We start from the raw sequence: 57,671 nt of genomic DNA, 5'->3' as shown, positions 1-57,671 counted from the left end.
GTCAATCGGTAACAGCTCTGTCTACTCAGGAAAACTCACAGCAATACTTTCACCGGCAATAACCGTGGCGGACTGGGTGTCCAGAAAGACAAAGCCTTCATCGGCCCCTTCATCAGTTTCGGGTTGATCGACTAAGGCCTGACAGGTGAATGCCAGGGTGTAGTCACCTGCAGCCAGATAAGCCGCCTCATAACGGTACTCGGCGCTTTCTTCATCCAGGGTGACTTCGGCAATGGCATAAGGTGCGATTTCGTTTTCATCCGCAGGTGCATCAGCGTCATCGCCCAGACTGGCCGGCTCAAGATCCGCTCCCTGATACAGATAAACCGCGTTACCCTTATTCGGATCGGTTTTCGTGGCGCAGCTTTCATCCAGAATCAAACTGTCAGCCACAGCTCCTTCGATGGTTCCTACCTCACTGTTTGCCACCAGTCTTACCCCTCTGGGCTTGAGGAAAATATGGGCTTTTCCGACAGGATCCACCAGTGACTTTCTCAAATCAAACTCCAGCGTATAGGCCGCTGTAACATTGGCCTGAGCAGTAAAACCATCCAGTTTCAGCTCATTACTTGGCACCTTCAGTTCAAAGGTCCCCTCTTCCATTTCAATGTAGGAGGCATCTGTCACCACGACGCGAAGCTGAGTGTAGTCACCCAGGGGGATCTGCTCGCCATCCACCAAGGTTTCGAAACTCTCACCGGTAAGGGTTAACAGATCAATCTGACGGGGGTCACCATTTTCATCCCTAACATCAAAGGTTTGTGGGTCCCCATTGCCAATCAACTCCACCTGGTCGAAATACACCACAACCGCCAGCGCTGAGTCCACCGGCGCATCGGAAACGGCTAAACTGAAACTCGTTGACGTAGGCTGTGGCGGCGGCTCGATACCGGAGGGAGACGTATCACTGCCCGAGCCACCACAGGCAGCCATAAGTGGCAGCGTGGCCGCCATCATTAAAATCCTGTTTACTGTCATCATTACCACCTCTTCGTTGCTTGAGCCTGAGTCTATCAAGTTTTGTTCCAGGTTAAGGTATGAGCGAACAGTACGGGGTATTCGCTAATATCGTTATCGTTCACCGATAAAATCTGTCGTTTATCGACGACAGCATTTCACCGTTTTCAGCGTCAATGGAACATAGGTGTATGATTTGTAAAAACTATTTTTTGTCGCTCAATGGCGACACCAGTGTGTCTGCCTGTTCTTCCTGAACCTCAAACGCCTCTTCGATATGCTCTGCTCGTGGGTCCAGCTCAGCCATGACCGGCGTATTCGGTGTGGCGGCCGCAAAGGTCACATGGTCTGCCAACGGAACGGGAGCGCGCACGGTGCGACGCCAGATGAGAAAAGCCACCGTCAGGCTGGATAACAAAACAAAGTAAACGAATAATCCCTTGGGGCCAAAGCCGTTGATAAACAGCGGCGCTAACAAGGGTCCCGACATGGCCCCCACACTGTAACAAAGCAGCAGACTCTGGTTACCGGCAATCATCTGCTCGGGTTGTAATTCATCACAAGCCTGACTGAGACTGATAGGATAGATAGCGAAGATCACCCCCCCCAGGGCTCCAACCAATGCTCCCTTCAACCAGACAGCGTGCGGCAATAGGACAAAGAGCAGGCCAATCACCGCTGTAGCCACAAACAAAGATATCAGCACCACGCGACGATCGACCCGATCAGAAAGACGCCCTAGCGGGTATTGAAAACACATCCCCCCTAAGATCATGTAGGCCACCATGTTGGTAATCTGACCCAGATCAAAACCTATCATTGAGAAGTAAAGGGGCAACAAACCATATGCCACACTGAGCAGCAGCCCGGATATAAAACAACTCACCACGGCGGTGGGAGTAAGGCTTATCAGCTCTATGACCGATAGCTTGCTATGCTTGTCGAAATGAGGCATATCCACCTTCGACAGCGCCAGTGGAATGACGGATAACGAGGCGGCCAGTGCCGCCACCACAAAAGGTAATAACAGGGTAATATCCAGTTGCTTGAGCAACATTTGTCCCACCACCATGGCACCATAAAAAAGCACCATATACAGGGCCATCATGCGTCCACGAATACGCACCGGGCTGCTGACCATAATCCAGGACTCTATCACCACAAACAGTCCGCCTGTGGCAAAGCCACCTAACAACCTCAGCAACAGCCAGGTTTCAGGGGCCACAAACATGCCGTACATCAGCGCCACACTGCAAAGAATCGACGCATAAGCCGCGTAGGCACGAATATGACCGACTCGTAAAATCAGTTTACTGTTAACAAAGGTACCCGCCATCAGGCCGGCAAAATAGGCTGTAGAGACAGCACCAATCCAGAATGTGGATACCGCCTCTTCAGCCAGTCTCAATGTCAGTAAGGTGGTCAGCAGGCCATGTCCGATAGAATAGATCAGCAAACTGATAAGCGGAGATGCCATTGATGTGAGTGCAGCTTTGGGCATAGTCAGACAACAGTAACGATGAATTCAAAGACTTAGATAGCAGTTGTCGTCAATAAGGTAAAATAAATTCTGATTTTTGTGATGGCGTCAGCAAAGGGGAGGATTAAGATCGTAGCAAAGAAGGCACGGATAGAAATTAAGATAGAGTTACAGTTACTTTGCCGCCTCCTATGTCATCCACTTCGTGATATTCTCAGCACTTCACCAGCGTGACGCTGATACCCTTAACGCAGCGATAGGCTTTACGCTGAACCTTCCCTGACAAGTCCGTTAACCCCCTGAAGCAATGCGGCGAAGCTATCACGCACCACGGGCAGAAAGGCCTCTACCCGGCTTTGCTGCGCAGGTTGATAGGCGCCATAGAGGGTTTTGTGAAGACCCCGCTCACCCAGAGGACGAGTACACAGTAACTGCTGACGGTCAAAATCCTGAACCAGCCAGTCGGGCACCGCTGCCACCCCCAGGCCGGCAGCCACCATCTGCAGCATTACCGAACTGTTAGCCACCGTTTTGACACTCTGTGGATGGCATTTTGCCGGCTGCAGAAACTGACGAAAGACATCCAGCTTTGATAGCGGTACCGGATAGGTCAGCAAACGCCGTGTTCTGAGGTCTTCCGGCTGAATCACTCTATGCGATACCAGCATATCCTGAACAGACATCACCAGTACCAGTTCGAATTCGCCAAGGGCCTGGTAGGCAATATTATCTGCACTAATACGATCATCGGTAAATAACAGGTCTAGCCCCTGGCGCTCGAGCTCACCGACACCATCGAACAGGTTCTCACCCTGCAACTCTACCCGAATGTCAGGATAGCGCTGATTAAAGCAGGCTATGGCGGGCAGTAACCACTGGAAACAGGCATGGCATTCGATACCAATACGCAACTCCTGCTCACCGGTCAGGCGGGCCTTCAGTTGTGTCTCCGCCTGACGAACACGGGGCAGGACTTCATGGGCCAGATTGAGTATCAGCTGCCCCGAAGCAGTGAAATGCAGGGGCTCACTCTTACGCTCAAACAAGCGCTCACCGATGCGCGACTCCAGCTCCTTGAGCTGATGAGACAAGGCCGACTGACTAACAAATAGCAGATCTGCGGCGCTGGCGAGGTTACCGCCCCGCTCCAGAGCCAGCATGGTCTTTAAATGTTTCAGCTCGAGCATGATGAAAATTCTTCAAGTTGCACGTGAAAATCTTGCGCTTGTGGCCAACAGGGATGCCAGTGAATATACACGTCTAGATGGCTAAAAGGAACGAACAAATGAAATTACATACTCTCGGATTTCCCCGCATCGGAGCTGACAGGGAACTGAAATTCGCCCTGGAAGACTACTGGCAGGGTCGCATTAGCAAACAAGAGCTTTTGCAAACCACTGCCGACATTCGTCGGCAAAACTGGGCCATACAGCAGCAAGCCGGAATTGAATTACTGCCGGTTGGGGATTTTGCCAATTATGATCATGTACTGAACACCAGTCTCTACCTTGGCATTATCCCTCGGCGCTTTTCACAGGACAGCAGCGACAAACTGGATCTGGAGTTTCGCATTGCTCGCGGACGTGCGCCCAGCGGCTGTGCCTGCGCCGCATCAGACATGACCAAGTGGTTTAATACCAACTATCACTATATCGTACCGGAACTGCGTGAATCGCTGGATATCAAAGTCGATATCCAGCCATTACTTGAACAGATCGAAGAAGCCAGGCGTCTTGGCCATGAGTCCAAGCCTGTGTTACTGGGACCACTCAGTTATCTGTATTTAAGCGCGTTTGAAGGGGATAAACTGCAACTGCTTGAGCAACTTCTGTCTGGCTATCAGCAAATCTTCGAACAGCTCAATAGCGCTCGTGTGGGCTGGCTGCAAATTGATGAACCCATACTTGGACTGGAACTTGATACCGACTGGCAAGAAGCCTTCCGCAACGCCTATGGCGCACTTCGCCAGGGCAGTCTTAAATTGCTGCTGACCAGCTACTTTGCCAGCATCGACCACCACCTCGATCTCATTGCTTCGCTCCCTCTGCACGGAGTGCATCTTGATTGTGTCGCCGAACCCACAGACATTCAGCTGGCTATTGATACGCTGCCACGCCACTGGATAGTGTCCTTGGGCGTGATTGACGGGCGCAATATCTGGAAAAGCGATCTCAGTGCGCTATATCACAAACTTGAGCCTGTATATGCACAATTAAACGGCAGGACCTGGCTGGCGCCAAGTTGCTCACTGCTGCATTGTCCGGTGGATGTGGAGCCGGAAAACAAGCTGGAACCGAAAATTAAAAGCTGGCTGGCGTTTGCCAGACAAAAGTGTCATGAATTGTCGTTGCTGAAACAGGCACTGCTAAGCGGCGATACCACCGAAATCGAACAATACTCGGCTCCGGTCAAAGCCCGCCTCACCTCCAGTGAGGCGGTTAATAATGCGCTAAGAGAAAAACTGACTAACATTAAACAATTACAGCGCGCAGAGCCCTATGCCGTGCGCAAACAAAAACAGCAGGTACTGGCATTGCCGCAACTGCCGACAACCACCATTGGCTCTTTCCCGCAAACCACAGCGATCCGTCGCTTACGAGCCGCATACAAACGCAGAGAACTCAGTGCCGAGGAATATACCCGGGCGATGCAGCAACAAATAAAAGACTGCATTGCCCTTCAGGAAACTATCGGACTGGACGTGTTAGTGCACGGCGAGCCTGAGCGCAATGATATGGTCGAATACTTTGCTGACTTCCTCGATGGTGTCACCACTACCCGTTTTGGCTGGGTGCAAAGTTATGGCTCCCGCTGCGTAAAACCGCCGGTGATTTACGGTGACATCACCCGCAATCAGCCCATGACCACCAACTGGCTGAGCTATGCTCAGTCTCTCACCGACAAACCGGTAAAAGGCATGCTGACCGGTCCGGTAACAATTTTATGCTGGAGCTTTGTACGCGACGACTTAAGTCGCGAGCAGGTCGCCAGACAGATAGCCCTGGCAGTCAGTGACGAAGTAGAAGATCTGATTGATAGCGGTATCACGATTATTCAGATAGACGAGCCCGCCATTCGCGAGGGTATGCCCGTTAAACAGAGTCAGTGGCCGCATTATCTTGACTGGGCGGTGGCTAGTTTTCGTCTGGCCTGCGCCAAGGCCCCGGGCGGCGTCCAGATCCACAGCCATATGTGCTATTCAGAATTCAACGATATTCTGGATGCCATTATTGCACTGGATGCCGATGTGCTGACGGTAGAAACGTCGCGCTCAAATATGGTGCTGCTGGATGCCTTTAAGCACAAAGCCTATCCCAACGATATTGGCCCGGGTGTGTATGATATCCATTCACCCAATGTCCCGGACATTGCGTGGATAACCGGCTTGCTGAAAAAGGCGCTGGACGTGGTACCGGCTGAGCGGCTGTGGGTAAATCCTGATTGCGGCCTGAAAACCAGAGGCTGGCAGGAAACCCAAGCTGCGCTGGTGAACATGGTAAGCGCAGCAAAACAGTTGCGGGCGCAGCTGACATAATCAAACCGGGCAGCTAAAGCTGCCCTTTTTCTGCCAATTCGGCCCAGTGCTCAACCGGGGCCGGGCGAGCAAAATAATACCCCTGAAATGCCTTACATCCGAGCTGTTCTAATCGTTGCGCCTGCTGCTGTGTTTCTACCCCCTCCGCTATAACACCTAACTCGAGACTGTTGCCCAATGCCACGATGGTGCTGACAATGGCTTCATCATTCGGGTCAGAGAGTAGCTCTGCGACAAAGGTCTGGTCTATTTTCAGTGAGCTTAAGGGCAAACGTTTCAGATAGGCCAAAGACGCATACCCGGTGCCAAAATCATCCAGTGAGAAGCTGATCCCCATGCTGCGCAGCAGGTTCATTTTATTGATAGTGTTTTCAAGATCATCAATAAGCAGGCTTTCGGTGATTTCCAGTTCGAGGTATTTCGGCTCAATACCCGTTTGGCTGATACATTGACGAACGTGCTCCACAAAGTGAGGGTGATAAAACTGCCGCGCACTGATATTCACCGCCAACCTGATGCCTTTCATACTATTCTGCTTATCCCAGTCAGCGAGAATCCGGCAAGCCTGCATCATCACCCACTCACCCAGCGGCACAATCTGTCCGCTGGCTTCGGCTACAGGAATAAAATCGCCCGGAGAAACCCAGCCCAGCTCCGGATCTTGCCAGCGCAACAGGGCTTCCATGGCAAAAACTTGGCGGTCCGCATCGTACTGTGGTTGCAAGTACAATTGCAGGTTATCGTCCTCCAGCGCAAGACGCAGCGCGGCCTCTAACTGACTTTGATGATTAACCTTGGTTTGCATAACAGGATTATAAAAACGCAGCGTGTTACGACCGGCGTCTTTGGCATCACACAACGCAAGATCGGCCTCTTTGAGAAGGGATTCAACACTCCCGTTGGCATCCGAAAACATCACCACACCGATACTTGCCGAACCGCTGAATCCCTGCTCATCAAGCTGATAAGGCTGAGACAGTTTTTGCAATATTGCTCTGGCCTGACGGGTTGCCAGCTCAACGGCGCGATCCATATCCTTACCCAGACCTTCGAGGACTAACACAAACTCATCAGCACTTAATCGTCCCAGCGTCTCTTTTCCATGTAGCCCCTCTCCCAGTCGCTGCGCCACCTCACGAAGCAGCAAGTCACCGGCGGCATGGCCCCGGGTATCATTGAGTGTCTTGAAATTATCCAGATCAATCAACAGAATGGCCCCCTCGCTACCACTGTGCTTGGCATGTACCAGGGCCTGGTGCAGTCGATCCAGTAACAACCGTCGGTTGGGTAATTCCGTCAACGAGTCAAAGTACGCCAACTGGTGTAATTCCTTCTGGGCTTGCCGGTATTGGGTGATGTCTGTGGCGATACCGCATAAGGCATAGATGTTCCCCTGTGCATCTTTAAGCGGTAATTTAACCGAAACACAGGTCAGTTCAGTGACACCATCGGCCATCAGATCGGTTTCTTCGGTGGTCACCTGCTCACCGGATTCCAGTACCCGTACATCAACCTCGTGCAAGGCTTCACAGGTTTGTGCATCAAAAAAAGCCTCGTCGGTACACCCCAGAATCTTCTTTTCAGGCAGTCCGAAAAGGTCGCTCACTTTCTGATTCACATACTGGTAACGATAGTTTTTATCCTTAATAAAAATAAAAGCATCTACGCCATTGAGGATCGTGGTCAGTCTTGCCTCACTGGCACGCAGGTGTTCACCGATGCGGGTCACTCTCTGGCGCAGTAAATGACTAATCACCAGTGTCAGCAGTAAGCCAGACAGCAGCGCTGCAATCAACCACCACAGATATCGGGGTAACTCACCAGGAGGGGTGCTGCTCCATTTTTCAAGGATACTGAAATAGGGAGAATCGTGATCCTGCTTCCAGCGCTGTAAATAGCCATCCAGGCTGCTCAGAATGTCACTATGCTGACCGGGGGGCACCACATAAAATAACTTATTGGGAAGGAACATCACCGGCGATGGGGTCAGGTTTAGTTGGCTGGCAAGGCGCGCACCAATATACTGGTTGGATGCCACAACATCGGCCCGCCCTTCACTAACGGCACGGAAACTGTCTTCCAGACTCTTCTCTGTGACCCAGCTTACCCGCAGTTCAAAACTGCTCACCAGATTCTCAAGATAAGATTGCTGAACAGAGCCCAACAAAACACTGACACGTTTATCCTGGAGGTCCAGTAAACTGCTCAGTTTTTGATCCTGACGGCCGTACAATTGCGACCAGCTCATCAGGGCGGGAACCTGGTGATAGTCCATACGTTGCGCCCGTGACTCAGTCCAGGCAACATCCGGCAGCAGATCAATCTTGCCATGCTGCACCCATTGCAGACATTGATCCCAATGACACACAACAGGTTCGAGCTGCCAGCCTTCGCGCCGTGCAATCTCGCTTAACAGATCCCCAAGTATTCCACTCAGTTGGCCCTGCTCATCGGTAAACAGTTTGGGCGGGTTCTCGTACACCCCCACCCGCAGGGTAATGCTGTCATCATCCGCAACCGCCACGGGCACAAGCGTCAGCAAACACCCCACCACCATCATACCTGTGGCATAACGTCTTAAACGCCTGAAATACAATAAAAGGAGGTGCATCCATATGGCCTTTTAGTGGTTGCGCGAAAACCTTAAAATCATCTTAAGTCGATGATTTTGCCATTAAAAAAGAGGAATAGCCATGTCCGGTTAGGTCTGGGTTATGAAACCCGAACTTACCGCCAATAACGATAGTTCAGGGCAAGTGTTCCAGACTGAGATATTCGTGTGATTGCATTTCTTTGAGACGGCTGAGACATCGATTAAATTCGAAGTTCAGGCGTCCCTGTGAATACAGGTTCTCCATTGCCACCTGCGCGGAAATGATCAGTTTAACGTTACGCTCATAAAACTCATCAACCATGGCAATAAAACGCCGGGCAATGTCATCATTATGCTGTCCCATCTGCACCACATTCGCCACCAGCACAGAATGGTAACAACGGCTTATTTCCATGTAGTCGGCCTGACTTCTCGGACCATCACACAAAGCCTTAAAATCAAACATCACAACACCATCGGCTTCACGCAGACTCTTAATCTGACGGCCTTCTATATCGATGGACTGATTTTCGCATCCCTGTTCCGGGGCCAGCTGAGTAAAGTAACGGTAAAGATTGGCGTTAGCATCGTCATCCAGCGGATAGTGATAGATTTCGGCTTGTTCCAGGGTGCGCAGGCGATAATCGGTGCCGCTGTCCACATTAATGACCTGCGTATGCTGTTTGATCAGTTCAATGGCCGGCAGAAACCGTGAGCGCTGCAAACCGTTTTTATATAACTCATCCGGCGGGATATTCGAAGTCGCAACCAGTACCATGCCCTGGGCAAACATCTCCTGCATCAGCGTACCGAGTATCATGGCATCGGTGATATCCGAAACAAAGAATTCATCGAAACACAGAATGCGCGCCTCGCGTGATAGCCTGCGCGCGACGATTTTAAGCGGATCAGACTCACCGCTCAGGGTTTTAAGCTCCTGATGCACCCGATGCATAAAGCGATGGAAGTGAATGCGCATTTTGCGCTCGAACGGCAGGCACTCGTAAAAGGTGTCCACCAGGTAGGTTTTCCCCCGGCCTACCCCGCCCCAAAAATACAGCCCCTTCACTGGCTTCGGCGATGGTTCTTTAAACAGCGCCTTCAGGCGGCGTTTCAGACTCATGTCCGGCTGCATTTTCAGCAACTCATCATAGAGTTTCTGTAAATGAGATACCGCATTTTCCTGTGATTGGTCATGAACAAAGTTATCGCTGGCAAGATCCTGCTGATATTTCTGCCATGGCGTCATCGCGTGCATAGTCTAACTTGAATTAAAATAAACTGGCCGCATAGTTTGCTCAGCAGGTATGATTAAGTAAAGGGCTATTTAGGTCCTGCTGACATTTTTGCCGGAATTTTACAGCGGTTTTGAGCCTGGGCAGGCGAGAGGCAGGCAGGTGAATGTATGCTTGCCACGGGTCGGCACTGTTAGCAAATACGCCCATACGGCCCCAGTACCGAAGCAGCTTAACAACGGGCAAGCATTCGAGAACAGTGGCTACAACATATAAAGATGATTTCAGGAGTGGTTATGGATTGGGTAATTGGATTGTTGCTGTTGTTGTGTGGCGCAGTAATGGGGTATTTCATTGGTCTGTTTTTCGCCAAACGTAAAACAGAGAAGGCGTCTGGGCTGCATCTGGAAAATGAGATCAAGTCCATGCTCTCGGAACAGGGCCACATCCATATCAACGAATGCCGGCACGTACTTGAAGCCATGGAGAAACAGAGTGAACAACTTAAGCAGCAACTGGATCATTATGAAACGCTGCTGCAACACCCTGAAGAAGATGGCGATTCACCCCAGCTGAACTATTTTGGCGATCATGCCTCTGCTTATCTGCGCAACCAGGGCAAACCGCGCAAGCCACAATCACAAACCCCGGATTATCAGCCGCGGGACTATCCCAGCGCCAGTTCCGGCTTATTCAGTGGCAAGGTGAGCGCAGAACATAAAGCCGCCGCAGAAAAACAAAAGTAACAGAATATTTCTGTCGCGGCTTTTATTGAACTTTGGTTCCCTATCCTGAGTCTGTTAGAAAGTTTGTTTGATTGGGAGTAGTAATAACGATGAAGAACGCCTTTGTAACGATGACCTTCGCCAGCCTGCTGGCAATTTCCAGTGCACTGTCTCCGGCGAATGCCGCCCTGCCGTTTTTTAATAATGACAAGGACGACATTCCCACCCTGGCGCCCATGCTGGAGGAAGTCAAACCGGCGGTGGTCAGCATCTCCGTTGCCGGCACCCAGGTTTCCCGTCAACGGGTACCGGAAATGTTCCGTTTTTTCTTCGGCCCGAATATGCCTGATGAGCAAGTGCAGGAGCGACCTTTCCGTGGTCTGGGCTCGGGCGTCATCATTGATGCCGAAAAAGGCTATGTGGTCACCAATAACCATGTGGTGGACAAGGCCGATGAGATTCTGGTGAAACTGGTGGACGGTCGTGAGCTGGAGGCTAAGAAAATTGGCTCGGACGAACAGAGCGATATTGCGTTACTCCAGGTAAAGGGCGACAACCTGACCGCCGTGAAGCTGGCCGATAGCGACAAACTCCGGGTCGGTGATTTTGTGGTGGCCATTGGTAATCCGTTTGGCCTGACACAGACCGTCACCTCAGGCATTGTCAGTGCACTGGGACGCAGCGATCTCAATATCATGGGCGGTGGCGGCTATGAAGATTTTATTCAGACCGATGCAGCCATCAACAGAGGCAATTCAGGCGGCGCGCTGGTGAATCTTCGCGGTGAGTTGATTGGCATCAATACAGCCATATTTGGTCCCAATGGTGGCAATGTCGGCATTGGTTTTGCCATCCCCGTGAATATGATGAAGAGCCTCACCAGTCAGCTTATCGAATTTGGCGAAATCCGTCGTGGCTTACTCGGGATTCTGGGGCAGGACCTGGATTCAGATCTGGCCAAAGCCATGGGCCTTGAAGTCAATCAGGGCGCTTTTGTCAGAGAGGTCAATAAAGACTCTGCGGCACAGCGTGGCGGCATTGAACCCGGTGATATTATTGTCTCTATCAATGGCAAGAAGATTCGCAGCTTCACCGAGCTCAGAGCCAAAATCGGCACCCTGGGCGCCGGCACGGAAGTGGACTTAGGATTGATTCGCAATGGCGATGTAAAGAATATCACCGTGACCTTAGATGACTTTATCCAGGAAAATGTGGCGGCCAGCCAAATCCATCCTTTCCTTGAAGGTTCCACCTTATCAGACGGGGAAACCAAAGACGGTATCAGTGGCATCATGGTATCCGAAATTCAGCCACGCTCGCCCGCCGCAAGGCTTGGATTGCAGGATGGGGACGTGATCGTCGGCGTAAACCGTCAGCGCGTCAGTAGTGTCAGCGAACTGCGCAGTTATCTTGACGACAATGAAGGTGTTATTGCCCTCAATGTGAAGCGTGGTACCAGCTCGCTATACCTGGTCATCCGCTAATCAGTCTCAATCAGGCGGGTCGGGTCTGACCCGCCTATCAAATGGGCCATGACAATGCTATTCTCTGGCCAGTTTTTGATGAATATCTGTATTGGCTGTGACAAACAATAACTGGTCGTCTTTTTTTCTTAAATCTATCCTCTTAGGGTTGCTGATTGCCATCATGCTGTTGCTGGCTGTGCCCGAACTGCGCAATGGTTCCGCCTTGTCCTCCCTGAGATTATTTCAAACAAATGTCACCCAACCGGCTCCCATGAGCTTCAGCGATGCGATTGCCAATGCAGCGCCAGCGGTGGTCAATATCTATAGTACCGGCTACGACAATCGATCACTGCTGTATCGCCGCCAGCCCGTTGAGAGAACCAGCCTGGGCTCCGGCGTGATCATGAGCGCCAATGGGTATATCCTGACCTGCTATCATGTGATCAAAGACGCTGAAGTGATTAACGTCATTCTTCAGGACGGCAGAATAATGGATGCACAACTGGTCGGTCAGGATCCGCACACCGATCTGGCAGTACTTAAAGTCACTGAAGACAATTTGCCCGTCATCCCCCAGACAGAAACCCCAAATACCCGCGTCGGTGACGTCGTATTGGCCATTGGTAATCCCTATAACCTCGGCCAGACCATTACCCAGGGGGTCGTTAGTGCGACCGGTCGAGCGGGTCTGAGTAATTATGTCAGCAGTGCCAATTACGCCGATTTTATCCAGATGGATGCAGTGCTGAACGAAGGCAATTCAGGCGGCGCGCTGGTAGACAGCAATGGCACCCTGGTGGGCATCAACAACGCCAATTTTAAAACCCTGGACAATAACCGCCGCATCAAAGACGTGGCAGGCATTTTCTTCTCCGTGCCTTATGCGTTGGCGAAGCGGGTAATGGACGACATTATCGCCCATGGCAGGGTCATAAGAGGTTACCTGGGCATCAGTGGCAACGAATTTATCGGTCGTCCGGGCATTCTGGTAACCGGGGTAGATCCACAGGGACCTGCAGCCGCTGCGGGAATCCGAACCAACGATGTGATCCTCAAGATCGACGGCAAGGTCATAGAAAGTGCGTTTAAAACATTGGATCTGGTGGCCGAAACTCAACCGGGCTCGACGCTGGTCTTTGAACTGGAACGTAATGATCAGGTGCTACAAACGGAGGTGGTGATCACGGAGCTGGCCACTACGGGTTAGCGGACAGTCCCGTGATGCTCGATATCAATTGATACGTTTTATTTTGGCACCCAGCGCACCGAGTTTGATCTCTATCTTCTCGTAGCCCCGATCCAAATGGTAAATCCTGTCCACCAGTGTCTCACCTTCAGCCACCAAACCGGCAATCACCAGACTGGCTGAGGCACGTAAATCGGTGGCCATCACTTCGGCGCCGGTCAACACAGAATCGCCACGACAGACCGCACTGTTGGCTTCCAGATCGATTCTGGCCCCCATACGTTGCAGCTCAGGCACGTGCATAAAGCGGTTTTCAAAAATGGTTTCGGTAACAACCCCGGTGCCTTGTGCCACCGAATTCAGTGCCACAAACTGCGCCTGCATATCGGTAGGGAATCCGGGATGAGGCGCGGTTTTGATATTAACGCTGTGCAGTGTTCGCTCCTGCATGTCCAGCTCAATCCAGTCATCGCCAATGCTGATCTCTGCCCCGGCCTCACGCAGCTTCGCAATAACGGCTTCCAGTGTATGAGCAGCGGCTTTTTCACAGCGCACTTTGCCCTTGGTCATCGCCGCTGCCACTAAAAAGGTGCCGGTCTCAATCCTGTCCGGCAGAACGCTGTGATTGCAGCCATGCAGTTGACTGACACCCTGAATACGAATTTTATCGGTGCCGGCCCCGCTGACCTTTGCCCCCATGCTGTTGAGACAATCGGCCAGGTCGACGATCTCCGGTTCACGGGCGGCATTTTCCAGCACCGTTTCACCTTCCGCCAGCACCGCTGCCATCATCAGATTCTCGGTGGCTCCGACACTGACCATGTCCATAAAAATTCTGGCACCCTGCAGGCGTCCCTGCACGTTGGCCGTAATGTAACCGGCGTCCACGTCTATCTGCGCGCCCATGCGCTCTAACCCGCTGAGATGCAGGTTCACGGGACGGGCACCGATAGCACACCCGCCAGGTAAAGACACCTGTGCCTCACCATGCTTAGCCAGTAGGGGACCGAGCACCAGAATCGACGCGCGCATGGTCTTCACCAATTCATACGGAGCAACCAGATTGCTGATCTGACTGGCATCAATATGTACCTGATCGTGCTCGGTGCTGACCTTCGCACCCAGGCGCTCCAGCAGATTGAGGCTGGTCTTCACATCTCTCAGAGCAGGAACATTACTGAAGGTACAAGGTTCATCGGTGAGCAAGCTGGCCATTAGCAGGGGTAACGCCGCGTTTTTTGCCCCGGAGATCTGTACAGAACCCATCAATGGACCGTTCCCCTGGATCAATAGTTTTTCCATCTGCACTACTCCGGCATAATGAACTTGCGTTCAGTCTGCCACTGCGACGGGGTAAAGGCTTTAATAGTCAGGGCATGAATACTGCCGTCGGCTATCTGTGCCGACAAGGGGGCATAAATCATTTGCTGTTTTTTGACACGGCTCGCACCGTCAAATATCTCACCGACGGCGATCACCTGATAGTGGGATCCCTCGCCTTTTACATACAGCTCAGTCAAATCCAGGGCCTGTCTGAGCAGAGTTTCAATTTCTTCTGTTTGCATAGTACAACTTATGACGTGAGGTGGGCCGTTTATTGTAACGGTAAAAGCTCCTGAACGTCGCTGATTTTTGCCAGTTTTAGCAAGGTTTCAGGAACATCTTCGAGTTCCAGACTAACAGATTTTTGGCGGGCCTGGGAGACCAGATCAATTAACCAGGCCAGCCCCGCCATATCCGATTCGCCCACTGCTGATAAATTGAGTTTCAGCTGAGCCTGTTGCCATAATATTCCCTCGCTGGATTCGAGCTGGCTGAGATTATCACGCACGAAATCTCCTGTGAGGCGAACGAGACCGTCCTCAGCGCACTCAAGACTGAGTGTTTTCACGCCTGCTCCTCGCTCTTGTCACCGGGAAGGCGTATAGGCTGGGCATTTTTCTCTTTGAGCAACTCGATTACCGCATCGATACCTTGCTGGCGAATGATCGATTCAAACTCACTTTGTTTACTCGACAGCATGCTGATCCCCTCAGCCACCATATCAAAGGCGCGCCACTCTTCGGTGCGGCTATTTTTACGCACCTGAAATGCAATTTTGATATCCGGTTTACCGGGCTCTTTAACAACCGCGCGCACAGTAACCATTTTTTCGTCTTCATAGTCACGGCCGGGCTCAAATTCTACGGTCTGGTTATCATATTGTGCCATCGCCAGCGCATAGGTCGTCACCAGGTAACCACGAAAGGCCTGAATGTATTCCGGCAGTTTCTCCTGAGGAACAGACTTAAAATGTCGTCCGAGCACTTTCAGTGCAGCAAACTTATAGTCCACGTAGGGCAATAGCTCTTCTTTCATGATGTCCCGCAGAATCTCAGGGTTCTTTTCAATCTGAGGACGCTCTGCCTTGATTCTGTCGAAGGTCTTGGTGGCCACTTCAGACAACAACTGATACGGGTCTTCCGGCTCCTGTGCCTGAGCTGCTACAGACACGCTCAGGGTCAGTGCCAGTAAGCTATTGGTTAACCATTTTAAATACATATATCACTCCGTTCTAAGATGAACCGCGATGCTCCCTCGCGGCACATACGAGATTAATCGCGGTTAAAAAGAAACTGACCAATCAGGTCTTCCAGTACCAAAGCGGATTTGGTGTCTGCAATAAAGTCACCGGGCCTGAGCGGTTCGATACCGTCAATGGAAAAGCCCGGCTGCAACCCCACATATTGCTCTCCCAGAAGACCGGAGGTAAGAATAGAAACTGACGTGGTTTCCGGAAAATCTTTATATTCCGCAGAAATTTCCAGCGTTACCACGGGGGTATAGTCCTCACTATCCAGGCTAATTCTGCCAACCCGACCGATGACCACGCCGCCCACTTTTATCGGCGAGCGCACTTTGAGGCCACCGATATTGTCGAATTTCGCTTTCAGTTCGTAAGTTTCACCATTACCGGAGATGCCGGCATTGGCCACCTTTAGCGCCAGCATTAACAGGGCCGCGATCGCCAACGCGACAAACAGCCCAACCATTATTTCAATTTTCCTTGAGTTCATCATCATTCCTCTGTGATTAACTGCCGAACATTAATGCCGTAAGCACGAAATCCACGCCCAGTACCGCCAGTGACGAATAGACCACGGTCTGGGTAGTTGCCTGACTGATGCCTTCGGACGTCGGAATACAGTCATACCCCTTAAACACTGCTATCCAGGTGACAACAAAAGCAAACACCACACTCTTGATCACGCCATTGAGCACATCTTTATTAAAATCTACCGCAGACTGCATCACCGACCAGTAGCTGCCACCGTCTACGCCAAGCCAATCCACACCGACCACCTGGCCACCCAGAATGCCGACGGCGCTAAAAATCAACGCCAGCAGGGGCATCGAGATAACGCCTGCCCACATCCGCGGTGCAATCACCCGACGCATAGGGTCAACCGCCATCATTTCCAGGCTGCTGAGCTGTTCGGTGGCTTTCATCAGACCAATTTCTGCGGTGAGCGCAGAACCTGCGCGACCGGCAAACAACAAGGCCGTCACCACCGGCCCCAGTTCACGCAATAATGACAAGGCCACCATGGGTCCGAGACTTTCCTCCGCCCCGTAGTCCACCAGCACCGTGTAAGCCTGAAGGGCCAGCACCATGCCAATAAAGGCACCGGATACCAGAATGATCAACAGTGACTGCACACCCACCACATAAAGCTGCTTGATGGTAAGCGGGAACATTTTCAGTGGCTGGGGTTTTGCCACCAGAGCACTAAAGAGCAAATAAGAGGCCCGCCCTAATCCTGACAATTTACCCAGAGTTTTAGCGCCCAATGTTGCGAACCATTCCATTATTGGCACTCCAGTAAATCGTGTTCCAGACTGTTAGCAGGATAATGAAAAGGCACCGGGCCATCGGCCTTACCGCCGAGAAATTGTTGCACCAGCTCGGAGTCCTGCTCTCTGATTTGCGCCGGGGTCCCCTGACCTATGATTTTCTTATCTGCCAGAATATAAACGTAATCCGCAATCGACATGACTTCTTTGACGTCATGAGTCACCACGATACTGGTCAGATTAAGGGCATCGTTGAGTGCCTTAATCAGCTTGACCAGCACGCCCATAGAGATAGGATCCTGCCCCGCAAAGGGCTCGTCATACATAATCAGTTCCGGATCCAGCGCAATGGCCCTGGCCAGCGCGGCGCGTCTTGCCATGCCTCCGGACAGTTCGCTGGGCATCATTTGGGCCGCACCGCGCAAGCCCACGGCCTGAAGCTTCATCATCACCAGAATATGAATCAGACGTTCTGATAAATCTGAATGTTCGCGCAAGGCGAACGCCACATTGTCGAACACACTCATATCGGTAAACAGCGCCCCGCTTTGAAACAGCATGCTCATCTGGCGCCGTACCTGAAATAAGCGGCTGCGCTTCATGGCCGGTATGGATTCACCTTTAAAACGAATATCGCCACTATCTGGACGCAACTGACCGCCTATCAACTTCAGTAGAGTGGTTTTACCTATGCCGCTGGGCCCCATGATGGCAGTGGTTTTTCCTTTGGGGATAGACACAGAAATACCGTCGTAAATCTTTTTGTCTCCCCTGGAAAAACTCATGTTGTCGATCGTTATCAGGTCGTCCATTCTCTAATCCAAAATCCTGGCTGTAAGTAAGGTTCAGGTGCACTAACTCAGGCTGCCTGTTGTGTGGCGTATTGTACTGTTTTTCAATAGGCAGTGAAAAAGTTAAAAAGTAATAAGTTGTGTTCTAAATAATGATACGGTCCGGGTGAGACAACGGATTATCACCTGAGTTTAGCCAAGTATAACCGGGTGCACGTCACAACACCGGTCAAGCGCGGCCGCGGATTGTAAACGATAGCGGTTACTTACTCAATGAGCTGAGCGGCCTAAACCTGTTGTTGGCATAGGCAAACGCGCTTCGATTTGCGACAATCGCGCTCATCATTATTCACAGCGCCTGAGTTATGCCACTGACGCAGCTTGCCATTTTCATCGCTGGCCTGATTGTACTGAGTTGGAGTGCCGACCGTTTCGTGGCTGGCGCTTCGGGATTAGCCGCCAATCTGGGGGTGCAACCTCTGCTTATAGGCATGACGATAATGGCCATGGGGTCATCCGCGCCGGAGATTCTGATCGCCATCAGTGCCTCTGTGAATGACAGCAATAATCTGGCCATCGGCAATGCCATTGGCTCCAACATTGCCAATATCGGATTGGTGCTCGGTGTCACCGCATTACTCAGACCGCTGCAGGTTACCTCAGCCAGCCTGAAACGAGAGATGCCCATGGTCATGGCCGTGTCGGTGTTTGCTGCGCTGTTGCTTGCCGACAGTTACCTTTCCGTAACTGAGGGGTATCTGCTGCTGGTGACATTTGTTGCGACCCTGGGGGCCCTGGTCTGGCTGTCAGCCCGCGCAACACGCAGCGACCCTCTGGTTCAGGAGCTCACTGCAGATATACAGCAACAACATAGCAAACTCTTCAACCTGTTTTGGCTGATAACAGGTATGATACTGTTACCCGTCAGCGCGCACTTTATGGTGGAGGCGGCCACGGCGATTGCCCGCTTTTACGCAATTAGCGATCTGGTCATCGGCCTTACCATTGTGGCCATCGGCACCAGCCTGCCAGAATTGGCGGCCTGTGTTGCCAGCGTGGTGAAAAAAGAACAGGATTTGGCGCTGGGCAATATACTTGGGTCCAATATTTTTAATATACTGGCCGTGTTAGCGGTACCTGCCCTGCTCGCCCCGGGTGGGGTAGACGAATTGGTCATACAGCGGGATGTTCCTGTTATGCTGGTATTTACTGCGCTGGTGATTTTTTTCAGCTTTGCCATCCGCGGCAAACAACGCATTGAAAACTGGCAGGGTGGATTGCTGCTGGCAGGCTTTGTGGCCTTTCAATTCAGCTTATTTCCATAATATTCAATCAGATTGCAGATGAGCCATACAACAACATTGTACAGTGACATACCCTCATCCCTGTTCGCACAATTTGCCAACATCAAACTGTTGGTGTGTGACGTGGACGGCATTTTTTCAGATGGACGCATCTATCTGGGCAATCAGGGCGAAGAGTTCAAGGCCTTTCACACATTAGATGGCTATGGTGTTAAAGCCGTGATGAAAGTCGGCATCGACGTGGCGGTCATTACTGGCCGGCGCTCGCAAATTGTGGAAGACAGAATGACATCGCTGGGCATCAGGCACATCATTCAGGGTGCTGAAGACAAACACCAGGCGCTGGAACAATTGCTTGAGCAGCACCCTTATCACTTAGAACAGGTGGCCGCCATGGGCGACGATATGCCCGACTTAGGCTTATTCCGACATGCGGGTTTGCGTATCAGTGTGCCGCAGGGACATCCCTTTGTGCAGCAACAGGCTGATTATGTGACCCAGCGCTCAGGGGGATTTGGTGCGGTAAGAGAAGTCTGCGACCTGCTGCTTCAGGCACAGGGTAAGCTCAGCCTGATCCATGGCAGCAGCACATGAAACGCATTTATATCAGCATCGCCCTGCTGTTTTTACTGATTCTGGCCACCAATAACCTGTGGTGGCTGGACAGTGAACAACCTGAGTCCGTTAAACAGGATGAAACCTTTTTGCAGCCCAACTATCTGGCGTCGAATATGCAGACCCGGCTGTTCAATCAACAGGGACAACTGGCGCACAGTATTTACGCCGACAGTATGGAGCACTATGATCTGCTCGGTTTTACCTTATTTCAGCAACCCCGATACAAAATATTCGTGGGTGAAGGTGAGGCGCCCTGGGAAGTGACCGCTGAGCAGGGCACCCTGTATGAAGATAACCGCATTCAACTTGAAACCAATGTGAAAATTGTCAGTCAGGATAAAGATGGCTTTATCCGTACAGTGACCACCCGCTTTATTGAAATCAACCTGAGTGAGAAAACCATGCATTCAGACCAGAGCGTGATCATTTCTGGCGACAACTATACCATCAGTGGCAACGGCTTCTCGGCCGATCTGACCAGCAAACAATTTGAACTACTGGACCATGTGCAGACAATTTATGGCAAAAAAAGTTAACTACCTGCTCCTGGCGCTGCTGAGCTTTAGCGCCGGTGCAATCAATCAGGATTTTGAGCAACCGATTAAGGTGAAGTCAGAATACCAGTCGGGTGATGGCATAAAAAAAGTCACTATCTTTCGTGAAAACGTCAACATCACCCAGGGCAGTCTGGTCATCAATGCAGATGAAGTGGAAGTCAGCGGCGAAAAAGGGGATGGCCAGGAGGTTTTTATTGCCCGCGGCGAACCGGCCAGCTATGAACAAACCATGAAAGACGGCAGCCGCATCCGTGCCGTTGCCAACAATATCGAATATCAGGTTCAGGGGCGTATTCTGACACTCACCGGCAATGCTGAACTGCATCAGAACAGCCACAGCGTGCGCGGCTCATCCATCGAGTTCAACATGGAAAAGGAACAGTTGATGGCCCAGGGCACCGATGACGGCGACGGACGGGTGACCACCATCTTCCAGCCAGACACCGCGAAACCAGCCAAACCCAAGCAAAAAACGGAGCAACAGGACTGATGGCAGTGTTAAGAGCCCAGCATCTGGCCAAGTCCTATAAAAACCGTCAGGTGGTGCAGGATGTCAGTCTGGATGTGGCCAGTGGCCAGATTGTGGGCCTGTTGGGCCCCAACGGAGCCGGTAAAACCACCTCGTTTTACATGATTGTGGGCCTGGTTCCCATGGATAAAGGGCAGATCTTTATTGATGACAATGAACTCACCCTCGAACCCATGCATGTGCGCGCCCGAGCGGGTATCGGTTATCTGCCTCAGGAAGCCTCGATTTTTCGCAAGCTGACGGTCTATCAGAATCTGATGGCCATCCTTGAAACACGCAAAGATCTCAATCAGCAACAGCGCGAGGAAGAAGCCGACGCGCTGCTGGATGAATTTAATATTAATCACATTCGCACCAGTGCCGGCATGAGCCTATCTGGCGGTGAACGGCGGCGGGTGGAAATTGCCCGTGCCTTGTCGGCAAATCCGCGTTTTATTTTGCTCGACGAGCCCTTTGCCGGGGTCGATCCCATTTCTGTCAGCGACATAAAAAATATCATTCGCCACCTGCGGGACCGCGGCATAGGCGTGCTAATCACCGACCACAATGTGCGCGAAACCCTTGATGTTTGTGAGAAAGCCTACATTGTCAGTCATGGGGAACTGATCGCCCAGGGTAGCGCCGATGAAGTACTCAATAACAAGCAAGTCAGAGATGTATACCTGGGTGACCAATTCAAGCTATAGTTAGAGAAAATACTGTCCGGCGAACGTGAACATTCAGCCGGAATAAACAAGGCCATCGGAACGAATATAAGAAGTACATGAAGCCTGCATTACAGTTAAAATTCAGCCAACAACTCACTATGACGCCTCAGCTTCAGCAGGCCATTCGCCTGTTGCAGTTGTCGACGCTGGATTTACAACAAGAGATTCAGGAGGCGCTGGAATCCAACCCCTTGCTGGAATCGGAAGAATCTGCCGATCAAAGTCAGGCAGAGCAATCCGAGGCCAGTGAACTCAATGGTGAAAGCAGCGACAGCGTCACCACCGACAGTGACAGTATCGAGACCGGCGCGGCACTGGAAAAACAGGAGCTGCCCGAAGACCTGCCCATGGATACCACCTGGGATGAATATTACAGTGCTTCTTCTGCGCCCGGCTCCTCGGCCGTCAGTGCGGGCGACGATACCGTATACCAGGGGGAAACCTCTGACAGTATTCAGGACCATTTGCTCTGGCAAATGCGTTTAACCCATTTCAGTGACACCGATCAGGCCATTGCCATGGCGATTATCGACTCCATTGATGATGTGGGTTATCTGACGGTCTCAACAGAAGATATTTTGCAAAGTATCGATGATGAAGAGGTCGATTTGGATGAAGTGGAGTGTGTATTAAAGCGCATTCAGATGTTTGATCCGGTTGGCGTGGGTAGCCGCAGTGTGCAGGAATGCCTGTTGGTGCAGCTTCGTCAGTTTCCTGCGGACACCCCCTGGCTGGAACAGGCAAAATCCCTGATCCTCGAATACAGTGACTTACTGGCCAGCAAAGACTATCGCACCCTGATGCGCAAAGCCCGTCTCAAAGAGGATGAGTTGCGCGAGGCCTTGCGCCTGTTGCAGACCCTCAATCCCAGACCCGGCAGTGCCATTGCCACCAGTGAGCCGGAGTATGTGATCCCCGATGTGTCGGTGGCCAAGAAAAACGGTCGCTGGGTGGTGGAACTCAACCCCGACAGCTTACCCAAACTGAGCATTAATCAGCAATATGCCGCCATGAGCCGCAGCACTAAAAATGCCAGTGACAGTCAGTTTATCCGCTCACACATGCAGGAAGCTAAGTGGTTTATCAAGAGCCTGGAAAGTCGTAATGACACCTTGCTCAAAGTGGCGAACTGCATTGTGCAGCAACAACAGGGCTTCTTTGAGTATGGCCCCGAAGCCATGAAACCCATGGTGCTCAATGATGTGGCCGAAATGGTGGACATGCATGAGTCAACCATTTCCCGGGTGACCACGCAAAAATATATGCATACGCCACGGGGCATTTTTGAACTGAAATACTTTTTCTCCAGTCACGTTGCCACCGACACTGGCGGTGAGTGCTCCTCGACCGCCATCCGTGCACTGATTAAGAAGCTGGTCGCCGCAGAAAAACCGGCGAAACCCTTAAGCGATAGCAAGATTGCAGATTTGCTTGCCGAGCAAGGCATTAAAGTTGCCCGGCGAACAATAGCAAAATACCGGGAATCTCTGTCGATTCCCCCGTCCAACCAACGCAAAAGCCTGTTATAGGCCAACAAGAGGAAGAGGCATTATGCAAATCAACCTTACTGGACACCACGTTGAAATTACCGACTCTCTTCGGGACTATGTTGATACAAAATTTACCAAGTTGGAGCGACACTTCGATCACATTAACAATGTGCACGTGATACTGAATGTCGAAAAGCTTAATCAGAAGGCTGAGGCCACCCTGCACCTGCATGGCGCTGAGGTCTTTGCCACGGCCGAACATACCGACATGTATGCCGCTATCGACGGCCTGATTGACAAGCTCGACAGGCAGGTGATCAAGCATAAAGAAAAAATGAAGCGACACTAAACAGACGCCGCATGGAAATTAAAGACATCCTTACCCCTGACTGCACGCTCTGTGCAGTTCAGGGCACCAGTAAAAAACGAATTTTTGAGACCATCAGTGACGTGGCCGATAAACATCTGCCCGAAATTGAGCTCGATCCTATTCTCACCAGCCTGCTGTGTCGTGAAAAAATGGGCAGCACAGGCATTGGCAACGGTATTGCCATTCCCCATGGTCGCCTGGCCGGCCTGGAAAAAGTCATGGCCGTGCTGATTACCAGTGATGGGCCGGTGGCTTACGATGCCATCGACAATCAACCGGTAGATATTTTCTTTGCCATTTTAGTCCCCGAAGAACAGGCACAGGGGCATTTACAGACACTCGCCACCATTGCCGCCAAACTCAACGACAAGGACGTGGTTAAACGCTTACGCCACGCGAAAACCAATCAGGAACTTTACGAGGCTATTGTGTGAAACTCATTATCATCAGTGGCCGGTCCGGTTCCGGCAAATCCATTGTGCTTCGCTCACTGGAGGATCTGGGCTACTACTGTGTAGATAATATTCCGGTCAATCTGCTCCCCACCCTCACTCACACGGTGGTGGATGAGTACGATCAGGTAGCCGTGAGCATTGACGTGCGTAATCTGCCCAAAGATCCGGAAGAGCTGGTAGAAATTCTCGATTACCTGCCGTCTAACTGGGAGCTGATGATTCTGTATCTGGATGCCAGTGACGATGTGCTGATCAAACGTTTCAGCGAGACCCGTCGCCTGCACCCCTTATCCAAACGCAGCAAATCCCTTACCGACGCCATTCAGTCTGAGGCCACCCTGCTGGCCCCCATTGCCGAGCGCGCCGACCTTTTTATTGATACCGGCGAGTTATCCGTACACCAACTGGCTGAACTGGTACGAGAACGCATTCTGGGTAAGAAAAGCTCCCGCCTGGTGCTGGTGTTTGAATCCTTTGGCTTTAAGCATGGTATTCCCAAAGATGCCGATTATGTGTTCGATGCGCGTTTTTTACCTAACCCCCATTGGGAGCCCGACCTTAAGCACCTGACCGGGCTGGACCCACAGGTAGAGAGCTTTTTGGGTTCACAGGCCATTGTGACCAAGTTTATCTGGCAGATTCAGAACCTGATTTCCACCTGGTTACCGCACCTTGAGCGCAACAACCGCAGTTATGTAACCATCGCCATCGGCTGTACCGGCGGGCAGCACCGCTCCGTGTATGTGGCAGAGAGCCTGGCCAGAACCTTTAAGGCGGTGCACCCGGATGTGCAGATTCGTCATCGGGAGCTAAGCCGCGAATGAGTACACCAAAGCTGGAAAAAATTCTGCTGATTCAAAATAAGCTCGGTCTCCATGCCCGGGCCGCCACCCAACTGGCCAAACTGGCCAATCAGTTTGACGCCGAAGTCACCCTGCATCAGGGCGACAAATCCGCCTCCGCCACCAGTGTGCTGGGCCTGATGATGCTGGAAAGCAGCATGGGCAAGGAAGTCAGGGTGATCAGCGAAGGCAAAGACGCCCAGGCCGCCATGGATGCCGTTGAACAACTGATTCAAAAGAAATTTAACGAAGAACAGTAAGAGAAGAAACAGGGGATAAAAGTAAAGAGCCTAGCGCTCTAGATCTGAGTAATACCCTTGCCCCATCTCTGCACCGCCTAACGTCACAAAAAGCCCGCTTCCCCTGATTTAAAGCCAAACTTTCGTATAGCAGTAATACCGCAGACAACGCCCGCGTATTGTGTCTCTGCGTTTACATTCATTAACACTTTTTTTTGCTCTCACTCGCCCCCTTTCACGTAAAAAAACAGTACCCTTTCGGGTTGATTTGCACGGTGCCCGTGCACTCAGGCGGAGCAATGCCTCTGGCCTGCCGGCACCCTGTGTTATCCCTTAGTAACAATGTGGAAAACAATAATGATGAAAGGACAACTCATGCGAAAAACCTGGTTTGGCCTCGGGGCCAGCGCCCTGCTAATGATGATGGGGGCACCGCTTTCGGCAAATGCGGCGCTAGAATACCAGAAGCCCTCGGAAGAAATCCTGCAACTGGTGGACGTGAAACGGGCCCCCTACTTCCTGATGAATGAGGCCCAGGATCAGGCCATCATGCTCTACCGTGACAGCTTTAAGACCATTGAGGAACTCTCTGAAGAAGAGCTGCGCCTGGGGGGCCTGCGTATTGATCCCAAGACCAATATCGGTAGCCGGGTCAACTTTTACAACGATCTGAAAATAAGACGCATAGACAGCAATCAAACGCTGGAGATAAAAGGCTTACCGGAAAATCCCCGGTTAACCAATTTCGCCTGGTCACCCGATCAGTCACACCTGGCGATGACCCATAAAACACCAGAAGGTGTTGAACTTTGGGTTGTAGATATTGAGAAAGCTGAAGCAAAGCGCCTGACCAAGCCCAATATTAACGCCAATATGGGTGATGCTGTCAGTTGGTTTGCCGACGGTCAGTCACTGCTGGTTAAAGTGGTGCCCGGCGACCGCAAGCCGCTGATTGACGCCAAGTCCGCCACGCCAAGCGGCCCCACCGTCTCTGTCAGTGACGGTAAAAAGGCGCAGAACCGCACCTATCAGGACCTGCTCAAAAACAAGAACGACGAATTTAATTTTGAACAGCTGACCCGTTCAGAACTGGTGAAGGTGTCGTTAGATGGCAAGCAAACGCCCTGGCTGAAGGCCGCCATGTATGGGGATGTCAGCGTATCGCCCGATGGCCGTTATGTGCTGGTAACCCAGTACAGCAAGCCTTTCAGCTATCTGGTGCAGTATAACCGATTCCCCTCCACGACGACGGTGTACAGCGCCAAGGGTAAAAAGGTTAAAGAGATTGTCTCGGTGCCGCTGATTGAAGATTTGCCCAAAGGCTTTATGGCCGTGCGTGAGGGTAAACGCGCTGTTCAGTGGCGTAATGACAAGCCCGCCACACTGGTGTATGTCGAGGCGCTGGATGGCGGCGATCCGGCCAACGAAGTTGAGCACCGCGATCAGGTATTTGCGCTGACCGCACCTTTTGATGGGAAGCCACGCGCACTGCTGAAGCTGGTCAATCGTTACTACCGCATTAACTGGGGTGATGACGAAAATGCCATTGCCCAGGATTACTGGTGGAATACCCGTAACACCAAAGCCTACCTGTTTAACCCGGCTGACAATGCACAACAACCGGTGGTATTGCAGGATCGCAACTACCAGGATGCTTATAACGATCCCGGTAGCTTTGTTACCCGTCGCAATCAATACGGAAAGTCGGTATTGGCCCTTAAAGACAACAAGGTATTCCTGCTGGGTGATGGCTTTAGCGACGAAGGCCAGTTTCCGTTTCTCGACAGCCTCGACTTAGGGTCGCAGGAAACCGCCCGTCTGTATCAGTCTGACTATACTGATCGCCTCGAAGAGCTGGATGACTATGATCCGGAAAAAGGCCGGTTAACGGTCAGCATCGAGTCTAAGAATGCTTACCCGAACCGCTATTTCAGGGATATCACCAGCGGTGAGCTGGATCAGATCACCGACTTCGAGAACCCTTTCAAGGCCATCCAGAATGTGCATAAAGAAGTGGTTAACTATCAGCGTGAAGATGGACTGGATCTGAGCGGCACCTTGTACCTGCCTACCGACTACGAAGAAGGTAAACGCTACCCCATGATCCTGTGGGCCTACCCCCGTGAATACAAGGATCAGGACAGCGCGTCGCAAAATACGCAAAACCCCAATGAGTTTACCTACCCCTTCTGGGGCTCGCCGATTTACTGGGTCACCAAGGGCTATGTGGTCCTCGATGACGCGGCCTTCCCCATTGTGGGTGAAGGGGAAGAAGAGCCCAATGACAGCTTCCGTAAGCAGTTGGTGGCCAACGCCAAAGCGGCCATCGACACGCTGGATAAGCGCGGTCTGATCGATCCCGACCGGGTTGCGGTGGGCGGACACAGCTATGGCGCCTTTATGGTGGCTAACCTGCTGTCGCACTCGGACCTGTTTGCCGCCGGTATTGCCAGAAGCGGGGCCTATAACCGTACGCTGACACCCTTTGGCTTCCAGTCAGAAGAGCGCTCTTACTGGGATGCACCGGAGGTTTACTATCGTATGTCGCCCTTTATGCATGCGGATAAAATGGACAGCCCGCTATTGCTGATCCACGGTGAGGCCGACAACAACAGTGGTACCTACCCCATGCAGAGCGAGCGTTACTTCAATGCGCTCAAGGGCCTGGGGGCAACCGCAAGACTGGTGATGCTGCCCAAAGAGTCCCATGGCTATCGTGCCAAAGAAAGCATTCTGCATCTGCTCTGGGAGCAGGACAGGTGGCTGGAAAAACACGTGAAGCAACAGCAATCCGACACCGAGTAACGTCGCTGCTATTCAACCACTGATCAAAAACGCCGGTTAATACCGGCGTTTTTTTATTACAGCCCCTAAAAGGGTAGCGTCCAAAAAGGTTAGGTCGCATCGGGCGCGGCTTTTGACCTAGCATCGGGGCGGTTGATCTGTACCATTCCCTGTAAGAAGTTGCGCAGTAGCTGATCACCACACTCGCGATAACTGCGATGACCCGGCTTTCTGAACAGTGCCGTTAGTTCACTTTTCCCCACCACCAGGCCACCCGCCTTCAAGATCTTCATCATGTCTTCTTGCTGATAGTTCATGGCAATCTTTATCTTGCGCAAAATATCGTTGTTACTGAGTCGCTCACCGGCTTTTAAAGGCACAGGCGCGGCCCCTTCGCGCTGACCGCGATGTTTAATGATCAATCCATCCAGGAACAGGGCCAGTATTTTATCGCGGCAGGGTAGAAACCCCGCTTCATCTTCGCGACGCATCATATTCAACAAATAGTCTTCTTCCAGAGAGTAATCCACCAGCCGGAATACATTGATGGTCGCGGTATTGTCCAGACTCAGAGCAAAACGCAGGCGGCGCAGAACGTCGTTTAACAACATGGGAGGTTCCTTAAAAGAAGAGCACAGCACATCCTGAACCGACGTGTGATGCCAAAAATGGATAACGTAATAAGAGAATGGCGCATATCACTCTGCGCCGTCTGCGGTTTTTTTAGAATGCTGCACGGCGTCATTGATACGGGCCATTTCCTGGTCCGTCAAATTACGCCACTTCCCGGCCTTAAGATTGCCCAGACTAATATCCATAATCCTCACCCGCTTGAGTCGTGTCACTTCATAACCGAGAAATTCGCACATGCGCCGGATCTGACGGTTAAGTCCCTGGGTGAGGATAATCTTAAACACGAAACGGCTTTGCGGTATCACCTTGCAGGGCTGCGTCACGGTGCCCAGAATCGGCACCCCTTTGCTCATCTGGCGCACAAAACGCTCACTCACCGGCTGATTCACCGTGACAATATATTCTTTCTCATGACGATTGCCGGCGCGCAGGATCTTATTCACGATATCGCCGTCTGTGGTGAGCAGAATCAGCCCTTCAGAATCTTTGTCCAACCGGCCAATCGGGAAAATACGCTGGGGATGATTAATCGCATCAACAATGTTGCCGCGCACATTGCGCTCCGTGGTACTGATGATGCCCGGCGGCTTATGATAGGCAATATACACGCGGTCTGATTTGTCGGCGGCACTGCTGCCAATGGCCTTACCATGGACCTCAACGCTGTCGCCGGGGGCGACCTTGGTGCCCAGCTCCGGCACCTTGCCATTGATGGTCACCACGCCCTTTTCAATCAGTTTGTCCGCCTCACGGCGCGAACAATAGCCCGAGTCACTGATAAATTTGTTTAGCCTGATCAGTTTGCTTTCACTCACAGCGGTTTCCCGTGGATTCAAAGTGCGGCATTGTAGCCTATCCCCATTGCTGAAGCAGCCAGTACCAAAATGGTAAGGTGAGAAAACTGCAAAACAGACCGGCACCGATCAGGGCAGCAACAAAACGCGGTGCCAGTGCCGCACCGATAGCCAGCGCACCTGCAGACACCATTGGCGGCATAGCCGCCTCAAATACTGACACCTGCAGCAACAGCGGCTGCGGTTCAAACAGCCATAATAGCCCCAGCGCCATCGCCGGCATCAGCAGCAGTTTAAATGCCAGCGCAAACATCAGAGGGGCTTTCTGTCCGCCATCTAGCTGCAGACGAAACTGAAAGCCCACGGCGATCATCACCACCGGCACCAATGTGGAAGCCAGCGAATCCAGCAGTAAATTCATAAAGGGTGGGTAGCTCCATCCTTTCAACGCCAGGCCCAGCAACATGGCAATAAAAGCCGGGAACAGTAATACCTTGGCCACAATCTGTTTGCCTGTGGGTTTGTCCGTAGCAGGATTAAACCAGGCGGCGAGAATGGTGGAGTAGGTAGCCAGCGCCAGGAATGAGCCCGCCTGGTCGTAAATAATGGCAAAGGGCAGTCCTTGATCACCATAAAAGGCTTCCACCATGGGAAAGCCCAAAAAGGAGGTATTGCCAAGCGGTAACACTACCAGCAGCGCCCCAATCACATTGCGTTCCCAGCGCAGCAATCTGCCCGCCAACAGCACCGCCGCCGCGGTTCCCAGCAGCAGCACCCAGGGCAGCACCGCAGGCATCCACAGTTGTGTCGAAAAGGTCAGCAACGGCATTTTTTGCAGTACCAGCGCCGGCAGTGCCACATACAGCACATACTGGTTGAGCACAATGCCGGTTTCGGCCGGAAACTGTCTGACCCGGCGCAGCTGGGTGCCAACCAGCAGATAGATCAGGACAAGAAAAAAGTTTTCCATGTCAGCCTGTTGGTGTTGAAGATTTTGCGCTGACTTTACCGTTACTGAAGGCAAATAACCAATCAGACTTTAGATGCATTGGCTGGCCGTGAGACCCTGCGATAAGATTCGCGCCCTGTTACTGGCCAGTTATGATGCCACCCGTAGCCCGGATAACGGTTTATATCCTAAGCCGTAGCGTGATAGTGGAGCGCCTGCATCTCCCACTCTAGAGCACCGATGCAAAAATGCGCCGGGGTCAAAACCCTGTCTGGCCTGATACTTAAATGTGCTGTAGCCAAGATAACTACTGATCTAAAGGGCGACATCCACTAAACTATCAACAGAAAATCAATAAGTTGCATAAGGGATCATGGAACAAGCCTTCGAGAGCCAGTCTCCTTACCAACAGCTTCAGACCATTAATAATGCCCTGAGCAGCGGTATGTACGTGCATGTGCGCAAAATGCTGCACCATATGCCGGCACCCGATGTGGCATTTTTGCTTGAGTCTACACCGGCGAAAAGCCGGGCTGTGTTATGGCAACTGATCGACCCGGAATTCCACGGCGATATCCTCGAAGAACTCTCCGAAGACGTGCGTAACGGCATTATCCGCCAGATGATGCCGGAAAAACTCGCCGATGCCCTCGAAGACATGGATACCGATGATCTCGCCGAATTGCTGCGGGGCCTGCCGGATGCCATTTTCCAGGAAGTGCTGCGCTCCATGGACGAGCAGGACCGGCAGCGGGCAGAACAAGCCTTATCATTTGGCGAGGACACCGCCGGTTCAATCATGAACACCGATACCATTACCTTAAGACCCGAGGTAACGGTAGATGTCATTCTTCGCTACTTACGCTTGAAAGGTGAGATCCCCGAAGACACCGATGCCTTCTATGTGGTCAATCGCCATGACAAATTAATCGGCCTGGTGCCGGTTGTGCGCCTGCTTACCGCCACTGCCGATATGACGGTGGAAGAGCTAATGGATGAGGAAGCCGAAGCCATTCCCGCCGATATGCCAGAAGGCGAAGTCGCCAAAATGTTCGAACGCTATAACTGGGTTTCGGCGCCGGTAATCGACAAAGAGCGTCATCTGCTTGGCCGGATCACCATCGATGACGTGGTCGACATTATCCGCGAAGAGGCTGAACATAGCATGATGAGTATGGCCGGTCTGGATGATGAAGAAGATACCTTTGCACCGGTGCTAAAAAGTACCCAGAAACGCTCTATCTGGCTGGGTGTCAACCTGCTCACCGCACTGCTGGCGGCCATGGTCAGTGATATGTTCGAGGAAACCTTAAGTCAGCTCGCGGTGCTGGCGATCCTCAATACTATCGTGCCAAGCATGGGGGGCGTGGCCGGCAGTCAGACCCTGACTCTGGTGATCCGCGGTATGGCGCTCGGTCATGTCAGCGGTGGCAACAGCCGCTGGTTGATTGGTAAAGAGCTGGCGGTCGGGGCCCTCAATGGTGTGATCTGGGCAGTATTGATCGCCGGCGTAGTGGCACTTTGGAAAGACGATCTCATGCTGGGCGGAGTCATTGCCTTTGCCATGATGATCAATATGGTGGCCGCCGGTCTCGCGGGTGCCACCCTGCCCCTGTTGATTAAAAAGATGAAAATCGATCCGGCCCTCGCCGGCGGGGTGATCCTTACCACCATCACCGATGTTGTGGGGATTTTTGCTTTCCTGGGCAGCGCTACGCTGATGTTGATGTAACCGTATCGCCCTTGGTGCTCCATCTCCAGAAGAAATACAGCGTGAAGGTGATAGCAACGATGGGCAGCAGCGAGAAATAAAAGGCGCTTTGCCCATCGAAGCGGCCAAACACCAGTCCGGTAATCACTGACCCGGTGGTGCCCCCCAAAGCAGAGAAAATCACGATCAAGCCGGTCATCGCCGAGTGCTGCACCTTGGGCAATGACGACAACATAATGGAATTAATCGCCGGATAGATGGGCGCCATAAAGAGTCCAATCAATGGAAACAAAAAGGCGGCAACCGGTGCACTCGCCCAGCTCACATCGGGATTCACTTCAGCCAGACTGGCCAGTGGCATCGACACCAAAATCAAAACGGCCATGGCCAGCAGACAAATATTCAGCAGTGGATACCAACTGATAAAACGCATCAGTTGCCCTGCGCCGAGTCGACCAATCGCCAGACAGGCGGCAAAGATACTGGTGGCCTGCACACTCATATCTGCGGGCAGGTGCAGCACTTCGTTATTGAAGGTCGGTAGCCATGTACCAATACCCTGCTCAATCAGCACGTATAAAAACGCCGACAGGATAAACACCAGTGCCAGCGGCTTGAGGGCCAGCTTCAGCATGGCCACAAACTCATCCACCGAGCGACTCTGTTTGGCAGGTACCGGATTCGCATAGGGCGTAAACAAAATCATCAAAAAATTAGCCGCCCCCAATGCAGCCAGCCACCAGTAAACATTCAGCCATTGTAACGAGTCCGGGTTGCTGCCATCGATAAAGGCACTAAACAGCCAGTAGCCGGACAGGACACCCACCATAAACAGCCCTTCGATGGTATTCATCACAGAGGCATGTTGCTGGCGATCATCGGTGATCAGACCGACAGTGGAATACAGCGAGACTTTAACCAGACCGAATGCAGACCCCACTGCCAGAAAAAGCAGCTTACTCATCCAGAATTGCGGCACCAGTGGCATCATCAGACAAGCCAGCGTGACAATCGCAGTACCGATTAACATGGCTCGACGATAGCCGAAACGAGGCAGATAGGCCGCAAACACAAAGGAAACAAAGGCAATGGGCAGATCTTTGAATCCTTCCAGAACACTGGCCGCCTCTTTACTCACGCCGTAGCTGTTAATCACCTGCAGAATCACTGTGCCCACACTATTGAGCAGAATAGCGAAAACGAAATAGGTAAGAAAAAGTGAGTATTTAACCCTGACGCGATTGGCAATCATAAATAGCTACCTGTGTTAATCCAAGGAGTCAGCTGTTGCCCCGGCCAGTGCAAAGGACGTCACGCAATGCGTTTGTGAAAGGCTAACAGTTCAGAGAAGAGTTTACCTTAAATTAACATAATTGCAATCGATTGCATTATTTTGTAAATACTCTTATCCTTGTCTCAGATATTTATCAGAAGAGGACAGTCAGCCCATGCAACCAAAAGGTTCATCCCCCTTGTTTGCGGCCGATGCCTGGCAACTGGCAAGCGAGCAGCATGACAACAGCAACACCTTGTTGGAAGAAACCCTATTCGCGCTGGCTAATGGCTATCTGGGCACCCGAGGTACCTTAGAAGAAGGCAGCCCGGAAGAAGACGTCAGCTGTGAAGGGACCTATCTCAATGGGGTATATCACAGTGAACCGATCACTTATGGTGAGGTGGCTTACGGCTATGCCAGTCACAACCAGAAAATGCTGCAGGTTCCTAATGGCAAAGCCATGCAGTTTAGTCTGGAAGGCGAGCGGATCGGATCCCACCACGCCAGCAGTTCTCGGCGTTGGCTCAACTTTAAAGATGCCACCTTTAACCGCGACATGCGCTGGCAGAGTCAATCCGGCAAGCAGATTACCCTCACCAGCCGTCGCTTTGCTTCATTGGCCACGCCGAACCTGCTGGCGCTGCGCACCTATATCACCGCGGACAATTTTTCCGGCCGCATCATGCTTAACTCCGCCCTGGATGCCGACTATGGATTCAGTGCTGACAAAACAGATCCCCGCGCTGGCCAGTTGAATATGGCGGACAGCCTGAATCTGCACCGGGTTGCCGTTGAGGAGAACCAACTGCTGTTACAACACCAGGTGAAAGACAGTACCTTTGTTATCAGCACCCTGGTTGATCATCATTTTTCCCAAAGCCCGGTGTCGGTCAGCTTTGAGCGCAGCGAGAAATGCCCTGCCCTGACCTATGAATTTGAGCTTAAACAGGGCGAAACCCTGATCGTCGAAAAGTACGTTTTATATCATCATCGTCGCCAGGGCGATCTGGCCGACATGGCTGTGCAGCAACAACAGACCATGCAGGATATCCTCGGGCAAGGCTGGCAGTCTCTGCTTGATGTGCACCACAGCAAAGTGAGTGATTTCTGGCAATCCAGTGATGTGGAAATCGAAGGGGATGCGCCACTGCAACAGGGGATCCGTTTTAATCTGCTGCATTTGTTTATGTCGGCAGGCAAAGACGGGCACAGCAACATGGGAGCAAAAGGCCTGACCGGCCACGGTTACGATGGCCATTACTTCTGGGATACGGAGATCTATATCCTGTCATTTCTCTCGGCCACCAACCCGGACATCGCCCGCAAGTGTCTGGAGTACCGTTACCATACTCTGGACGGTGCCCGTAAACGGGCCCGTGAGATGTCACATAAAAAAGGGGCTCTTTACCCCTGGCGCACCATCGGCGGGGATGAATGCTCAGCCTTCTTCCCGGCGGGCACCGCTCAGTATCATATTAATGCCGCCATCGCTCACGCCATCCGTCACTATTATCAGGCCAGTGGCGACTGGGCGTTTATTCGCGATTTTGGTGCTGAGATGTTGTTTGAGACGGCCCGCCTGTGGCTGGATCTGGGGCATTTCAACCCACGCAACGGGGGAGCATTTTGTATCGACGGGGTGACCGGACCGGATGAATACACCGCCATTGTGAATAATAACTTTTATACCAATGCCATGGCCCGATCCCATCTGCGCTTTGCCGTTGATGTGGCAGACAAGCTCAAAAACCAGGTGCCTGTGGTATTTGACCGTCTTTGCAAACAGCTGAATCTGCAAGCAGAAGAGATAAACGACTGGCAGCAGGCCGCAGAGAAGATGTATCTGCCTTATGATGATGATCTTGGGATCAACAAGCAGGACGACAGCTTTTTAGACAAGAAGCCGTGGGATTTTGCCAGCACCCCGGCACAGCACTATCCCTTGCTGCTGCACTATCACCCGCTGGTGATCTACCGCCATCAGGTACTCAAACAGGCAGATGTGATTCTGGCGATGTATTTGTTGGATGAGGCATTTTCCAAAGATCTGAAAAAACGCAATCTGGCCTACTACGAGCCCCTGACCACGCACGACTCGACACTATCGAGCTGTATACACAGTATCGAATTTGCCGAGATCGGCGAGTATGCGCGGGCCTATGAGTTCTTCAAAGATACGGTGCGCATGGACATCGATAATCGCCATGGCAATACCGAATACGGCATTCATACCGCCTGTATGGCGGGCTCCTGGATGGGTATCGTGAACGGGTTTGGTGGGCTGCGTATTCGCCATCAACAGTTGCATTTTGCTCCCCACCTGCCAGCGCACTGGACTGCGTTCAGTTTCCATCTCCATTGCCTGGGCAGACGCCTGAAAGTGCGGGTGGAGAATAAACAGGTGCGCTATGAGTTATTGCAGGGGGAACCTCTGCGCATTTTCCATCATCGGCACCCTGTGATGCTACAGCCACAGCAACCGGTCAGTGTAGAGCTAAAAACGGAGGCTTTGTTGTGACAATCAAGGCATGTATTTTTGACCTGGACGGCGTCCTCACCGACACCGCCGAGTATCACTTTTTAGCGTGGAAAGCCCTGGCTGATGAGCTTGGTGTGCCCTTTACCCGCGAAGACAACGAACAGCTCAAAGGCGTGGATCGCATGGGTTCACTGCACTTTATTCTGCAAAAAGGCGGGCTCTCTTTGTCGCAACACAAGGTTCAACAACTGGCGGACAAGAAGAACGTCCACTATCGCCAGCTCATTGCCCATATGACCGAAGCCGACCGCTTTGACGGTGTTACCGAATTGTTTGAACAGTTACGCGCCCATGACATTGCCATTGGTCTTGCGTCATCCAGTAAAAATGCACAGCTGGTGTTACAGCGCATTGGCATCAGTGAGGCGTTCGACTATGTGGCCGACGCCAGTCAGATAAAACAGGGCAAACCCGCCCCGGAGATTTTTCTGACCGTGGCCGAGGCGCTGAATGTGGCGCCGGCGCAATGTGTGGGTATTGAAGACTCCCTTGCAGGTTTGCAGGCCATTATCGATGCGGGGATGGTTGCCGTTGGCATCGGTGACAAAACAGTGTTGAGTCAGGCGGAAAAAGTCTATGCCCATATTGGCGAGCTGGAAGTCACCGCAATACTCCGGCAACTGTAAAGTAAGATTGTCACAAAAAAGTGCTCGTAACTTGTATAATCGGGGAGACTTCACTAGGATGCTCGACCGATTTTTATACAGGTACTGTATGCCCGCTTTTCGTTTTTTGCTTGTTCTTGCCTTTATCACCTTGCCGGTGAGCGCTGCGCCCATGGTGTGGCTGGCGGAATACGATCCTAACTTTGAAAAAGCGATCAGCATGGACGAGCAAACCCAGCAGATGATCCTCAGCGGGCTGGAAGAGGTGCCGTTTGAGGTAGAAAAGACTCATCCAAAACGGGGACTCAAGCGACTGCAAACCGACGCCAATGTCTGTGTAGGCGATAAAATTTACAGCCCCGAACGTCAACGCTTCAGTCTGGCCAGCGCCCTTCCACAAGTTGTGGTGCCGGGTCTGCGCCTGTATTTACGTGAAGACATCGCCAAAAAACTGTCTTTACATGATGACACCACCGCGCTGCCCGACTTTAACCAATTAATGCAACAGCTCCCTCAGCTGCGAATTGGCATTATGCAGGGCCGTTCGTACGGCAATGAACTGGATCAGGCCTTAAAAAATCCCAGGTGGCAAAGTAATATCTGGCAACGCAGCGGCTCAGATATGGGTTCGGGGGTGGTGTCCATGCTGATGACGGGTCGGGTTGATGGCATTTTTGAGTTTCCTAATGTGTTTAAGCATTACAGTCAGCCCTTCTCCGAGGCGCCAGCAATCACCCCGGTACGTATCAGAGAAACGCCTGAATATATCAGTGGTTATGTGCTGTGTTCCCGTTCCGAACAGGGCCAGCAGGCCATTGAGGCCATCTCTGCGCGCATTCGTGCGCTGTCCCGTGAACGTGACTACCTGGACACCCACCTGCAATGGTTTGATGAGGACATCCACCAGCAACTGGTGGGGTATTATAATCAGGTCTATGGCACCGCGTTCAGCGTTTTGGGCCACACAGAATAGCGGCTGTCATCATCCCAGTACTGGTATTGTCCGCTCATGGGCCGTATCAGTGTGCTTTGCGGCTGGATTCCCTGACAATCAGCTGTACGTCCAACACCTGAGAGCGCGCGGGTTTACCGGCCAGTTTATCCAGTACCTTATTCACCAGAAGCTTTCCTCCCTCCATGGTCTGTTGGCGAATGGTGGTCAATGAGGGGTGACAAAACATCGACATGGCCACATCGTCAAACCCCACCACGGCAATGTCTTGCGGGATGGTCAGTTCCGACTCCACCAGTTTTTTCATCGCCCCGAGCGCAATCACATCAGACACCGCAAACAAACCATCAATATCAAAAGGCTGCTGTTTAAGCATTCGGTTGGCGCTGGAATAGCCTGATTCACTGGTAAAGTCAGTGGCATAACGCAATGACTCATCGATGGTTTTGCCGGCTTGTTGTAATGCCAGACAATAGCCCTGCCAGCGCTGCTCCATCTCACTGTGGGCAATGTCACCGAAAAACGCGATACGCTCACAGCCCTGATTCAACAGGTGAGTCACGGCCAGATAGGCGCCCATTTTATTGTCACTGCCCACCGTACAATACTGGCTATCGGGCAGCGCGGCCCCCCACACCGCAAAGGGCAGGTCTTCGGTGGCCAGGCGATCAATCCGTTTATCGTGTTCACCCTGACCAATCACAATCAACCCATCGGCACGCTTGGAATCAAAGTAATAATCACGCCAATCATCAGAGGCGGTGCGGGTATTAGACAAGAGCATGTCATACCCGTGCAGGGTCAGTTCATCGGCAATGGCGCCCAGAATGTCCAGTAAAAACGGATCGGATATACCGCGCTCCGTGCGCTCTTTAAACAGCACCACAACAGCGATGACATTGGTTTTCTGAGTCCTCAGCGCGCGCGCCTTGGCATTAATTTTAAAGTTATGATCCCGTGCTACCTGTTGAATCTTGCGACGGGTTTTTTCGGCGATCAGAGGGTTATCATTCAGGGCCCGGGATACGGTGGATTCAGAAACCCCGACGATGCGGGCAATATCGGCAATGCTTTTCGCCATTTTTTCGGACATTGAATTGAACAGATGAGTGAGGGATGTGTCTAGACTAGCAAATTGCCCGGTACCATTGAACGAAAAACTGACCGGCAGCGCCGGTCAGTGTTCTCTTCAGAGGATCCCCTGATTTTTAAAAATTATAACCAATACTCAGCTTCACTGAGCGCGGCATAATATAGCGGCCATTGGGCGCCGCAGGGTTACGCGGGTCACCCTCTGTAAGACCGTCTTTATCGGTGAGGTTATCCACTGACAATCTTACATTAAGGTTTTCTGACGCCTCCCAGTAGGCACCTAAATCAATTTTGGTGTAACCGTCCAGCACCACGGTATTACCATTATCTGACCAGCGGTCATCCATGGTAGTCAGGGTGCCGTAAATGTTCAGGTAGTTACCACCGGCCAGGGCGATGTCATAGCTGGGGGTAAAGCGTAATTGCCAGCCTGGCTGACGCTGCGCCTCATTACCCACTTCGGCCGGGTTACCACTTTCTTTGATTTCCGTGTCCTGGACTGTGGCATTCAGATTCAGGTTGAGTCCCATATCGAAGGTGTAGTTAGCATCCAGCTCTATCCCCTGCGCTTCGTTAACAAACAGCGTCGCCGGGGCGCCGGGTTGGGTCACATTGGAGCTTTCCACCTCATTGAAATAGGCCGTGGCGTAAACACTGTAATTATCACCCGCCCGTTTGTAGCCCAGCTCATATTGTTGTACATCGAAGATCAGGTCATCGCCATTGGAGTACGAGCCAAAGTTATCTCTGAAGTCATCAAAGTAGGGCATTTTATTGCCGTCATTGACGCGAAAGAATACACCGGAGTTGTCCGTCAGCATGTAATTAGCACCGGCGGTCCATGAGGTCGTGTCTTCATCATATTGTACGGCTTTGGTGATGACGCCATCGAGGCCCTCATCAACGGTGTAGTCAATGCTATGGTTTTCCCGGCGCAGCCCCAAATCCAGCGTCAGATCCTGGCTCACGGCATACTCAAAGGCAGTATAGAAAGCCCGTGTCGAACCATCACCAGTAGAGTTGATGTCATAATTCCAGCTACAGCTATCGGCGTTATCATTACAGTCGATACCGGTAAGATTCTCACCACCCGGTGCCACCACATGATAGGACTGGTTACCGATAGACCACCAGTCGTTTGCCGAGAAGTTGGAGGTGTACAACCCCACTGTCCATTTCAGCGCATCAAATTGCTTGGCTAGGGCCAGATCATTGGTAAAGGATTCAATTTGTTTACGCACTACCCAGCGACCAATCTGTTGCACCAGCGTGTCACCGGCGTAAGTATCACCGGTGACCGCGCCCATCGCACTGGTGCCATTGTCTGCCACATTTGCCAGCATAGTGGGGGCGCCCTGGGGCACCAGACCCAAGGTATCCGCATCGCCTTTGGTGTAGTTGAACCGGTCGGTAAACTGCCAGCCATCACCGAACTCCAGCTGAATCTTACCGCCGGATACAGAGCCGTCCCAACCCCGACCCTCGCCAAAATCAAAAGCTTGTTCGGTACCATCAGGACCATATTGAATGCTTCCCTGACGGGTGAGCGTACCCATTTGGGTATAATTGTTGTCCACTCCTTCCACCAGCGGTGTAGGCAAATACCAGACACCGTGATCGTCGGTCACCCGGGAGTAGAAGTTCATTTTGCCGTTATCCAGCACTTTGGTGATATTAATAGTGAACTGGTGGCCTTTCTCGGAATTGAATCCTGCGTCGCGGATCCCCGGTGAACTGGAAACATAGCCGCCCACCATATAGTACAAATCATCGGCCAGCGCACCGCTGATCACTGCATCAACCCGCTGTAAATCATAATCGGAGGTGGTGTACTTGAAAGTTCCTTCTGTGTAGTCACCCCCTTCCTTGAGCAGGAAGTTGGTAGTCAGCCCGGGCTGGCCATTAGAGATGACCGGGTTCGGACCACCACGCAAGGCCTCCATAAAAGACACCGTTTCATCAATACGAAATAACGTCGAGTTTTCCAGAAAGGATAACGTGGGAGGCTGGAACAACGGCGCCCCTTCCATTTGCACGGTCAGGAAAGGTGCATCACCGGTACCGGGAAAGCCACGCACAAACACGTTGGCGCCAGACACGCCCCCTGAGCTTTCTGCCCAGACACCGGGAACCGCTTTGAAGAGATCGGCGGTACTTTTAGGCGCCAGTTTCTTCATAGCCTCCGCAGAGAGGTTCGTCACCGCAAAACTGGCATCCACTTTGCGCACCGCGGCCCCTGCCGGGGTCCCGGTAACGATAATCTGTTCAAAGTCTTTGTTCTCTTGCGTGCTGTCGTCTTGTTGCGCCACCGCCTGCTGTGCGAGATTGGTCCCTAATACGGATGAGATGGCCAGTGCCACGGCAAGTTTTCTCGTATTCATCTTCTGGTCCCCGAGTTATCTTATTGATTTAAATGTATTTAAACTGATTAACCTTAGTCCGATTCGTTCTCAGAGCCGCCGAACTAATAGCCTTGAATCACGCTTCAGGGTAAAAAATAGAACGAATTGCAATCGATTGCAATAGTTAGCGAACAGAAATATGAATAATATGTTAAAAATCGGTGTCGTGTGGCAAATAGTATGCGTTTTATTTACATTTATGCCATTTTACTGGCGTGAAAGGGTCACGATCGCGGGTCCACAGGAGACGAACATCGCGCCTCAGTGCAAACCATTGCATTGGCGAGCTACTGCGGTAAGACTGGGATAATATTGATTGCAGCGCCAGCAGGCGGCTTATTCACCGTCTCCGGTAAGACTGCGCTGAGACTGAACCGGGAGTGATTCAGTCATCAATATTTTGCTCGGCTAACCAGTGATGTAATGCCTGCATGTCAAGTTTCAGCGCCTGTTGCAGCTCTTCTACCCAGTCATAGACATTTTCCCACCAGGCCGGATGATCACCCTGCTGGATCTGATTGGCGATTTTCTGCACCCGCGACAATCCCACCGATCCAGCTGCACCTTTGATTTTGTGTGCCTGAGAGCACACCTCATCTTTGTCCTTAGCACTCAGGTTGGTCATCAGGATTTCCATATACTGGGGAATACTCTGATTAAACACATTCACACTGGTGCTCAGCATTTCTGCGCCGATAGTGTCGACCAGCATTTGCAGCATATCCATATCAAGAACCGACTCGGCATGAGTCTGCGCCGGGTTATCCTGCAGTTGCGGCACCGGCTCATTCTCGCAGAACAAGGTATTGAACATCTCGATAACCCGGCTCTTCTTAATGGGTTTGGAGATTACATCGTCCATGCCCTGATCCAGATACTCCTGGCGCGCTTTGATTACATTGGCCGTCAGTGCAACGATCGGCGTACCGGCCACCAGATCTTCTTCGTGCAGTTTAGACGCCACATCAAAACCGTTCATATCAGGCAACTGAATATCCAGCAGGATCAGATCGTACTGCTGCTGTCGCGCCATATCCAGGGCCTGCTGGCCAGTCATGGCCACCTCTACGGTCTGACCCAGCTTTTCCAGTAGTGCCTTGGCCACCATAACGTTGAGTTCAATATCCTCCACCAGCAATATCTTCAGACCGCTGACCTTAATTTCAGCCATTTGCGCGGGACGGGTGCTGATAGCAAGTGGCAGAATCACGCTGAAACAGGTGCCCTTGCCCACTTCACTGCTGACCCGGATCTCTCCGCCCATCAGATCGACCATTTGCTTGCAAATCGCCAGGCCAATGCCAGTACCCGTTGCACTCTGGTGATCGGGATGCTGCACCTGATAGTACATGGCAAAAATCTTATCCAGTTCCGACTCCGGTATCCCTACACCGGTATCTGCCACCTTGAACACCACTTCACAGACCCCTTGCCTGGGCGCCGCAGCGGTCATGGTAAAACTGACAGAGCCTTTTTGGGTAAATTTCACGGCATTGAACAGCAGGTTCCACAGTACCTGGCGCAAACGTGTGCCATCGGCTTCCACAAAGTCGGGCAAGGGCTCATCCATATGGGTCTGAAAATTCAGGTTTTTGTCCGCCACCAACAGCTGAATAATACTGCTCAACTCAGCGAAGAAATCTTTGAGATTGACCGTTTTTAAAGACAGTTCCAGCTTGTCGCGGCCCAGCTTGTCCAGGTCAATGATATCGTTAAAAATATTCCCAAGGGTGATGGCACTGGCATAAATCGTACTGACCCAGCCAAATTGCTCGTCGGTTAACTGTGTATCTCTGAGCATGCGACTGAGGCCGACAATGCCGTTGAGTGGTGTACGCAGCTCGTGACTGATGGTGGCGATAAAAGCCGTTTTATCCCGACTGGCTTTCTCCAGTGCCACCTGAGATTGCTTGCGCTCGGTGATATCCCGCCCAAACGCGAGCAACCCGAGACGGTTACCTTCTTTATCGAAAAAAGGCACTTTACGCATTTCGTAGTAGCGTTTACGGCCGTCGGCAAAGCGCAGCCAAAGCTCTTCGGTAATACCGGCGTTGCTCTGCAGTACTTCGTGATCACTCTCCACCACCTGACGGGCCAGTTCTTCATCATAGACCTGGTGGGGTGTCAGCCCGATAAGCTCGGCTTCAGTTTTACCTGTCATCTGTTCGGCTACCCGGTTACAACCGGCAAAGCGTCCCTCTTCATTGCGGTAATAAATCAAATCCGGTGACGCATCGATAATGGAGCGCAACAACGTCGACAACCGCTGAGCCTGCTGCTCCTGTTCTGATTTTTTACTGATTTCATGCTCCAGCTCAGTAAACACCTTTTCCCTGTCTTCCTGTGCCTTGCGTCGCTCTTCCACCTCAACATTCAGCTGGCGCACATGGTTCTGTAACTCGCGGTTAAGCAGCACATCTTCTTCTCTTAAGCGCTCAAGTTGGGCCACCACTTCTTTAAGATTGGTGCGGCTCTGTTGTAACTGATTGACCAGCTCACTGAAAAAATATAACACCCAGGGGGCACTCAGCAGTGTCAGCATAATGGCCGAAACAAAATCTTCGATGTGCACTTCACCGGTCATGTACATGCGGATAAAGTAAGAGCCAGCGATGGTAAACAACAAGGTCAGAAACACGAACAGGATACTGATTCTGACTGTACCAAAACGGGCAACAAACTGAGCAAAGCGGATGGCCCAGTGGTCGTTCTGCGAGGACGTTGACTGCATGCGAAAGCGGCTTTAGCTGATTGGATTGCAGGCAATGCTATTAAAAAAGCGCGGCTGATAAAAGAAAACTCTGTTGCACCGCCGCACATGCCACCCGCCATTAGTGGGTAATTATCCATATCTGTACTGATAGTTATGCTAAAAAACCACCCAAATTTTCCCCTTTGAGGATGCAAAAACAGGGCTGGCACGGGTTTGTGGACCAATGATCATTTAGTTATAAAGCAAAGTAAAATCCTATACCTCGCTCTATTTTTAATCATTTTGGCATTTACATCCTAATTTTTTAATTATTTCGTTATATCCATACCGACACTGGACTTTAGTAGTCATTGATTTCTGCTCGCTTTGCCGGTATGTTCTATAGCCGCTCGCGATGAGTGCATAAAAATTCGAATAAACGCCTCTGCTCAGGCAGATGACAAGCAAGAATAATAACCTGCGATAGCACGCCGGAAAGATGAAAGAAGTCACATCAAGCTGACTTGATGTAAGAAGAAAGACTGGTAAGCCCCGTACAACAAGAACCTGTCAAAGGTCTGCCTGACGACAACGGCGCGCAAGTCAAAAACCCTCTACAGGGTCAGTTGTGCCGCTGAAAAAGAACATCACCCTGCCCAGTCGTTAGAGTGTCGTTGCCTCCTGTTGCATAACGTCTCAGAGGTAAAACGCCCTTACTGTAGGAGTCATAATGAATGAGACTATATAGCCCCAACGATTCGAGGGATAACTGCGGATTCGGTCTGATCGCCCACACTCAGGGTGAAGTCAGCCATCATCTGGTTAAGACCGCCATCCATGCACTGGATCGCATGCAGCACCGTGGTGGCATAGCGGCAGACGGCAAAACCGGTGATGGTTGCGGCCTGTTGTTGCAAAAGCCTGATGCGTTTTTTCGTGCCATTGCTGAAGAAAACAGCTGGAAGTTAGGCAAAAAGTACGCAGTGGGCATGATTTTCCTCAATCCTGATGAGACATTGGCTGAACAGGCCCGCAGTGTGCTCAATGAAGAGCTTCAGGCAGAAACCCTGGAAGTGGTGGGCTGGCGGGTTGTGCCTACGGATCCATCTGTGTTGGGCGAACTGGCATTAAGTGGGTTACCACAGATTGAGCAGGTGTTTGTGAATGCCCCTCCGGGCTGGCGCAAGAAAGACATGGAGCGACGCCTGTATATGGCACGACGCAGGGCGGAAAAGCGTCTTCAAGGAGACAGTGAGTTCTATATTGCCTGCCTGTCCAATCTGGTGAGTATTTATAAAGGCCTGGTCATGCCGAAAGACCTGCCTAACTTTTACCTGGATCTGGCCGATGAAAGAATGCAGTCGGCAATTGCGGTTTTCCATCAGCGTTTTTCTACCAACACGCTGCCCAAATGGCCTTTGGCGCAACCGTTCCGTTTTCTGGCTCACAACGGTGAAATCAACACCATTCGGGGCAACCGGGAGTGGGCTGAAGCCCGTACCTATAAGTTTCGCACCCCGTTGCTGCCGGATCTCCACGATGCCGCACCTTTTGTGAATTTTGAAGGCTCAGATTCTTCCTCCTTAGACAATATGCTGGAATTATTTCTGGCCGGGGGCATGGATCTGTTCCGGGCAATGCGACTGCTGGTGCCGCCTGCGTATCAGAATAACCAGACCATGGACGATGATCTCAAGGCCTTTTATGAATTTAACTCTATGCACATGGAGCCCTGGGATGGTCCGGCGGGCATAGTGATGACCAATGGCCGGCATGTGGCCTGTAACCTGGACAGAAATGGTCTGCGTCCGGCCCGTTATGTGATCACCAAAGACGGTCTGATTACCCTGGCCTCGGAAGTGGGGATCTGGGACTACAAGCAGGAAGATGTGATTGAAAAAGGGCGGGTCGGACCCGGAGAAATGCTGGCGGTAGATATATACACCGGTAAAGTCTGGCGTTCGACCGAAATTGATGAAGAGCTCAAAGCCCGTCACCCTTATAAAGAGTGGCTGGACAAGCATATTCGTCGTCTCAAACCCATTCAGGAGTGTGATGCCAGTCAGATTGGCGTACGCATGTTTGACGATGACATGATGGCCACCTATCACAAGCAGTTTAACTACAGCTATGAAGAAATTCAGCAGGTAGTGCGGGTACTGGCCAAAGACGGTCAGGAAGCTGTAGGCTCCATGGGCGATGACACGCCGATGGCGGTGCTTTCCTCCCGGCATCGGGTCATTTACGACTATTTCCGCCAGCAGTTTGCACAGGTAACCAACCCCCCTATCGATCCCCTGCGCGAAAATCACGTCATGTCCCTTGCCACCTGTATCGGGCGCGAGCAGAACCCCTTCAGCGAAACCTCCGGTTATGCCAATCGGGTATTGTTTGAATCCCCCATCATGGTGTACACCGATCTGAAGCAGCTGAGAGAGTTTGACCCTGAGTACTATTACTCTGAAGTGATCGATATTAATTATCGTCCTGAGGAAGGCCTCAAAGCGGCCATTAAGCGGATCTGTGACGAGGCAGAGTACCTGGTAAAACAGAAAAACGCGGCGTTTGTGGTGTTATCAGACCGCAAAATCAAAGCCGACCGTCTGCCGATCCCCGCGCCGATGGCCGTGGGCGCCGTGCAGCGGCGCCTTGTGGAAAAAGCACTTCGTTGCGATGCCAATATCGTCATTGAGACGGCATCAGCCAGGGATCCACACCATTTCGCCGTGTTAATCGGTCTGGGTGCCACTGCGGTCTATCCCTTCCTCGCCTATGAAACCATTGAGCAAATGGTGGATAACGGTGAGCTGCAGATGACCGCAATGCAGGCCATGCTCAACTACCGCAAAGGCATCAATAAAGGCCTGTATAAGATCATGTCGAAAATGGGCATCAGTACGGTGGCCAGTTATCGTTGCTCCAAACTGTTTGAAGCTATCGGCATCAATAAAGACGTCATGGAGCTGTGCTTCCAGGGCGTACCCAGTCGTATTCAGGGCGCCAACTTCGATGATTTTGAGCAGGACGTGATTAATCTCAACCGCATCGCCTGGCTGAAGCGCAAGAAAATCGCTCATGGCGGTCTGCTCAAATACGTTCATGACGGTGAATACCATGCCTATAACCCGGATGTGGTCACCAGTCTGCAAAAGGCCGTGGTCAGTGGTAACTATGAAGATTACAAAGTGTTCTTCCAGCTGGTCAACGAACGCCCGGTGGCGCAGTTACGGGATCTGCTGGCGCTGAAGCTCAGTGAGAACCCCATTGATATTGAGGAAGTGGAGGCCGCAGAAAGCCTCTATCCAAGATTTGACACGGCGGCCATGAGTATCGGGGCGTTGAGTCCTGAGGCGCACGAAGCCCTGGCCATTGCCATGAATCGTCTTGGCGGCCAGTCCAACTCTGGTGAAGGCGGTGAAGATCCCAAACGTTTCGGTACCGAGCGCAACTCGAAAATTAAACAGGTAGCCTCGGGCCGTTTTGGCGTGACGCCACACTATCTGGTTAATGCCGATGTGATCCAGATAAAAGTGGCCCAGGGTGCCAAGCCCGGTGAAGGTGGACAATTACCTGGTGACAAGGTCAATCAGTATATTGCCGAGCTCCGCTATTCTGTACCCGGTGTCACATTGATCTCGCCGCCACCGCACCACGATATCTATTCGATTGAAGATCTGGCGCAGCTGATTTTTGACCTCAAGCAGGTCAACCCACAAGCCCTGATCTCCGTAAAACTCGTCTCTGAGCCTGGAGTCGGCACCGTCGCCACCGGTGTGGCCAAGGCCTACGCCGATCTGATTACCGTGTCCGGCTACGATGGTGGTACCGGTGCCAGCCCACTGACCTCGGTCAAATACGCCGGGTGTCCGTGGGAACTGGGCCTGGCTGAAACCCAGCAAGCCCTGGTTGAAAATGGCCTTCGCCATAAAGTACGGGTACAAACCGATGGGGGCCTTAAAACCGGTCTGGATGTGATTAAAGCGGCGATTCTCGGTGCAGAGAGCTTTGGCTTTGGTACCGGCCCCATGGTGGCGTTGGGATGTAAGTACTTACGTATCTGTCACCTTAATAACTGCGCAACCGGTGTCGCCACCCAAGACGAAAACCTGCGGGACAACTACTTTATTGGCCTGCCGGAAATGGTCATGAATTACTTTAAGTTTATCGCCCAGGAAGTGCGTGAATGGATGGCTGCTCTGGGCGTAAGGACGCTTGATGAGTTAATTGGTCGCACCGAATTACTGGAGGTCATAGAAGGCATCAGCGCTCGTCAGAGTCGACTCGATTTGTCTCCGCTACTGGCCAAACCCCAGGCGGCAGAGCATACCCGACTGTTTTGCTCAGAGGTGACCAATGCGCCGCTGGATAAGGGCGAGCTCAATCAGCGTATCCTCAGCAACAGTCAACAGGCTGTTGAACAGGCCTCCGGTGGCAACTGGCATTATCTGATTCGCAATACCGATCGCTCTGTTGGCGCGCTGGTTTCAGGCTACATTGCTCGTCATCATGGCAACCAGGGCATGGCAGACCATCCGCTGCGTCTGAACTTTACCGGCACCGCCGGACAGAGCTTCGGTGTATGGAATGCCGGCGGTCTGGAAATGAGACTGGTGGGGGATGCCAACGACTACGTGGGCAAAGGAATGACCGGCGGCAAGCTGGTGATCCACCCCCCTCTGGGCGTGTCCTTCTCGAGTCAGGACAGTGCCATTATGGGCAATACCTGCCTGTACGGCGCCACGGGCGGCAAGTTATTTGCGGCCGGACGTGCCGGTGAACGTTTTGCCGTGCGCAACTCAGGCGCCATTGCCGTCGTGGAAGGCACCGGGGATAACGCCTGTGAATATATGACCGGGGGCATTGTCGCCATTCTCGGTAAAACCGGGGTCAACTTTGGTGCCGGCATGACAGGTGGCTTTGCCTATGTGCTGGATGTGGACAATGACTTTGAACGTCGCGTTAACGGCGATCTGGTGGAAGCCCTGGATATTGAAGACAAACCCATCCTGGCCGAACACTTGCGGGGACTGGTTAACCAACATTACGAAGAAACCGGTAGTGAGCACTCACTGGTGATACTAGGCGAGTTTTCCAGCTATCTGAAGCGATTCCGTCTGGTGAAACCCAAGACCAGCGATGTGAAGAACCTGCTGGGTCATATCAGTCGTTCAACCGCTGAATTACGCATTCAGGCCCAATAAGGAGGAGTAGCAGTATGGCAAAGAATGTTTACCAGTTTGTCGATGTCGAGCGTATCGATCCTCCCAAAAAACCGGCTCATGTACGCCGTCAGGAGTTCGCCGAAATCTATCAACCCATGAGCGAAACCCAGGTAGCCGGTCAGGCGGACCGCTGTCTGGATTGTGGCAACCCCTATTGCGAGTGGAAATGTCCGGTTCACAATTACATTCCTCAGTGGCTGGATCTGGCCAATGAAGGGCGCATTCTTGAAGCAGCAGAACTGAGCCACAAGACCAACAGCCTGCCGGAAGTGTGCGGCCGGGTCTGTCCCCAGGACAGACTTTGCGAGGGCGCCTGCACCCTGAATGATGAATTCGGTGCGGTGACCATTGGCTCAATCGAAAAATACATTACCGACACCGCCTTTAAGATGGGCTGGCGGCCGGACATGTCCGATGTCATTAAAACCGACAAGAAAGTCGCCATCATCGGCGCCGGACCGGCCGGACTGGCCTGTGCCGATATTCTGGTGCGCAATGGCGTGAAGCCGGTGGTATTTGATAAATACCCGGAAATTGGCGGCCTGCTGACCTTTGGCATCCCGGCCTTCAAGCTGGAAAAAGAGGTGGTGCAACTGCGCAGGGAAATCTTCAGTGAAATGGGCGTGGAGTTTGTACTCAACACCGAAATCGGTAAAGACATTCCCTTTGAGCAACTCATTGATGAATACGACAGCGTATTTTTGGGCATGGGCACGTACAAATATATGCGCGGCGGTTTTGACAACGAAAATGCCCCCGGTGTGTATGAAGCCTTGCCCTATCTAATTGCCAACACCAACCGCCAGATGAAACTGGAACAAAGCCCGTCGGATTTTATCGACATGCGCGGTAAAAAGGTGGTGGTCCTAGGCGGCGGCGATACTGCCATGGATTGCGTGCGCACTGCCGTGCGTCAGGGCGCCGAATCGGTGATCTGCGCCTACCGCCGGGACGAAGAGAATATGCCAGGCTCCAGGCGGGAAGTGCAAAATGCCCGCGAGGAAGGGGTCGAGTTTCGATTTAACCTGCAGCCACTGGATGTGGCCGTGGACGAAGATGGCAATGCCTGTGGCGTGAAACTGGTCAAAACCGAGCTCGGCGCCGCGGATGCCGCCGGACGCCGCAGACCAGAACCGGTGGCGGGTTCCGAGCATGTGCTGGAAGCCGATGCGGTCATCATCGCCTTCGGTTTTCAGCCCAGCCCCGCCAACTGGTTTGCAGACTATGGCATTGTGCTGGATGAAAAGGGACGGGTCAGAGCCCCTGAAGGCGGTAAGTTTGCCTTTCAGACCTCTAACCCAAAAATCTTCTCCGGTGGCGATATGGTGCGCGGCTCGGATCTGGTGGTCACCGCCATCTTCGAGGGCCGCAAAGCCGCCGAAGGCATACTCGACTACCTGAAAGTCTGATACCAACGTTAAACACTGTGCCGCAGGGACGCGGTATCTGGCCACACCTCTGGTCATGCCCGAATGCGGTCATCGGGCATCCAGCGCCCTTTGAGAAAAAACAAAAATAACCACAGAGGCAAAGAGAACGCTGAGGTTTATATATCTCAATTCCTTAACCTCCTCCCTGGTACCGCGAGCTTGCGACTCACCACCCTAAAATCTCAGTCTCGATCAGATAAAGTTTATTTCAACGACTAAGACCCGTTGATCTTGTAAGCGAGATTAACTACTTGTGTACCTCTTCAATAGGATTAATCTTCAGGTGCGGAAAGCAACGTTTTGTCAGTTTTTCATATTCAACTGTCAGCGACCACTTGGGCATTTCGGAGCTATGTCCTCCAGAATGCCATTGCATCATTCCAACGTACCAATAGGGCTTGACCCAAGCAGTTTGTGGCATAATTGATATTTCCAATGACGCAAGATTATCTTCCTCTCTCGGATCCGTTATAGAGAAATGACCAGACACTTTGTTTCTCCACTTGTATATCTCCGGAATCACCTCCTTTACATATTCAGTGCAATGATTCCTTATATTCTTCTTGTTCTGACTAATATCGGCAGATTTCCACCCGTTATTATTCATAATATCTATAAGTCCAACTAGCCTAAGATAGTTGACCGAAGATGTTGAAAACCAATGAAACATACTACTAAGTGGGATATCTCTGTAGCTAACCTGATTTAACTCACATTGTCTTACTGTATGTGAAAGCGTGTTCAGGCCTTTTTGTAGAGCAAATAAAGCTTGGAAATTATTGAGTGGAGGACTTTTTGTATCTAATTTAATATTTCTTACATTGTCCAGAGTAACCACGTTCATAATCCCAATCTCCTTTCCTGAACCGTGTAGAGGCTAGGGTCACTCCCGCCGTCCTCTCACACCATGTATTTCCGCATACGGCGGCTCATATTAACGCTAGAACTGCCTATGACAATCCAGCCTTATGGAACAGGCTTTGTTATAGGCCTGGTCCATGTGGTTCGCTCCTGAGCTTCACTGATTAAGGGTCGTTGTTGTTGAAACCTAAAACCCCTTAAACAACATATCCAATGCTTCGGAAATCTGGTCGTGATGCCCGCCAAGATTGCCTGCAATCTTTTTTAACTCAGTAACAGGAACTGCTGCCATAAATTGGGTCACCATCACCGTCTGTTGCCCTTGAATCTCAAAAATGGGATTAAGCCGGCTGGCTGGTCGTGGCGATTCTGCTTCCGGCAAGAGGGGAACAACTACACGGGTGTTTAACCCATAAAGCAGATCGGTTTGCACATCCAGCATATAGCCTGCGCCATGGGGGTTGCGGTAAACGTCGTATCGTGCCATCAGAAGTTTCTGTACTTAGCCAGAGGCAAACCCTGCTTGTTCACAAATTCATTAGAGCTTTCAATGGCCTCAACATTATCTTCCAGCCACAGCGCTTGTTTGCGCTCCCTGACGGCTTGTTCGATCCCTTTCTCTGCAGAATTGGAAATGTTTATGCCAAGGTGTTTTGCTTCCTGCAAAAGCGCACCGTCCAGTGAAAGGTTAGTGCGTTTTTTTGCTGTTGTGAGAGGTTCAATGGAATTCATTTTTTTCTCCTGAAAATGCTTATACACAATCAGAATACACAATGTTTTTACACATTCCAATTTCGGCTCTGTAGTTGCTGTTTACTACGCTATGATGAATTTCTATATTTTGTATTTAACTGAACATTGATGGCGGATACCACTCACTACTTAAACAAGCTGGCTAACTATCTTTGGCTGCTTAGCCCGGGGTGTTATAAGTCTGCCGATCTTGAGTGCACAAGGCTGGTTGCCCATCGGGGTGCACACGGGAAAACGAAAGATGGCGTCATCGTTGAAAATACCCTGCCCGCTTTTGATCTATGCCTGCACCGCGGTATTTGGGGAATTGAACTGGATATTCAGCTAACCCTGGATGGAGAGCCGGTGATTTCTCATGATCCCCATTGCGGGCGACTATTTGGCTATCCGCGACTGGCCATTGCTGAGACCCGCTTCGATGAGCTAAGACGTACCATTCCTGATATTCCCCATCTGGACGAAGTTATCCGACGCTACGGACAGAAAATGCACCTGATGCTGGAAATCAAAACCTCGTGGCGAGAAAATCCCAATCTGGTGAACCGGCTGCAACAGGGATTGGGGGATCTTGAGCCCGGTCGGGACTACCACTTGCTCAGTCTCGAGCCCGATCATCTCAGCGGTTTTACTGCCATCCCCCCTGCGGCTTTTATTGATGTGGCATTGACCAACACCCGATCTATCATCAGACAAAATCTGGAACTGGGTCACGGCGCCGTGGCCGGCTCATTTGCTTTGTTGACGCCAAAACTGGTGCAGGAACTGAAGGCCGCCGGCAAGCGTGTGGGGACAGGTCAGGTGGAACACCCACGGATAGCCAGACGTGAAGCTAACCGCGATATTGACTGGGTATTCAGCGATACAGTTTTAAGTCTGCAAAACGCCATCACCAGACACAACACACCACCCGGCTAACCGATTGCTTTAACACCTTAGTCGCGCCAGTTATCCGCCAGATCTCCGCCACGGCGTTCGTTGATGGGAATCACCGCGACAATCGCCAGGGTAAATAACAGCAGACAGAAGATGATCGCATCCGCCAGGCCAAAGGCCCATTGCATCAGGCCGAGACCGAGCATACCGAATACCGCGGCCAGCTTGCTGGTCATTCCCCAAAAACCAAAAAATTCACCGGCTTTGCCATGGGGTGTGAGTACGCCCACCAGCGCCCGACCGGCGGATTGCGAGGAGCCCAGACTGAGTCCGGCCAGGAGTCCCGAAAACAGGAATACGTACTGAGCCTGCCAGTTTACGGCAAACCAGTCATTCAGCAGCACAGTCACCAGCGGTGTCTGCCAGATGGCGAGTATGGCGACCAACCATAGCACCAGGGTAGCAAGATAGGTGATGCGAGCCCCGATAACACTTTGTAAAAAGCCAAAACCTATGGCGCCCAGCGCCGCGGTGATCTGCACTATGACAAACATCAACACCCGCACATTCTCATCCCATTGAATCACCTGCGCGCCATAGATAAATGAAAAGGCAATGATGATATACACACCAGCCATGGCGAAGAACACGGAAATCAGCAGCCAACGCAAATCTGAAAAATGGTGCACAGATTGCCAGGTCGTTGCGATCCTTTGCCACCCCATCCGCAGCATATTGCTGCCCACAGGGACCATTCTTTTGGTGCCCCGCTCACGTAGCCAGATAAACGTCGGTATGGCGGCAATGAGAAAAAACAGTGCCGCAAAGGGACCGACCCAGCGAATGACCGGATAATTTTCCGCCGACACCTCGCCGAGAAAAAACAACGCAAAGGCCGTAGCCATCAGGCCACCAACATAACCAAGACTCCAGCCAAGCCCTGAAATCCAGCCCAGTGCCTTACGGGGCCCCAGATCAGTCAGAAAGCTGGCAATAAAGCCTTCACCCATAGAGTAAGCGAAATTGGAGAGAATAATCAGCACCATAGCTGGCCATATCCAGCCGGGCTCAACCCAATACAGCATGGCGGTGGTCAAAACAGTGAGCAGATAGCTGATAAACAGGTACCCTTTGCGATTGGCAGCATGATCCATCATCGCGCCGCATACCGGGTTGGCAACCGCCACCATCAGATAGCTCATTGCCAGCGCCGCACTCCAGAGCAGGTTTCCCAAACGGTAGTCAGGTCCATCGCCGACAATCACCCGGGTGAACAGGTCACCGTAGATAACGGTGATAATCAACAGCGTGTAAGCCTGATTGGCAAAATCGAACATCGACCAGGCGAAGATCTCGCGCTTTCTCGCCAGCGCCCTAACGGTCATAAGGATTGCTCATCGGCCATGTCATCAATGCTGTTCCTTTTTCCGTTTACCTGCTGCCAGCAATGCCAGAATATCGCGCCAACTGATCATGCCGATGGGATGATTATACTCGTCAACAATAGGAACACAGGATATTTTGTGTTTTAAAAACAGATCAATAGCGTCATAAATGTCATTTTTTTGGTGTAGAGAGCGAACTGGCCGGCTCATGATCTGATGTGCTTTTTTGTTCAGTGTGGCAGTGTCTTTACGGGTTTCAGCAGCAGTGCCTAAGTTGGGACTGAGTGCTTTGAACAGATCCCTGTCGGAGATTATCCCCACCAGCACCTTGTGCTCTACCACCAGCAAATGGTGAAAAGGCGCCGCCTGAAAAATGCGCTGCACCTCGGCCAGACTGGTATCCTGCTCCACCGCTGCCAGCCTGGGGTTAAGAAACTTTTTCAGGCTCATTACGCCCCTCCTTTATACCGGTCCTTGTAAGACCATACCTAATCACAGCTCACAGAGATTGCCCCGGCACACCTTCAACACCTATATTATACTCATCGGTATCGGCGCCAGAGGGTATTCTGGTGACTGATGGTCGGGATATTCAACGATTATCAAAAGGTTATGGCATGACTGCAATGCAAAAACAATCTCTATCTTACCTGCTTCCTGCTCTGCTTGCGGCTGTAACAATGGTTAGCCCTCCTACCAGTGCAGCGTCCGGGTGCCCGGAGCGCTTTCACGCCATTCCTCTGACAACGGATGCAAAATTCTGTCAGCAATTTGACGATAAACTGCCTGCCAGTCTCAGTTTCTTTTCTGCGGGCACCCCTGAGCTGACCCTCGACTATTATTTGAGTCAGATGACAGCGGCACAACACAGCAACAGTAAAGGCCGCCAGGTTTTGCAGTCGCAGCAGGGCCACTGGGTCATTGTTATCTCGCAAGACGGTGAAGGCAGTCAGGTGGACATATTGGTAAAAGCCAACAACCCCTGACACCGAGGCGCACCCTCGCTGACAGACATATATCCATTCGCAATACCCACCCCAATAGACTGGCACTGTTTTTGCAGAACTCTTGGTAACTGACTCAAGCGTCAAAAGCTTGTTTTTCAATATACCGGAGTGACAAATGGAACTGACATTAATTTTACTGATGATCTTAATCGTGGTCGCCATTGGTGCCGTTAAGCTCAATGGTGAAACCCTGGCCTTTCCTTTCAAGAAACGCATGAATTTGTTTACCCCTGTTGAGCGTTCCTTTCTGGATATGCTCGAACAGGCCGTAGGCGATCAATACCGTATTGTTTGCCGGGTGAAACTCAGTGATATTGTTGCTTTGCGCCAGGGTACCGATAAGAAAACGGCGCGCAGCGCCATGTTAAGAGCAGGCAGTCGTTACTTGGATTTTATTCTTTGCGATCGACAGGACCTGAGCCCCGTGGTGGCCATTGATCTGGTCAGTCCCAAAGGCAAAGACGGTTACAAAGGACAACGAGACTGGTTTGTCAGCAGCACCCTGGATGCAGCCCGCATACCTCACCTGCGGATTAAAATAAAATCAGGGTACAGCAAAGAAGAAATCCGCAATTGCATTGAAGCCAAACTGGCACCGGTTCGTTATAAAGAGCCCGCTAAGCCTCTGATTCAGGGCACCAATAAGACTGCTGACAAACCAGGTATGCGCCGTCCTGTCACGGCGTGAACTCTGGCATCAGGAGCCATACTGGTAACAAGAGTGAGCCATGTTTATCTGCGAGAAAGAGGCACGCCAAACTGGGGCCTCCTGCCAATTACGGTTTAAAACTATGTGAGCGGCCAATAATAGTGGTTGGCCTGCTAAGTAGAGCCCAGTAAACTAACGCCATAAATCCCCTCAGCTACGGGCTGTTATGAAAATTGCAATTCTGGGTGCCATGGATCAGGAAGTGGCCCTGTTAAAACAAACGCTGAAAAACGTCACCCACTCTCGCTATGGTCATCTTGATTTTTATGATGGCACCTTGTACGGTGTTGAAGTGATCTTAGTAAAATGTGGCATTGGTAAAGTTGCCGCCTCCATTGCCACCACCATTATGATCGACCGCTTCGCCCCAAACTATGTGGTCAACACTGGCTCTGCAGGCGGCTTCGACACCAGTCTGAATATTGGTGATGTGGTCATTGCCTCACACGTGCAGCATCACGACGTTGATGTGACGCACTTTGGATACGAACTGGGGCAGGTTTACGGCCTCCCCTCCCGATTTGCCTGTGATCCGACGTTGATCGAGGCTGCAGAGCATGCCGCGCGGGATGTCCTGCACCTTAACTGTAAAAAAGGCCTGATTTGTACCGGTGATTCTTTCATCGGTTGCGACGAGGCGGCGGGCCGCCTGCGCAATCTGATCCCCGATATGTGTGCCGTGGAAATGGAAGGTGCCGCCATCGGCCAGACCGCCTATATGCTGGACACCCCCTTCCTGGTTATTCGCTCACTTTCCGACATTGCCGGAAAAACCTCACTGGTGTCGTTCAGTCAATACCTCGAGCAAGCGGCAAAAAATTCTGCCAGCCTGGTCATGGATATGATTAGCGCCCTGGCCAGATGATTAGCGGGCTGCTCACCGAACCGCTTCTGCAACCGCTTTGGGTTGTGCTGCTGACGCTGTTGGCGGAACGGGTCTGGCTATGGCCGATGGCCTATCATCCTCTGAGTTTTTTCCGGCTACTGGCGAGTCGCATGGCGGATAAGGTAAATCGTCGCGGCACAGATTCTGTCTATCAGCAGCGCATCTCCGGTACTCTTGCCCCTGTTGTGTTGTTAGCGCCGATTCTTATCTGTATCGGTTTGTTTATTGGATTGGCCGAATATCCGGTGTTTTTTGATGCGGTACTGCTGTTAATTGCCATTTATTTCAAACCGGTTCTGCGCCACCTCAAACGTGCTCAGCTGGCACTGCAGCATAATAAAAAAGCCTTAGCACGGGATATTGCCAGCCAGTTGTTGCTGCGGGAAACCCAGAGTTTATCTCCTATGGGACTGAGCAAAGCGCTGTGTGAGACGACCCTGCTGCGCTTCATTTATCAGCTTTGCACCCCACTTTTCTGGTTTTTCATCGGTGGTGGTTTGTTAGCACTCACCTACAGAATACTGTATGAGTTCTCACAAATATGGAATACCCGACAACCGCGTTTTCGTCATTTTGGCTATCCGGTGACATGGATGGTTACATTGATGCAATTTATTCCGGCTTACCTGACCCTGTTCGCGCTGATGCTGGCAGAAAATATCCGTGGCGCCTTTAAAGGGCGTCAAACTATACCTCGTGGCGCCTGTTTCCACAGCCGGGTGTTGGGTTATGCCGGCGGAGCGTTGCGCATTCAGCTCGGAGGTCCTGCCTATTATCAGGGACAAAAACGCCGCAGCCCTAAATGTGGAGGAAGCCGTTTGCCACAGATAGAAGATATCGTCCGCTGTCGTCATGCCATTCACAAGAGCACCGCGATTTTACTTTGTACCATCGCCCTCGTCTGCGCCATGCTCTTTGCCCTGAGGCTGGGCTAATGAGAAGGTTGCTGCTCAGCCCATTGCTGTTGATTTCCCTGCTATGCCAGGCAGACGCACCACAAAGACTGATCAGTCTCGCACCGCACACCACTGAGCTGGTTTACTCGCTGCAAGCCGGGGACAAATTGTTAGCCGTCAGTGACTACAGTGACTATCCTTCGGCCGCGCAATCATTGCCACGCATTGCCAGCTATCAGGGCATCAATTTTGAAGCGCTGATCAAACTGCAACCGGACCTGGTGCTAGTGTGGCAAGGCGGGAACAA

51 protein-coding genes (1 of these 51 running past the window's edge) are annotated in these 57,671 nt (G+C 51.8%); 27 read left to right on the top strand and 24 right to left on the bottom strand.

Features of this window, described 5'->3' with window-relative positions; genetic code table 11:
• Positions 1-21 precede the first annotated feature (21 nt).
• From CCY32_RS10295 to CCY32_RS10285, 3 genes are all read right to left on the bottom strand, one after another.
• Positions 22-981 (bottom strand): DUF4382 domain-containing protein, encoded by a 960-nt coding sequence (locus CCY32_RS10295; RefSeq protein WP_088330543.1) that lies wholly within the window; start codon positions 979-981, stop codon positions 22-24.
• Positions 982-1,162: 181 nt separating this feature from the next.
• Positions 1,163-2,434 (bottom strand): MFS transporter, encoded by a 1,272-nt coding sequence (locus tag CCY32_RS10290; RefSeq protein WP_210401725.1) that lies wholly within the window; start codon positions 2,432-2,434, stop codon positions 1,163-1,165.
• A 266-nt stretch (positions 2,435-2,700) separates the two neighbouring features.
• Positions 2,701-3,624 (bottom strand): LysR substrate-binding domain-containing protein, encoded by a 924-nt coding sequence (locus CCY32_RS10285; RefSeq protein ID WP_088330541.1) that lies wholly within the window; start codon positions 3,622-3,624, stop codon positions 2,701-2,703.
• 98 nt (positions 3,625-3,722) lie between these two features.
• Between CCY32_RS10285 and metE the strand changes: the two genes are divergently transcribed.
• Complete coding sequence (metE, locus tag CCY32_RS10280) at positions 3,723-5,972, top strand: 5-methyltetrahydropteroyltriglutamate--homocysteine S-methyltransferase (protein ID WP_088330540.1); 2,250 nt, start codon at positions 3,723-3,725, stop codon at positions 5,970-5,972.
• Between the two features lie 13 nt (positions 5,973-5,985).
• Here metE and CCY32_RS10275 read toward each other — a convergent pair whose 3' ends face one another.
• Together CCY32_RS10275 and zapE are read right to left on the bottom strand one after the other, a co-directional pair.
• Positions 5,986-8,583, bottom strand: coding sequence for an EAL domain-containing protein (locus CCY32_RS10275; RefSeq protein ID WP_210401724.1), 2,598 nt, complete (start codon positions 8,581-8,583; stop codon positions 5,986-5,988).
• Positions 8,584-8,719: 136 nt separating this feature from the next.
• The gene (gene zapE, locus CCY32_RS10270; RefSeq protein WP_281492513.1) at positions 8,720-9,814 is read right to left on the bottom strand and encodes a cell division protein ZapE; all 1,095 of its coding nucleotides are present in this window, start codon (positions 9,812-9,814) and stop codon (positions 8,720-8,722) included.
• 282 nt (positions 9,815-10,096) lie between these two features.
• Between zapE and CCY32_RS10265 the strand changes: the two genes are divergently transcribed.
• From CCY32_RS10265 to CCY32_RS10255, 3 genes are all read left to right on the top strand, one after another.
• Entirely contained in the window at positions 10,097-10,546 is a 450-nt protein-coding gene (locus CCY32_RS10265) for a DUF1043 family protein (protein WP_168171487.1), read from the top strand.
• Positions 10,547-10,656: 110 nt separating this feature from the next.
• Entirely contained in the window at positions 10,657-12,009 is a 1,353-nt protein-coding gene (locus CCY32_RS10260) for a DegQ family serine endoprotease (protein ID WP_246840594.1), read from the top strand.
• Between the two features lie 163 nt (positions 12,010-12,172).
• Positions 12,173-13,198, top strand: coding sequence for a trypsin-like peptidase domain-containing protein (locus tag CCY32_RS10255; RefSeq protein ID WP_088330536.1), 1,026 nt, complete (start codon positions 12,173-12,175; stop codon positions 13,196-13,198).
• Between the two features lie 24 nt (positions 13,199-13,222).
• Here the strand turns inward: CCY32_RS10255 and murA are convergent, their stop codons facing one another.
• From murA to mlaF, 7 genes are read right to left on the bottom strand one after another with little or no spacing between them, the layout of a single operon-like run.
• Positions 13,223-14,479: a UDP-N-acetylglucosamine 1-carboxyvinyltransferase gene (murA, locus tag CCY32_RS10250; protein ID WP_088330535.1), complete on the bottom strand. Its 1,257-nt coding sequence runs from the start codon at positions 14,477-14,479 to the stop codon at positions 13,223-13,225.
• Between the two features lie 5 nt (positions 14,480-14,484).
• The gene (locus CCY32_RS10245) at positions 14,485-14,742 is read right to left on the bottom strand and encodes a BolA family protein (protein WP_088330534.1); all 258 of its coding nucleotides are present in this window, start codon (positions 14,740-14,742) and stop codon (positions 14,485-14,487) included.
• Between the two features lie 29 nt (positions 14,743-14,771).
• Positions 14,772-15,068 (bottom strand): STAS domain-containing protein, encoded by a 297-nt coding sequence (locus CCY32_RS10240; protein WP_088330533.1) that lies wholly within the window; start codon positions 15,066-15,068, stop codon positions 14,772-14,774.
• Positions 15,065-15,718, bottom strand: coding sequence for a phospholipid-binding protein MlaC (gene mlaC / locus CCY32_RS10235; protein WP_088330532.1), 654 nt, complete (start codon positions 15,716-15,718; stop codon positions 15,065-15,067). Before mlaC ends, CCY32_RS10240 begins: the two co-directional genes overlap by 4 nt.
• Before the next feature lie 53 nt (positions 15,719-15,771).
• Entirely contained in the window at positions 15,772-16,233 is a 462-nt protein-coding gene (gene mlaD, locus CCY32_RS10230; RefSeq protein ID WP_088330531.1) for an outer membrane lipid asymmetry maintenance protein MlaD, read from the bottom strand.
• Between the two features lie 16 nt (positions 16,234-16,249).
• Positions 16,250-17,026 carry a lipid asymmetry maintenance ABC transporter permease subunit MlaE gene (gene mlaE / locus CCY32_RS10225; RefSeq protein WP_088330530.1) on the bottom strand — a complete coding sequence of 259 codons (777 nt, stop codon included), beginning with the start codon at positions 17,024-17,026 and terminating at the stop codon, positions 16,250-16,252.
• On the bottom strand, positions 17,026-17,823 hold the full coding sequence (mlaF, locus tag CCY32_RS10220) for a phospholipid ABC transporter ATP-binding protein MlaF (protein WP_088330529.1): 798 nt from the start codon (positions 17,821-17,823) through the stop codon (positions 17,026-17,028). The genes mlaE and mlaF overlap by 1 nt, the downstream gene beginning before the upstream one ends.
• 344 nt (positions 17,824-18,167) lie before the next feature.
• Here mlaF and CCY32_RS10215 point away from each other — a divergent pair, with 344 nt between their 5' ends.
• The 11 genes from CCY32_RS10215 to CCY32_RS10165 all read left to right on the top strand — a co-directional run bounded on the left by CCY32_RS10215 (position 18,168) and on the right by CCY32_RS10165 (position 27,718).
• Positions 18,168-19,127, top strand: a complete 960-nt coding sequence (locus CCY32_RS10215; protein WP_088330528.1) for a calcium/sodium antiporter — start codon at positions 18,168-18,170, stop codon at positions 19,125-19,127.
• 18 nt (positions 19,128-19,145) lie between these two features.
• A complete protein-coding gene (gene kdsC / locus CCY32_RS10210) occupies positions 19,146-19,700 on the top strand; it encodes a 3-deoxy-manno-octulosonate-8-phosphatase KdsC (protein WP_088330527.1) in 555 nt (184 codons plus the stop codon).
• Entirely contained in the window at positions 19,697-20,260 is a 564-nt protein-coding gene (gene lptC / locus CCY32_RS10205; protein WP_088330526.1) for an LPS export ABC transporter periplasmic protein LptC, read from the top strand. The genes kdsC and lptC overlap by 4 nt, the downstream gene beginning before the upstream one ends.
• Positions 20,244-20,771, top strand: coding sequence for a lipopolysaccharide transport periplasmic protein LptA (gene lptA, locus CCY32_RS10200; RefSeq protein WP_088330525.1), 528 nt, complete (start codon positions 20,244-20,246; stop codon positions 20,769-20,771). The genes lptC and lptA overlap by 17 nt, the downstream gene beginning before the upstream one ends.
• The gene (gene lptB / locus CCY32_RS10195; protein WP_088330524.1) at positions 20,771-21,496 is read left to right on the top strand and encodes an LPS export ABC transporter ATP-binding protein; all 726 of its coding nucleotides are present in this window, start codon (positions 20,771-20,773) and stop codon (positions 21,494-21,496) included. The genes lptA and lptB overlap by 1 nt, the downstream gene beginning before the upstream one ends.
• A 77-nt stretch (positions 21,497-21,573) precedes the next feature.
• On the top strand, positions 21,574-23,046 hold the full coding sequence (locus CCY32_RS10190; protein WP_088330523.1) for an RNA polymerase factor sigma-54: 1,473 nt from the start codon (positions 21,574-21,576) through the stop codon (positions 23,044-23,046).
• Between the two features lie 22 nt (positions 23,047-23,068).
• Positions 23,069-23,356 carry a ribosome hibernation promoting factor gene (gene hpf / locus CCY32_RS10185; RefSeq protein ID WP_088330522.1) on the top strand — a complete coding sequence of 96 codons (288 nt, stop codon included), beginning with the start codon at positions 23,069-23,071 and terminating at the stop codon, positions 23,354-23,356.
• Between the two features lie 11 nt (positions 23,357-23,367).
• Positions 23,368-23,811, top strand: a complete 444-nt coding sequence (gene ptsN / locus CCY32_RS10180; protein ID WP_088330521.1) for a PTS IIA-like nitrogen regulatory protein PtsN — start codon at positions 23,368-23,370, stop codon at positions 23,809-23,811.
• Complete coding sequence (rapZ, locus tag CCY32_RS10175; RefSeq protein WP_088330520.1) at positions 23,808-24,656, top strand: RNase adapter RapZ; 849 nt, start codon at positions 23,808-23,810, stop codon at positions 24,654-24,656. Before ptsN ends, rapZ begins: the two co-directional genes overlap by 4 nt.
• Entirely contained in the window at positions 24,653-24,934 is a 282-nt protein-coding gene (locus CCY32_RS10170; protein ID WP_088330519.1) for an HPr family phosphocarrier protein, read from the top strand. The genes rapZ and CCY32_RS10170 overlap by 4 nt, the downstream gene beginning before the upstream one ends.
• A gap of 354 nt (positions 24,935-25,288) precedes the next feature.
• Positions 25,289-27,718, top strand: coding sequence for a prolyl oligopeptidase family serine peptidase (locus CCY32_RS10165; RefSeq protein ID WP_088330668.1), 2,430 nt, complete (start codon positions 25,289-25,291; stop codon positions 27,716-27,718).
• Positions 27,719-27,807: 89 nt separating this feature from the next.
• Here the strand turns inward: CCY32_RS10165 and CCY32_RS10160 are convergent, their stop codons facing one another.
• From CCY32_RS10160 to CCY32_RS10150, 3 genes are all read right to left on the bottom strand, one after another.
• Positions 27,808-28,308 (bottom strand): DUF1456 family protein, encoded by a 501-nt coding sequence (locus tag CCY32_RS10160; protein ID WP_088330518.1) that lies wholly within the window; start codon positions 28,306-28,308, stop codon positions 27,808-27,810.
• An 87-nt stretch (positions 28,309-28,395) separates the two neighbouring features.
• Positions 28,396-29,166: a 23S rRNA pseudouridine(2604) synthase RluF gene (gene rluF, locus CCY32_RS10155; RefSeq protein WP_210401723.1), complete on the bottom strand. Its 771-nt coding sequence runs from the start codon at positions 29,164-29,166 to the stop codon at positions 28,396-28,398.
• Positions 29,167-29,182: 16 nt separating this feature from the next.
• The gene (locus CCY32_RS10150) at positions 29,183-30,094 is read right to left on the bottom strand and encodes an AEC family transporter (RefSeq protein ID WP_088330517.1); all 912 of its coding nucleotides are present in this window, start codon (positions 30,092-30,094) and stop codon (positions 29,183-29,185) included.
• A 352-nt stretch (positions 30,095-30,446) separates the two neighbouring features.
• Between CCY32_RS10150 and mgtE the strand changes: the two genes are divergently transcribed.
• The gene (gene mgtE / locus CCY32_RS10145; protein ID WP_088330516.1) at positions 30,447-31,805 is read left to right on the top strand and encodes a magnesium transporter; all 1,359 of its coding nucleotides are present in this window, start codon (positions 30,447-30,449) and stop codon (positions 31,803-31,805) included.
• On the opposite strand, the gene CCY32_RS10140 is transcribed toward mgtE, so the two are convergent.
• Positions 31,786-33,036 carry an MFS transporter gene (locus CCY32_RS10140; protein WP_088330515.1) on the bottom strand — a complete coding sequence of 417 codons (1,251 nt, stop codon included), beginning with the start codon at positions 33,034-33,036 and terminating at the stop codon, positions 31,786-31,788. The genes mgtE and CCY32_RS10140 overlap by 20 nt on opposite strands.
• Before the next feature lie 196 nt (positions 33,037-33,232).
• Between CCY32_RS10140 and CCY32_RS10135 the strand changes: the two genes are divergently transcribed.
• The 3 genes from CCY32_RS10135 to CCY32_RS10125 all read left to right on the top strand — a co-directional run bounded on the left by CCY32_RS10135 (position 33,233) and on the right by CCY32_RS10125 (position 37,177).
• Positions 33,233-35,578, top strand: a complete 2,346-nt coding sequence (locus CCY32_RS10135) for a glycosyl hydrolase family 65 protein (RefSeq protein ID WP_088330514.1) — start codon at positions 33,233-33,235, stop codon at positions 35,576-35,578.
• Positions 35,575-36,225, top strand: coding sequence for a beta-phosphoglucomutase (pgmB, locus tag CCY32_RS10130; protein WP_088330513.1), 651 nt, complete (start codon positions 35,575-35,577; stop codon positions 36,223-36,225). Before CCY32_RS10135 ends, pgmB begins: the two co-directional genes overlap by 4 nt.
• An 88-nt stretch (positions 36,226-36,313) precedes the next feature.
• Positions 36,314-37,177: a hypothetical protein gene (locus tag CCY32_RS10125; RefSeq protein WP_088330512.1), complete on the top strand. Its 864-nt coding sequence runs from the start codon at positions 36,314-36,316 to the stop codon at positions 37,175-37,177.
• 46 nt (positions 37,178-37,223) lie between these two features.
• Here the strand turns inward: CCY32_RS10125 and CCY32_RS10120 are convergent, their stop codons facing one another.
• From CCY32_RS10120 to arcB, 3 genes are all read right to left on the bottom strand, one after another.
• On the bottom strand, positions 37,224-38,237 hold the full coding sequence (locus CCY32_RS10120) for a LacI family DNA-binding transcriptional regulator (protein ID WP_246840586.1): 1,014 nt from the start codon (positions 38,235-38,237) through the stop codon (positions 37,224-37,226).
• Between the two features lie 127 nt (positions 38,238-38,364).
• Complete coding sequence (locus tag CCY32_RS10115) at positions 38,365-40,629, bottom strand: TonB-dependent receptor (protein ID WP_088330510.1); 2,265 nt, start codon at positions 40,627-40,629, stop codon at positions 38,365-38,367.
• 406 nt (positions 40,630-41,035) lie between these two features.
• On the bottom strand, positions 41,036-43,381 hold the full coding sequence (gene arcB, locus CCY32_RS10110; protein WP_088330509.1) for an aerobic respiration two-component sensor histidine kinase ArcB: 2,346 nt from the start codon (positions 43,379-43,381) through the stop codon (positions 41,036-41,038).
• Positions 43,382-44,076: 695 nt separating this feature from the next.
• Between arcB and gltB the strand changes: the two genes are divergently transcribed.
• Both gltB and CCY32_RS10100 read left to right on the top strand, forming a co-directional pair.
• Positions 44,077-48,543: a glutamate synthase large subunit gene (gene gltB, locus CCY32_RS10105; RefSeq protein ID WP_088330508.1), complete on the top strand. Its 4,467-nt coding sequence runs from the start codon at positions 44,077-44,079 to the stop codon at positions 48,541-48,543.
• A 14-nt stretch (positions 48,544-48,557) separates the two neighbouring features.
• Positions 48,558-49,973: an FAD-dependent oxidoreductase gene (locus CCY32_RS10100; protein ID WP_088330507.1), complete on the top strand. Its 1,416-nt coding sequence runs from the start codon at positions 48,558-48,560 to the stop codon at positions 49,971-49,973.
• 268 nt (positions 49,974-50,241) lie between these two features.
• Here the strand turns inward: CCY32_RS10100 and CCY32_RS10095 are convergent, their stop codons facing one another.
• The 3 genes from CCY32_RS10095 to CCY32_RS10085 all read right to left on the bottom strand — a co-directional run bounded on the left by CCY32_RS10095 (position 50,242) and on the right by CCY32_RS10085 (position 51,587).
• Positions 50,242-50,838 carry a hypothetical protein gene (locus CCY32_RS10095; protein WP_088330506.1) on the bottom strand — a complete coding sequence of 199 codons (597 nt, stop codon included), beginning with the start codon at positions 50,836-50,838 and terminating at the stop codon, positions 50,242-50,244.
• Positions 50,839-51,042: 204 nt separating this feature from the next.
• Entirely contained in the window at positions 51,043-51,342 is a 300-nt protein-coding gene (locus CCY32_RS10090; protein WP_088330505.1) for a CcdB family protein, read from the bottom strand.
• Positions 51,342-51,587 (bottom strand): type II toxin-antitoxin system CcdA family antitoxin, encoded by a 246-nt coding sequence (locus CCY32_RS10085; RefSeq protein WP_088330504.1) that lies wholly within the window; start codon positions 51,585-51,587, stop codon positions 51,342-51,344. Before CCY32_RS10085 ends, CCY32_RS10090 begins: the two co-directional genes overlap by 1 nt.
• A gap of 129 nt (positions 51,588-51,716) precedes the next feature.
• On the opposite strand from CCY32_RS10085, the gene CCY32_RS10080 reads away from it, so the two are divergent.
• Positions 51,717-52,523 carry a glycerophosphodiester phosphodiesterase gene (locus CCY32_RS10080; RefSeq protein WP_088330503.1) on the top strand — a complete coding sequence of 269 codons (807 nt, stop codon included), beginning with the start codon at positions 51,717-51,719 and terminating at the stop codon, positions 52,521-52,523.
• Positions 52,524-52,540: 17 nt separating this feature from the next.
• Here the strand turns inward: CCY32_RS10080 and CCY32_RS10075 are convergent, their stop codons facing one another.
• Together CCY32_RS10075 and CCY32_RS10070 are read right to left on the bottom strand one after the other, a co-directional pair.
• The gene (locus CCY32_RS10075; protein WP_088330502.1) at positions 52,541-53,866 is read right to left on the bottom strand and encodes an MFS transporter; all 1,326 of its coding nucleotides are present in this window, start codon (positions 53,864-53,866) and stop codon (positions 52,541-52,543) included.
• Positions 53,867-53,890: 24 nt separating this feature from the next.
• Complete coding sequence (locus CCY32_RS10070) at positions 53,891-54,316, bottom strand: CBS domain-containing protein (protein WP_088330501.1); 426 nt, start codon at positions 54,314-54,316, stop codon at positions 53,891-53,893.
• 167 nt (positions 54,317-54,483) lie between these two features.
• Between CCY32_RS10070 and CCY32_RS10065 the strand changes: the two genes are divergently transcribed.
• The 5 genes from CCY32_RS10065 to CCY32_RS10045 all read left to right on the top strand — a co-directional run.
• Positions 54,484-54,852: a hypothetical protein gene (locus CCY32_RS10065; protein WP_088330500.1), complete on the top strand. Its 369-nt coding sequence runs from the start codon at positions 54,484-54,486 to the stop codon at positions 54,850-54,852.
• Between the two features lie 136 nt (positions 54,853-54,988).
• Entirely contained in the window at positions 54,989-55,561 is a 573-nt protein-coding gene (locus CCY32_RS10060) for a DUF2726 domain-containing protein (RefSeq protein ID WP_088330499.1), read from the top strand.
• Between the two features lie 187 nt (positions 55,562-55,748).
• On the top strand, positions 55,749-56,447 hold the full coding sequence (locus tag CCY32_RS10055; protein WP_088330498.1) for a 5'-methylthioadenosine/adenosylhomocysteine nucleosidase: 699 nt from the start codon (positions 55,749-55,751) through the stop codon (positions 56,445-56,447).
• Positions 56,444-57,403 carry a cobalamin biosynthesis protein gene (locus CCY32_RS10050; protein ID WP_088330497.1) on the top strand — a complete coding sequence of 320 codons (960 nt, stop codon included), beginning with the start codon at positions 56,444-56,446 and terminating at the stop codon, positions 57,401-57,403. The genes CCY32_RS10055 and CCY32_RS10050 overlap by 4 nt, the downstream gene beginning before the upstream one ends.
• On the top strand, positions 57,403-57,671 hold the 5' portion of the coding sequence (locus CCY32_RS10045) for a cobalamin-binding protein (RefSeq protein ID WP_168171486.1). It continues 547 nt past the right edge of the window; only the first 269 of its 816 coding nucleotides appear in the window; its start codon is at positions 57,403-57,405; its stop codon lies beyond the right edge, outside the window. Before CCY32_RS10050 ends, CCY32_RS10045 begins: the two co-directional genes overlap by 1 nt.

This window comes from Lacimicrobium sp. SS2-24 (genome assembly GCF_002201535.1).
Classification (GTDB): Bacteria; Pseudomonadota; Gammaproteobacteria; order Enterobacterales; family Alteromonadaceae; genus Lacimicrobium.
The sequence above is the reverse complement of the archived record's forward strand: the minus strand, read 5'-3'. Positions and strand labels throughout refer to the sequence as shown.

What these genes read in the sequence shown, in the direction of transcription:
- CCY32_RS10295 (WP_088330543.1), bottom strand. Translation starts at nt 981, where the DNA reads ATGATGACAGTAAACAGGATTTTAATGATGGCGGCCACGCTGCCACTT.
- CCY32_RS10290 (WP_210401725.1), bottom strand. Translation starts at nt 2,434, where the DNA reads ATGGCATCTCCGCTTATCAGTTTGCTGATCTATTCTATCGGACATGGC.
- CCY32_RS10285 (WP_088330541.1), bottom strand. Translation starts at nt 3,624, where the DNA reads ATGCTCGAGCTGAAACATTTAAAGACCATGCTGGCTCTGGAGCGGGGC.
- metE (WP_088330540.1), top strand. Translation starts at nt 3,723, where the DNA reads ATGAAATTACATACTCTCGGATTTCCCCGCATCGGAGCTGACAGGGAA.
- CCY32_RS10275 (WP_210401724.1), bottom strand. Translation starts at nt 8,583, where the DNA reads ATGCACCTCCTTTTATTGTATTTCAGGCGTTTAAGACGTTATGCCACA.
- zapE (WP_281492513.1), bottom strand. Translation starts at nt 9,814, where the DNA reads ATGACGCCATGGCAGAAATATCAGCAGGATCTTGCCAGCGATAACTTT.
- CCY32_RS10265 (WP_168171487.1), top strand. Translation starts at nt 10,097, where the DNA reads ATGGATTGGGTAATTGGATTGTTGCTGTTGTTGTGTGGCGCAGTAATG.
- CCY32_RS10260 (WP_246840594.1), top strand. Translation starts at nt 10,657, where the DNA reads ATGACCTTCGCCAGCCTGCTGGCAATTTCCAGTGCACTGTCTCCGGCG.
- CCY32_RS10255 (WP_088330536.1), top strand. Translation starts at nt 12,173, where the DNA reads ATGCTGTTGCTGGCTGTGCCCGAACTGCGCAATGGTTCCGCCTTGTCC.
- murA (WP_088330535.1), bottom strand. Translation starts at nt 14,479, where the DNA reads ATGGAAAAACTATTGATCCAGGGGAACGGTCCATTGATGGGTTCTGTA.
- CCY32_RS10245 (WP_088330534.1), bottom strand. Translation starts at nt 14,742, where the DNA reads ATGCAAACAGAAGAAATTGAAACTCTGCTCAGACAGGCCCTGGATTTG.
- mlaC (WP_088330532.1), bottom strand. Translation starts at nt 15,718, where the DNA reads ATGTATTTAAAATGGTTAACCAATAGCTTACTGGCACTGACCCTGAGC.
- mlaD (WP_088330531.1), bottom strand. Translation starts at nt 16,233, where the DNA reads ATGAACTCAAGGAAAATTGAAATAATGGTTGGGCTGTTTGTCGCGTTG.
- mlaE (WP_088330530.1), bottom strand. Translation starts at nt 17,026, where the DNA reads ATGGAATGGTTCGCAACATTGGGCGCTAAAACTCTGGGTAAATTGTCA.
- mlaF (WP_088330529.1), bottom strand. Translation starts at nt 17,823, where the DNA reads ATGGACGACCTGATAACGATCGACAACATGAGTTTTTCCAGGGGAGAC.
- CCY32_RS10215 (WP_088330528.1), top strand. Translation starts at nt 18,168, where the DNA reads ATGCCACTGACGCAGCTTGCCATTTTCATCGCTGGCCTGATTGTACTG.
- kdsC (WP_088330527.1), top strand. Translation starts at nt 19,146, where the DNA reads ATGAGCCATACAACAACATTGTACAGTGACATACCCTCATCCCTGTTC.
- lptC (WP_088330526.1), top strand. Translation starts at nt 19,697, where the DNA reads ATGAAACGCATTTATATCAGCATCGCCCTGCTGTTTTTACTGATTCTG.
- lptA (WP_088330525.1), top strand. Translation starts at nt 20,244, where the DNA reads ATGGCAAAAAAAGTTAACTACCTGCTCCTGGCGCTGCTGAGCTTTAGC.
- lptB (WP_088330524.1), top strand. Translation starts at nt 20,771, where the DNA reads ATGGCAGTGTTAAGAGCCCAGCATCTGGCCAAGTCCTATAAAAACCGT.
- CCY32_RS10190 (WP_088330523.1), top strand. Translation starts at nt 21,574, where the DNA reads ATGAAGCCTGCATTACAGTTAAAATTCAGCCAACAACTCACTATGACG.
- hpf (WP_088330522.1), top strand. Translation starts at nt 23,069, where the DNA reads ATGCAAATCAACCTTACTGGACACCACGTTGAAATTACCGACTCTCTT.
- ptsN (WP_088330521.1), top strand. Translation starts at nt 23,368, where the DNA reads ATGGAAATTAAAGACATCCTTACCCCTGACTGCACGCTCTGTGCAGTT.
- CCY32_RS10170 (WP_088330519.1), top strand. Translation starts at nt 24,653, where the DNA reads ATGAGTACACCAAAGCTGGAAAAAATTCTGCTGATTCAAAATAAGCTC.
- CCY32_RS10165 (WP_088330668.1), top strand. Translation starts at nt 25,289, where the DNA reads ATGCGAAAAACCTGGTTTGGCCTCGGGGCCAGCGCCCTGCTAATGATG.
- CCY32_RS10160 (WP_088330518.1), bottom strand. Translation starts at nt 28,308, where the DNA reads ATGTTGTTAAACGACGTTCTGCGCCGCCTGCGTTTTGCTCTGAGTCTG.
- CCY32_RS10150 (WP_088330517.1), bottom strand. Translation starts at nt 30,094, where the DNA reads ATGGAAAACTTTTTTCTTGTCCTGATCTATCTGCTGGTTGGCACCCAG.
- mgtE (WP_088330516.1), top strand. Translation starts at nt 30,447, where the DNA reads ATGGAACAAGCCTTCGAGAGCCAGTCTCCTTACCAACAGCTTCAGACC.
- CCY32_RS10140 (WP_088330515.1), bottom strand. Translation starts at nt 33,036, where the DNA reads ATGATTGCCAATCGCGTCAGGGTTAAATACTCACTTTTTCTTACCTAT.
- CCY32_RS10135 (WP_088330514.1), top strand. Translation starts at nt 33,233, where the DNA reads ATGCAACCAAAAGGTTCATCCCCCTTGTTTGCGGCCGATGCCTGGCAA.
- CCY32_RS10125 (WP_088330512.1), top strand. Translation starts at nt 36,314, where the DNA reads ATGCCCGCTTTTCGTTTTTTGCTTGTTCTTGCCTTTATCACCTTGCCG.
- CCY32_RS10120 (WP_246840586.1), bottom strand. Translation starts at nt 38,237, where the DNA reads ATGGCGAAAAGCATTGCCGATATTGCCCGCATCGTCGGGGTTTCTGAA.
- CCY32_RS10115 (WP_088330510.1), bottom strand. Translation starts at nt 40,629, where the DNA reads ATGAATACGAGAAAACTTGCCGTGGCACTGGCCATCTCATCCGTATTA.
- arcB (WP_088330509.1), bottom strand. Translation starts at nt 43,381, where the DNA reads ATGCAGTCAACGTCCTCGCAGAACGACCACTGGGCCATCCGCTTTGCT.
- gltB (WP_088330508.1), top strand. Translation starts at nt 44,077, where the DNA reads ATGAGACTATATAGCCCCAACGATTCGAGGGATAACTGCGGATTCGGT.
- CCY32_RS10100 (WP_088330507.1), top strand. Translation starts at nt 48,558, where the DNA reads ATGGCAAAGAATGTTTACCAGTTTGTCGATGTCGAGCGTATCGATCCT.
- CCY32_RS10095 (WP_088330506.1), bottom strand. Translation starts at nt 50,838, where the DNA reads ATGAACGTGGTTACTCTGGACAATGTAAGAAATATTAAATTAGATACA.
- CCY32_RS10090 (WP_088330505.1), bottom strand. Translation starts at nt 51,342, where the DNA reads ATGGCACGATACGACGTTTACCGCAACCCCCATGGCGCAGGCTATATG.
- CCY32_RS10085 (WP_088330504.1), bottom strand. Translation starts at nt 51,587, where the DNA reads ATGAATTCCATTGAACCTCTCACAACAGCAAAAAAACGCACTAACCTT.
- CCY32_RS10080 (WP_088330503.1), top strand. Translation starts at nt 51,717, where the DNA reads ATGGCGGATACCACTCACTACTTAAACAAGCTGGCTAACTATCTTTGG.
- CCY32_RS10075 (WP_088330502.1), bottom strand. Translation starts at nt 53,866, where the DNA reads ATGACCGTTAGGGCGCTGGCGAGAAAGCGCGAGATCTTCGCCTGGTCG.
- CCY32_RS10070 (WP_088330501.1), bottom strand. Translation starts at nt 54,316, where the DNA reads ATGAGCCTGAAAAAGTTTCTTAACCCCAGGCTGGCAGCGGTGGAGCAG.
- CCY32_RS10065 (WP_088330500.1), top strand. Translation starts at nt 54,484, where the DNA reads ATGACTGCAATGCAAAAACAATCTCTATCTTACCTGCTTCCTGCTCTG.
- CCY32_RS10060 (WP_088330499.1), top strand. Translation starts at nt 54,989, where the DNA reads ATGGAACTGACATTAATTTTACTGATGATCTTAATCGTGGTCGCCATT.
- CCY32_RS10055 (WP_088330498.1), top strand. Translation starts at nt 55,749, where the DNA reads ATGAAAATTGCAATTCTGGGTGCCATGGATCAGGAAGTGGCCCTGTTA.
- CCY32_RS10050 (WP_088330497.1), top strand. Translation starts at nt 56,444, where the DNA reads ATGATTAGCGGGCTGCTCACCGAACCGCTTCTGCAACCGCTTTGGGTT.